Source organism: Verrucomicrobiia bacterium, from assembly GCA_019634635.1.
Taxonomy (GTDB): Bacteria; Verrucomicrobiota; Verrucomicrobiia; order Limisphaerales; family UBA9464; genus UBA9464.
Window position 1 is genome coordinate 1 of the sequence record JAHCBB010000021.1, and the last position, 57,671, is coordinate 57,671.

Below are 57,671 nucleotides of genomic sequence, written 5' to 3' on the forward strand. Positions count from 1 at the left end.
TTTCCGGTTTGTCGTCGTAGCTGCCTTTGCTGAATAGCGGGGTGATGAAAGTGAGACGATAGGAGGTCATGGCAATGGCGGCAGGTTGAGTTCGGCGCAGACGTCCGAGATGCTCTTCGCGAGGTCCGGCTTCTTCTTCTTCCAAGTCTTCCAGCGGTCGCGCTTTTCCTTGTGGTTGCGCAGCAAGTCGATGAAAGCGCGCTGCCTGATTTCGTCCTGCGCGACGAGTTGCTTGGCGAGCGTCGCGAACGCTTGCTCGTTGAGACTGACCAGTTCGTCGGCGGCCGCGTCTTTTGGAGAGAGGGAAGCTTTGCGGGCGACCTCTTTCGCGGCGGCTTCGGCTTTGGCAAGTTCGTCTCTCGCCTTTTTCTCCGCCGCTTCTGCTTCCTTGGCTTCCTCGGCGACGATTTGCTTCAGTGCTTCAGGTCGCAGCGAAAACCAGCCATAGCCACAGGCGGTCTTGGCGCCCAAGCCGCGCACGGTGAGGGCGGTTTCGAGCCAGCGGCAGGCGTGGGTCAACAGAGCGGGATTGTCGTTGATGCCATTGAGGACGAGGCAGAAGGCGAATTGCGCGCCGACCTCGACGGCGGGGAAGGGATTGGGTTGAGGCTTCTCCTCTTTGAGCGATGAGGACAATCCTGGGGCAATGTTTCGCTTCTTATCTCCGCCATAGTAGAGCGGGTAGTGGACATTGGTCAGGTCCACCACGATGCGGGCTTCGTTTACCGGATAGGCGGGCAGGAAAGAAACAGCGCCTTTGCGGTCGGTGTCGCGTCCAGCGTCCTGCTCGCGGAAGGCTTTCAGGTCGCCCGTTTTGAAATCAACTTCCGAGGTGCCAAAGACGGCGCAAAAGAGAGCCAGTAAGGCAGGGGTCTCGGCACTACTGGCCGTCTTGAGTTCAGCTAGGGCGGCATGGCGGCACGCGCCTTTGACCGCGGATCCGGGAATGTAGGGCAAGCCGAAGAGTCGGTCGAGACAGATGCCGGCGTTCTGGATGAGGCTGTTGGCGAGATTGATGGCGAGGCGGCCTTCGAGTTGGCCGATGGTGACGGCAGCACGGTCGCCATAGGCTCTGCGGAAGAGGCCGAGCAGGTGACGCGTGTGGCGGGCGCGGAGGTTTGCCAGATCGGAATGTGGCTTGGCGGTCGTGGCCAAGTGTTCAGCCAGTTTGGCTTCAATGCGAAGCTTGACCACCTTGTCTGGATTCATGCCCTTTCGCGCCAAGCGATCCGCCTCGTCTTTGCGCTTTTTCGCCTCGCGGGCGATTTCAGCGTCTCCGCCGTCGGCAATCCGGAGAAGGCTCCAGCGGTGCGCGTCGTTGGCTTTGATCTCGTGAAGTCCCCAACTCTTGTGAAACACGAACTTGTCCAGCAGCAGGCTGCGATTCTCGACGTATTGCGCCGCCGAACCAATCAGTCGGGCAACATCACCAGGCATTGGAATGGTTGCGGCACTCATGTCCTCTCCTCCTTCTTCACAAAGCGGCAGGCGTACTGAAGCCACGCCATGGCTTCCGCCGTGGCTAGCTTGAGTGTTTCACTGGTGGTTTCTTTCCTGGTCAGAAAATCCATCAGAGTCTGGCGATTCTTCACGGACTCTGGAGCGATGGCGATGTCCCTGTCCGCCAAATGGAGGGCGATGGCGTCGAAGACCTTCTGCCATCCCTCCTTTTCAGAGAATGAATATGCGGCTGTCGCCAGCAGGCCGTGGTTGAGAATGAGCGGCGGGATTTTCTTGATGACTTCGCCTCCTTTCTCGCCTGAAATGGTCACGAGCTTGGCAAACGCCAGCACGTTGCGGGCACGGATTTGTTCGAGGTTCTGCATGGGATGGGTTTCCAGGTTGAGTCTAGGCAAGTTTGACCGAGCAGAACCCCAAGCCGGTTGTGCCGTCGCCGCCGAACTGCACGAGTTGCTCCGACATGAGGGCATCGAAGACCGCGTTGCTTTCGGATTCCCTGCGCAGGGTTGTGAACGCGGAGTAGAGCAAGGTTTCGGAGGGAACCGTCTCCTCGTTGAACAGACCGCCTTTATCGGCGGTGCCCGTCTCGTCGTCGATTCGAACATGCTGATTCACCTGGCACGCGTTGACGGCGAAATTCGATAGATCCCCGTCGGAAAGGAGCACGAAGCGTCCTGCGGCGTTCGCGAGAACGGAGTCTGAGAGCAGGCTGGTGAGTTTGTGTTCCCATTCGGACGGGAATTCACCAGCTTGCTTGAAGGCATACTCCTCGAGCACCACGCCCTTGGCATCCGGACGGTCAATCACGAGCTTTGCTCCCGCCCGGCAGGTCATGACCTCGGGCATGGAAGGGATGGTCAGTCCCCAACCTGCATCGCGGTTGAGGCGGCTGAGCGTGAGCGGCGAAACGGCAAGGGCGAAAGCGCCTTTGGCCGAGCGAACGGGGAAGGCGACCAGGCGCGCTTCTCCAAAGCTGATGTGACCGGCGCTGGCGTCTTTGCCCTTCGAGCCCTTGCCGAAGAGTTTATCAGCGTCTGTGTGCTCACCTTCAATCGCGTTGGGGAAAATGTGATCGCGCAGAACGCCCTTGATCGAGCTGCCGGGAATGATCGGGAATCCCGTGTGGCGCTCGCGCTGGACGGGCTGGTCTATGGCGCCGACGCTGGCGCCGGCACCGACGTGGAGGGGAGTTCGGGTGAACAGGAAGAGGATTTTGGTGGTCATGGTTGGCTTTGTTGGAAGGGGGTCATTGACGTTTGGTGGGTGGTCCGGGGCGGATTTCGTCCACGCCGGCGACGAGGCCGGATGGGATCAACTGGAAGACTTCAGGATGGGATTCGGCAAGCCGCGCGAGGTCCACGGCGTCCTTCTGCCGCTTCGTCGCTCGACGTGTGGGGTCGGTCGCGGCCCAGAGCTTGCCTTGCACGACGTCGGGAAGCGCAGCGATGGGGAGTTCGACGCCAAAGAGGGTCCCAATAACGGCACGGGAGGGGAAGCTGCCGTAACGGTGGTTGAGGGTGATCTGGATGCGAAGCCGGCTGCCCGGCAGGGTGGCATTGCAGGAATGAGGAAACTCCTCGACCTGGAATCCTGCCTGTCGCAGCGCGGCGGCCGTTCCTTCGGCGCCGGCAACCGCGAAGTCGGCGTCCAGGGTGACCATGGGCTCGGCGTAATGATTCACCGCGAGCCCGCCAATCAGGCAGAAGGGCTGACCGCTCTCGCGCAAGGCACGGACGACGAGGCTGAGGTCGTTCGTGCTGCCAGTGATTCCGGCGAAGAATTCAGCGTCCGACATCATGGGGCCGTTTCGTTTCTGTTGGTTTGAGGATCGTGGGACTCAGGGGCGAAATCATGTCAGGAGACGTCTCTGGACGTTGCCCATCGGGTTCGGGTCGAAGGGTGGGTTGCGGAGGAACGCTCGCTCCAGGTTGGAATCGTGACGTTGCAGGTGGTGCAGGAGTTCTTCCATAACGCGCGGATCAAGGCCCGACTGGCCATGGACCCGTCCCTCTGCGATCGGATTGTGACCGCCTTGCTGAAGCGGCCGGTCGTGGCCACCGATGTCGAATTGTTCGGCGAAGCCCGCCGCCTTTGCCGGCGCTACCAGGTCCGCTACTGGGATGCCGCGGTGCTGGCAGCGACCCGACGCCTCGGAGCGCCCATCCTGTACGCGGAAGACCTGAACGACGGTCAGGAGTACGACGGCGTCCGGGTGATCAACCCGTTCAAGACTCCGGACTGAACGGTGGGACCTCATTGCGGCCTTGTTCCTGGGAAAAAGTCCCATGTCCCGCAGACGCCCAGGCCAAAGCCCTTCTCGCCCATGAGCGTGCTGCGGCGGTTCCGGATGGTGGTGGGTTGGGTGTCGCTGCCGTGCCAGTTGAGGGCGGCGGCCAGGTTTTTTGCATCCGTCTCCGATTCGGCCTCGAAGTAGTACACGGCTCCGGCCGGAACGGCGAGGTGGGTGGACTTGGCACCGCCCTGGGGGCGATCCGAGTCGTTGGCCAGAGCCCATCCTGTGACGGGAATCGGCTTGGGTACGATGGCGGCGACAAGGTGGGTTCGGATTTCGGCTTCGCCTTCGTCGGAGACGCGCTTTACCCGGGGTCCCGTGTAGTCTCGCCGACGATTTCCCATTCGCAGCTTCAACAACACCCGACCGTTGTCCTTGTTGGGGTGCACAGTCGCCGTCTCTGCATCCCAATCGAGGGAAACCCAGTTTGGCAGCCATCCGCCAGGATGCGCGTGGATCGTTTCACCGCCCCTGGAAGCTCCACCTGGAATCTCCGGCCAGATTGCTGGGGACAGCAGGACCCACTTCACCAGCCAGTGGCCATCCTGCTGATGGAATCCGTCGGTGCGACCGAGGGGCAGGGGCAGGCCACCGTTCCTACTCGGCTCCAGCGTGGCCGTGCAGACACGCTGCTGACCACCGGCGATGATCTCGGCACCGTGGCCGTTGAGAAGCGTCCGCACCAGGTCGTCACCGTGCACTGGGTGGTGAAATTTCTTGTCGGCGGCGCTCGCCAGGACACCAAGCTGCCAGCCATCCCGCAATCGCAGGTAGTTGGCAGAATAGAATTGACCTTCCTCCACCGTGCCGGTGTCCGGATTGATTCCGATTCCGTAGGTGTGCTCGGTGTCTGCGAAGTCCCCATCGCTGATGAACACAGATCTGCCGGGAGGTTGAGGGACTTGCGCCGTTCGGAGGTAGGAGTTCCACGCCCCCAAACTCCACCAGGATTTCGGAGTGCCCTTGGAGGGTGGTCTTGTGGAAGTGACCGGATATTTGCAGGGGGCCACCAGACTGGACGGAGCGGCTGAGGGGTGAGGAGCGAGAACCGCCGAGCCGCTGTCATCGGCATCCGCAGGGCGCGGAAAGTACCAGGTAGGATCCGCGTTGGCGGTGGACACCGGGAATGGTCCTGCGGTGGCCAAGGAACCAAAACGGCGATCACGTCGTCCGGCGTCCCCGTAGATTCCATTTCGTCCCAGACAGTGGGGGTGGGCGTTTTGGAAGATGTCACCGGCCCGGTGGAGTGCTGCATGGAACGCATGATTGATGACCGTGGGCAGCGGCCATGCAGCGCCGTGGCCGGCCGATGCGCCGCTCATTGGGCGGCCATCGCGAAAGAACAGGATGTCGGTGGGGCGGAGCAGGATCGTGTTCATGGCCGATTGCCTTTCGGCAGATTACGTTCGACGAAGGCGACGGTCTGGCAGAGACCGATGACCGCCGACAAAGGGGACTCAATAGGAGCGGCCTCAAGCCGGTGCTGTTCATGAGGGGGCAGTGTCTCCCATCTGGCGGTGTTTTCCTTGGCCCGTTTCAACTCGTGAGCGGCTGAATTCTGAAGATGATGGAGGTAGCGGGAAAGGGCACCGGCGGGATCATCGGCTCCCGCTTCCTTCAATTCGGCAAACTTCGGGGAGTCCTTCTTCTGCCCCTGCCGTTCGATCGCGTGACGAAACTCGCAGAGCACGATCTCGACTACCGGAAATTCCCGAAGGGCTTTGAAGCTCTTGGCAGCGAGGGGCGAGGTGTCGGTGAGGTACGCGTCCAGCAACTCGACAACGCGGTGCGGGAACTTCCCGGACACGCTCTCATCGGCAATGGCGGCAAGCATGGCGCGGTAAACTTCGAGGCCACCGTCCTCCCACTTGCAGCCCCATTCGGTGATTTCGCCGGAACGTTTGAAAAGCGACACGGCGACCGCGCCGCGTCCGAATTGGTTTTTCGCGCGCTTTTCCGCGGCCTGCGCCGCCCGCACGACATCCTGGAGCGGCGACTTGAAGTGGGCGATGGCAATGCCGACGGAGCAATCGGCTTTGGGACCCGGGACAATGGCCGGGAATCTGACTGGATCGTCCAGGAGCCGGGCCGTCTCTCCGTGACGATCGGTGGCCTCTGGCGACACGCGGAGGAATCCCTCCGTGTCGATCTGAAACAATCGCGTGGAACGGTCGCTGCGTCGTCGCTTCCCTTGTCCTACCAAGACCCCACAAGCCGCGCGGTTGAGGTCGGGATCCCCTCGGAAGGCGAGGCGGAGGGCTCTGGCGCATTCCAGTGCAGTGTCCGCCGGCAGCATCGCCAGCACGTCATCGCCGCCGGAGTAAACGAGCCGGCCGTCAAAGGCCTCCACGATGCGACGGACGGCATGTTGCGAGAAGTTTCCGAGCGCCTCGGAGAATTGCAGGTGCCAGGCCGGCGAAAGCGGGCGGTGGTGCTCCAGATTGGCCCCCTTCGCCCGATACACTTCTTCGCATTCCCTTGAGAGCACGTCCTGCAGCCTGGGTGCCTTCGAACCGCTGATCCACTTGCCCATGGAGTCCCCATCCAGGGCAAGCACGGCAAAGTACCTCTCCTCCTGTCCGCCATCATCATCATCGTCGCCCCACGGTTCGTGGGCGGCGATCCCCCGAGTGTTGGGCATCTCCAGATCCTTTGGAGCAAAGGCGTGGCGTGGACAGAGCACCGCGTAGGGCCAGAGCCGCTTGATGAGTGTGCCTGCGCCAAGGTCTTCTCCCCTCTTGACGAGATGGTTTTTCCTGAGGCGGGCAGCCAGCTTCGTAGACAATTCCTGGGCGTCGGCTTCGTCCCCCACGAGGAGGACTGCCACTTCGCGGCCGTTGAGGGAATCCTTGGAATTGTCCTTGGTGGGATGCAGATGGCCACCCACGGCGGCAGGGAAGCCTCGATTGGCTTTCGCGCCGTCGAGCAACCATTCGGCACTGGCATAGAGGGCGCTCCAAGCTGCGGCGACGTTCTTCGGTGCCTGGTCGGTCAGGTAGCGCGTATCGGCTCCATGCTGGCAAAGGTTGAGAATGGTCTGAAGTCCGGCGCGCGGCGTGTATTCGGCGGTGGAATCGTCGTTCGGAAGAGGCTCCGCCTGCTCCCGCGCGCCCTGGAACGTATCCGGCCAGGGAAGCGCCTGCCAATGGACCTCGAGCAGCCTGTCAGCCTGCCGGGAGAAGCGATTCTGGTTGAATCGGGTGCCCAAGGCTTGTGCTGCAACGTCGGCCAAAGGACCGGCAATTTCGTGTTTCAGGAACAGCTTCAGGTCATCTGCAAGATATTGAGCATAGGCGGTGACCGATGCGAACTGTGGTCCGCGGTCGCGATGCTCCACCATGCGGGTGGGCAAGACGGCGAGGAACCGGTTCGGCAGGGAAGGAGTGAGTAGTCGCTGCTTGGAATCACTGCTGCCGTAGTAGTCAAAGGCTTCGAAGAGTTTCGAGTCCTCCACCGTGCTAACCTGATCCCAGATCTCCTCCTTCAGGAGCAAATCCGCGATCGGTTGATCGCAGAGGTTTGGGAAAATCACATGGTCGGGGCCAAAATCGAGCGCGATGCGACGGAGGGTGTGCCCGATCAGGTAGGAGAGCAGGTAGCTGCCGCTCCACAGGTCGCGCGTCGAGCGTGCGGCACTGATGAAGTCCTGGACCGGGCCGATGGTGAAGATTAGGAAGGCCGGGGAATCAACCGGACCCCCGGGGTTGTCCTTGGTCCACGGCTCTCCGCCCAGACAGCCCTGCATGGCACTGGTGACGGCAAGATGATTCCAGATGGTGTGGTCGGGCAGCCGGGTTTCGGCCGGGTACAGGGCGAAATCGGCGTGACGCGACGCGGCCCAGTTGCGCCAGAAACGCCAGGTGCTGATGAAAGCAGCGCGTGGATTGTCTTCGTTCAATTTGGGGCGGGACGTCTGGGAAGTGTCCTCGGCGACGCCAATCGGCAGGGCCTGCCCATTCAAGGGAATCTCGGCACCACCCAGCGGATGGCGGAAGCAGGTGAGTTCGGTTCTCGTGTCCGATGACGGAGGAAACGGCAAACGATCGGCCGCCGAGGCCGCCCAATCGGCCTCTTTGCGCGCCATTTCGGAGGACGGAATCATACCCGCAATTCGTCGTGCGCGCTCCTCGTGGTCGAGAATGCTGAGCACCTTGTCCGGGCTGTCGTGCAGGTAGGCGGCCAGTTTTCGTTTCCAGAAATTCATGCGGGGTGGGGCGGCTTTCGGCTAGTTCCGGGAGATCGGGGACGGCAGGAGCCGCCGGAGATTGCAAAAGGAAAACGGGGTGGGGCCGTTCATGGCACGAAAAAATTGTGCCGGGCCGAAACTTTTTCCGAGCACGGGGACGTTCCGGGACGTCGGGGGCCCGGATTGCCGGACGGCAGGGAGCAGGGGTCGGAGGGCGGGAACTCCCGTTCGGGGCATTATCAAAGGCGTCCGGGGACAAAATAACGCGCGGGACTTGTCATGCCTTGAATGGGATCCGTAGCCTCTGGGTCCGTTGAAGCCATGGATCGCCCGTCCCTCCGCAGTCTTGCTGCCGCCGCCGCCGTCGCCGCCTTCGGGATCGGCGTGGCCCTTTTTGTCATGATGCCCCTGAACGCAAAGGACGAACCGAAGCCGTCCACCACCACCACCACCACCACCACCGCCGCCGCCGCACGAACCAACCGCAGCGGGCGCCTGAATCACGTTGTGGCCTTCAAATTCAAGGACGCGGCATCGAAGGAACAGGTCCGGGAAGTCGAGGAGGCCTTCCGCTCACTCAAAACCAGGATCCCCCAGATCCAAAAACTCCAGTGGGGACCCAACAACAGCCCCGAGGGCCTCAACAAGGGCTTCACCCATTGCTGGGTGCTCACGTTCGCCACCGAGGCGGACCGCGACGCCTACCTCGTGCATCCCGATCACCAGGAATTCGGCCGGCTGGTGAAGCCGGTGTTGGGCGACGTGTTCGTGATTGATTTCTGGGCGAAGGAGTAGGGGGGCGCCGCGGGAGCTCCCGGGTGGGCATCGGCACACGTGCCCAAGCGAGCGCCAGCGCCGGCTCCCGAAGGCCGCAGGGCCGCGAGGCGGTCCAGAAAGGGCTGTTGGGCGACCTTCATGTGCTCGCGGGCCTGCGGCATCGGGAAAAAGGCCGCCCGCTCAATTTCCGGCCACACCGACCACTGACCGGATCCCGCCGGCCACTCCACCTCCACCTGGGCGCTCCGAATGGGCTCCCGTTCGTCCCAGTCGCCTTCAAACGCCCAGGCGTGAACCGTTTTCCCGCCGCGCTGCCGGACCGAGCCGAGCTCGTGGTAGGGACCGTGCGGCTCCAGCCCGACTTCCTCCCGGAATTCACGGATGGCGGCCTCCAAAAGGTTCTCCCCACGCTCCACCTCACCCTTGGGAATCGTCCAGATGTCATGATTCCGGTGCGGAAACCACGGGCCGCCCGGTCTGGCGAGGAAGACTTCCAGCCGTCCCCCACGGCACCGGTACATGAGCAGCCCGGCGCTCACCTTCCCGCGGCGAAAGGTGCGGCTGTTCGAAAAATAGCGGTTCACGGGAGCCGTCACGGGTGGTCTGGGGAGGACCAACGTACTTCAGGCTAGGGGATGGACCCGGAATTGGCAACCCCTCCCAGCTTGCGCTCCAGCACGTCCCCGGCGAGCGCCGGATTGGCCTTGCCGCGGGACAGCTTCATCAACTGGCCCTTGAGGAAGTTGAGGGCCGCCGCCTTCCCATTTCGGAAGTCCGCAGCCGGGCCCGGATGCGCCGCAATCACCTGGTCGGCCAGACGCTCGATCTCCGCCATGTCGCTCACCTGGGCCCATCCGCGCGCCGTGACGATCGCCTCCGGACGCCCGCCCGACGCGGTCATCTCGACAAAGACGTCCTGGGCAATCTTGCTGCTGATCCTTCCGGAGTCCACGAGCACCACCAGCTCGCGGAGGGCGTCCGGTCCGAACGGCAGGCCCTCCAGGCCAATGCCGCGGGCGGCAAGCTGGGCCGGCAGGTTGTTGATGACCCAGTTCGCCACCGCCTTGGGGTTGGCGACGCCCGACGCCGCCTGCTCGAAGAAGCGTCCGAGGTCCAGCCGGTCACTTAGCACGGCGGCGTCCCCGGCGGGCAGGCCGTAATCCCGCATCAGCCGCTGCTTGCGGGCCAGCGGCAGCTCGGGCATCCGGGACCGGACCTCCGCCAGCCACTCCGGGGTGGGCCGGAAGGGCATGAGGTCCGGCTCCGGGAAATACCGGTAGTCGTGGGCATCTTCCTTGGACCGCATGGGCTCGGTGATTCCGGCCTCGTCGTCCCAGCGCCGCGTCTCCTGGCGCAGGGTCCCGCCACGCTCGATCTCGCCGATCTGCCGGGCGGATTCGAAATGGATGGCGCGGCGGACCGCGGAGAACGAGTTGAGGTTCTTGAGCTCGATCTTGGCGCCCAGGTTGGGGTCACCCTTCGGCCGCACGGAGAGGTTGACGTCGCAGCGGACCATCCCCTTTTCGAGATCGCAGTCGCTGATCCCGCCGCGGACCAGGATGTCCGTCAGCGCCCGGAGGTAGGCGTGCGCCATGTCGGGTCCCGTGAGGTCGGGTTCGGAGACGATCTCCAGCAGCGGCACGCCGGCCCGGTTGAAATCCACGCCACTGTGCCGCTCAAAGTGGTTGTTCTTGCCGACGTCCTCCTCGAGGTGCGCCCGCGTGATGCGGACTCGCGCCAGCCCGGATTCATGCCCAGACGCCCCGGAGAATTCGAATTCCATCCATCCGTTGCGCGTGCTGGGGCGGTCGTACTGGGTGACCTGGTAGTTTTTGGCCGAGTCGGGGTAGAAGTAGTTCTTGCGGTCGAACTTCGCCGATTCCGGGATCTCGCAGTTCAACAGGAATCCCGTGAGCACGGTCAGGCGGAGGGCTTCCTCGTTCGCCACGGGGAGGACCCCGGGCATGCCGAGGCAGACCGGACACACCAGGGTGTTGGGTTCGGCGCCGAAGGTGTTCGGGCAGCCGCACCACATCTTGGACCGGGTCTTCAACTGGACGTGGGTCTCCAGCCCGATGACGGTATCGTACTCCATGTCGCGGCCCGGGATATGCCATCCCGCGGCCGGGGATGCCATCCCGGAGTCACCGGGTTGATTGACACCCGGGTGGCGCGGTCGGTACGGTCCGACTCCGGGCTTGAGCCATGCGTTCGGCGGGCCTTGGAGAATGGAGGGTGTATGGCGGAAGGTTACTGTGTCCGATGTAAATCCAAGAAACCGATCGCCGATGCGGTCGAGGAAGTCATGAAAAACGGGCGTAACGCGGTGAAGGGCAAGTGCCCGACCTGCGGTGCCGTGATGTTCAAAATCCTCGGCGGCAAGGCCGTCGCGCCTGCCCCGGCCGCCCCGGCATCCGAACCGCCGGCTGCATGACGTCCGGCACGCCCTGCGCCGGCCTTCGTCCCACCCCAGACGCTCCAAGCCACCCCGTCCAGGATGCCTTCTGATGCCTTCCGTTTCCCGTCGTGATTTCGTGGCACGCTCGGCTCTGGCCGTGAGCGGTGCGTCGGTGGTCCGGCGACTGCATGCCGCGGTCGAGCCGGGTCCCGCCGAGTTGCAGGCCACGCCGCCCGTGGTGGTGTCCACATGGCCCTTCGGCCGGCCGGCCAACGAAGCCGCCCTGGCCGTGGTCCGCGCCGGTGGGGCGGGGCTTGACGCGGTGGAGCAGGGGATCCGGGTCACGGAATCCGACCCCAACAACGCCAGTGTGGGCTTGGCGGGCATTCCCAATGCCGATGGGGTCGTTCAGCTGGATGCGTGCATCATGAGCGGGCCCGGGCATCGCGCGGGCAGCGTGGCGGCGGTGTCGGGCTACCGGCATCCGGTCAGCATCGCCCGGCGCGTCATGGAGACGACCCGGCACGTGATGCTGGTGGGCGAGGGAGCCGAGGCCTTTGCAGCGCGGGAGGGCTTTGAGCGGGGGCCGAAAGTTTCCCCGGGGCAGAAGGCCGCCTGGCGCCGATGGAAGGCCGATCAGGCGGCCCGCGCCCGGAACGCCGCGCAGCACCCAAACCACGACACCATCGCCCTGATCCTCCTCCTGCCCGACGGCAATCTCTTCGGCGGCTGCTCGACCAGTGGCTGGGGCTACAAGATCCCGGGCCGGGTTGGGGATTCCCCCATCCTCGGCAGCGGGTTGTACGTGGACAATGAGGTGGGCGCCGCCGGGGCGACGGGGGTCGGGGAAAACGTGATGCGCTTCTGCGGGTCCTTCCAGGTGGTGGAGCTGATGCGCCAAGGGCTCCATCCGCAGGAAGCCTGCCTGGAGACCATCCGCCGGATCGCGCGCAAAAGTTCCCCGGGATCCGATCTCGCCATCAACTTCATCGCCCTGGATCGTGCCGGCCGATTCGGTGCGGCGGGAACGGGCCGGGGATTTGAATACGCCGTCGCCTGCGAGGCCTTCAGCACGGTGTTCCAAAGTCCCGGGCTGACGGAGGCGGACATCGGCCCGGTGGGCGGCAACCGGAAGTGACGCCGGCGCTCGGTGGGCGGACGGATTGACTTGCGAGGGGATCGGGGCTCGTTGCGGCCGCATGCAAACCGTCATCCACTGGTTCCGGCGCGATCTGCGGGTCTCGGACAACACCGCGCTCCACGAGGCGGCCTCAAGGGCCGAATGCGTCGTGCCGGTCTTCATCTGGGACGACGCGATCCTCCGGGCCCCGGACACCGGGGCGGCGCGGGTGGCGTTCCTGCTGCGGTCGCTGGAGGCGCTTGCGAAGAATCTTGGGGCACTGGGTCACCGGCTCATCCTGCGTCACGGGACGCCGGAGGTGGAGTTGGTGCGGTTGGCCCGGGAAACCGGAGCGGCCGCGGTGCTGACCAACCGCGATTACGAGCCATATGCGGTCAGCCGGGACCGGCGGGTGGCGGCGGCCCTGTACCCGGCCGGGGTCCACTTCGAGTCGTTCAAGGACGCGGTGATCCAGGAGGGGCGGGAGGTGCGGACCCAGTCCGGGGAGCCCTACACGGTGTTCACCCCCTATGCGCGGGCCTGGCGTGCGCTGCCGGTGCCGCCACCGGTGCCGCGTGTGCCGCGGGCGGTGCGGCCGGTGCCGGAAGCCATCCGGTCGCTGCCCATGCCGGAAGCGTCGGCGTCGCTGGGGCATCCGCTCGCCCAGCAACTGCCCGCAGCGGGGGAGCACGCCGCGCAGGAGGCCCTGCGCGCGTTCGTCGAGCGCCGGGTCTTCGACTACGACCGTCGCAGGAATTTCCCGGCGGATGAGGGCGCCACCTCGCATTTGTCCCCGCATCTGCGGTTTGGAACGATCAACATTCGCACGGTGCTGGCCCGGCTCCAGCGGGTGCGCGAGGTCGCCGCGCCGGCGCAGCTCCGCGGATGCGATGTGTGGTGGAGCGAACTGATCTGGCGGGAGTTTTACATCCAGATTCTGGCCAACTTTCCCCGGGTGGCCGCGGGCAGCTTCCGTCCGGAATACGACGCCCTCGAATGGTCGGGACCGGACGAGCACTTTGCGGCGTGGTGCGAGGGACGCACGGGATTTCCCATTGTGGATGCGGCCATGCGTTGTCTCAACGCCACTGGATGGATGCACAACCGGTTGCGCATGATTGTGGCGATGTTCCTCACCAAGGACCTGCTGGTTTCCTGGCAGCGCGGGGAGCGCTATTTCATGCAGCGATTGGTGGATGGCGACCTGGCCGCGAACAATGGCGGCTGGCAGTGGAGCGCCGGCTGCGGCACCGATGCCGCGCCGTACTTCCGCATCTTTAATCCGGTCCTCCAGGGGCGGAAATTTGATCCGGACGGAGCGTTTGTGCGGCAGTGGATCCCGGAGCTCGCGAACCTGCCGGAGGAGGCCGTGCATGAGCCGTCGTCCGAACCCCTTCTGCTGGCGCGATCCGGCTATCCGGCCCCCATCGTCTCCCATCCCACCCAGCGTGAGCGGTGCCTCGCGATGTTCCGCAAGGTTCGGGGCGGGTAGGAATCGGACGGGGTTGAGGGCGGGGCTTTTTGCCGCTGCCGAAGGGCGGGCGGCGGCCCGATGGAGTGCCATGAATGCTCTTGCCGTTGCAGGATTTTCCTTGCCCACAAGGTCCCCGGTGATTGTAATGGGCCACACACTCACTTAATGCCACAAACCACCCCGGGCGGATTGTCCGCCGCCAACGGGTGGCGGCCACCCGTGGCGGTGGGTTGCATTCCTTATGAACCGAACCCGATTCCCCAAACCCTGCTGCCTGTTGCTGGCGGCGTTATGGCTGGGCAGCGCTCTCCAGGCGCAGAACGTCCTCCAACCCGGCGACCCGATCGTCGCCTCGTCCGCCAACAGTCCCGGCTCGGAAGGCGTTGCCAACGCCATTGACGGCCAGCCGACCAAGTACCTGAACTTTGACACCCGCATTGGCGGCAGCCCTTCCGGGTTTGTGGTGTCCCCCAGCATCGGCGTCACCCGCGTGGTGGGGATGTTCATGCAATCGGCCAACGATGCGCCGGAGCGCGATCCCAAGGTGGTCACGCTCGAAGGTTCCAATGATGAGAATCCCAGTTGGAGCTCGGGCAACTGGGAGTTGATTGTCCGCCTCGACGACATCCCTGAATGGTCCGGCCGCTTCGAGTTCCAAGAATTCAATTTCCCGAACCTGAGTGCCTACCGGCATTACCGCTGGACGGTGGTTGAGACCCAGACGGAAAACGGTTGCTGCATGCAGATCGCCGAGGTCGGGCTGCTGGGCAGTGTCCTGCCCCAGAACGTCCTCCAGCCCAGCGACGCCATCAGCGCCTCGTCGGCGAACAGCCCGGGGTCCGAGGGGGTGGCCAACGCGATTGACCGCCAGCCGACCAAGTACCTGAACTTCGACACCCGCATTGGCGGCAGCCCCTCCGGATTTGTGGTCACGCCGGCGCTGGGCGCGACGGTGGTCACTGGCATCACCATGCAGTCGGCCAACGATGCCCCCGAGCGCGACCCCAAAATCATCACCATTGAGGGGTCCAACGATGCGGACCCGACCTGGGGTTCCGGAAACTGGGAGCTGATCTACCGGAACGACGAGATCCCCGAGTGGTCCGGCCGGTTTGAGGAGCAGACCTTCCTCTTCGACAATTTCCGTCCCTATCTGCACTACCGCTGGACGGTGATCGAGACGCAGACGCCCAACGGCTGCTGCATGCAGATCGCCGAGGTGGCCCTTCTCGGGACCGGGGCCCCGGCCAATGTCCTTCAACCCAGCGATACCATCCTCGCATCGTCCGCGAACAGCCCGGGTTCGGAAGGGGTGGCCAACGCGATTGACGGCCAGCCGACCAAGTACCTGAACTTCGACACCCGGATTGGTGGCACGCCGTCCGGTTTCGTCGTGACGCCCCAGCTGGGCGCCACCGTCATCACCGGCATCTCGATGCAGTCGGCGAACGATGCGCCCGAGCGCGACCCAAAGGTCTTCACCATCGAGGGGTCCAACGATGAAAGTCCGACGTGGACGACGGGGAACTGGGAGCTGATCTACCGCAACGACGACTTCCCGGAGTGGACGGCGCGGTTTCAGACCCAGACCGCCTATTTCCCGAACACGAGGTCCTACCGGCACTATCGCTGGACAGTGATCGAGACGCAGACACCCAACGGGTGTTGCATGCAGATCGCCGAGGTGGGTCTCCTGGCGGTGGCCGACAAACCGGACTGCGACAAGACGCGGATCCTGGTGCAGCCGGTGGACACCTACGTTCTCGCCGGCGAGCCGGCCACGTTCTTCGTCACGGTCAACGGCCCCTGGCCGCTCCAATGGTACCGGAATGACCAGTTGATTCCGGGAGCCACCCGCACTTCCTACACCACGCCTCCCGTCACGACGGAAAACGCCGGCGATGTGTACACGGTAAAGATTTCCGGGTGCGAAGAATCCCGGACCAGCACTCCGGTGCAGGCGTTGATCTTCACACCGTCGGCGACGAAGAGCATCGGCATCAGCTTCCGCGGTGGCGGCGCCAATGGAGCGCCCACCCTGATGCTGCCCACTGACGTGGCTGGCCTGCATCTCCAGGCCTACTGGAACAACGCCCAGAACGCGGGCAGCGGGGAGATCCCCGACTTCAGCGTGGAACCGGAGGACCCGCTGGCCACGCTGTGGAACAGCGATGGCGCGGATTCGGGGCTGACCTTCGAATTCACGACCTCGGGTGCCTGGGGTGCCGGGACGGGCGACCAGGGCGCGACGGCCCGCATGTTGAACGGCCTCAACCACGCGCAGCCGAACACCGAGCCGGAGAGCCGCATGCTGACGTTCTATCAGGTGCCGGCCGGTACGCACTCGGTGATCGCCTACATGGTGGGCATCCCGCTCCAGTTCCAAAACGCGAACTACACGGTCATTGGCGAAACGACCACGACCTACTACGTGCGGGTGATCAATGCCGACGAATACAATGCGGCGCCCGGGTTCTACCGCGGCACGAGCACCAACCCGGCCAACCGGGACCTCGCGACCTATGTGCGGTTTGACAACGTGCGCGCCGCCGCGGACGGGACGATCCGCCTGACCTGGCAGACGCTGACGCCGCCGACCTACGATCGTGGGGCGCCGGTCAATGCGATCCAGCTCATCCTGAACTCGACCCCCGCGCCGCCACCCCCGGCGATCACCGACCAGCCGCATCCGACCACCGCACCCGAGAACGGTACGGTGACCCTCTCGGTGCAGGCGACCGGAACCGGGCTCACCTACCAGTGGCGCAAGAACGGGCGAAACCTGCCCGATGGCGGCAACGTCGCGGGGGCCACCACCGATACGCTGACCATCTCCAACCTTGGACCGGACGACGAAGCCATCTACAACGTCGCCATCTTCAACGAGGGCGGCAGCGTGGTCAGCCGCAACGCGTCGGTCAGCATCTCGCGCTATGCGATTGACGATGCCCTGGTGGGGTACTGGAAGTACGACGCCGCCAGCGGCACCACCGCGGTGAACTCGGTCGCGGGGGGCAGTGCGGCCGTGGTGAATGGCACACCGAACTGGATCCAGGGTCGGATTGCCAATGCGTTCAACTTTGACGGATTCACCTACCTGTTCGTGGACAACTACGCCAAGGCCCGCCGGGCGTTGAGCGTGTCCGGATGGGTGCGGGTCGAACCGGGCTTCTTCAGCGACGTGGCCTTCGTCCGCAACGCGCAGGGCCAGATTGGTGTCGGCGCCGGTGTCGGACCCGGCACACCCGCGGGACAGTTCGAGATCGGATTGGTCTTCGATGACACCACCCTCGAAGGCCGGTTGTCCGCCGCCGTGGGGTCCGGACCCAACATCGTTCGGGCCACCGCCCCCAACGCCTTCACCACCGGCAGCTGGCAGCAGGTCGGATTCACCGCGGACGGCGCCCAGGTCCGCCTGTATTTGAACGGTACCGAAGTCGCGTCCGCCGACTACCTCGGCAACATCAACGAACCGGGAATCCCCTGGCTCTCGATGGGTGCCCGGTTGAATGTGGACGACAGCGATCCGCCGGTGGTGGGTCCGGATTTCAATAGTCCGAACTACCTCTCCGGTCCCTTGGATGACCTGGGGATTTGGAATCGCAGTTTGACTGCGGAAGAGATGTCTCAGATCTACGCGATCGGACTCGAGGGCAACCCCCTGACGGACGTGGTCATCACGCCGCCGGTCAATCTGGAGTTCACCGGCGTCCGCGTGAATGCCGACGGTTCAGTCACCCTTGAGTGGACCGGTACCGGCGTTCTTGAGGCGTCCACAAGCCTGGGAGGCACCTACCAGCCGATTCCTGGCGCCACCAGTCCGTACACGTTCACTCCCGAAGGTCCGGAGTGGTTTGGCCAGCTCCGCAACTAGGCGGGGTGGCGGCCAAGATTCCCGGACGCGGCACCCCAGGGTGCCGCGTCCGCAGGGCTCGCGTCGGATGGCGCGGGCCTTTTTCTTTACAGGGGAATTCCGCCTTTAAACGTGACCGTCATCATTGGTCCACTGCCTCTGACAAGATGATGCTGAGCAGCGCGCCCATGCAGGCACCGCGTTCGGCGGGCGGCGTCAAGCCCGGTGGGGCGAGGCTCCCGCCGAGCCGTCCGTGCAACTGCAAGCCGGGCCTGTGGCAACTCCACTTGCCGACGGCTCAGGAGGACCTTCGCCCCACCATTGGAAACGGGGCTGGAGCTCCACGACCAGGTGACATCGGTGGGGCGAGGCTCCCGCCGAGCCGTCCGTGCAACTGCAGGCCGGGTCTGTGGCAACTCCACCTGCCGACGGCTCAGGAGGACCTTCGCCCCACCATTGGAAACGGGGCTGGAGCTCCACGACCAGGTGACATCGGTGGGGCAAGGCTCCCGCCGAGCCGTTGGTGCAACTGCAAGCCGGGCCTGTGGCAACTCCACTTGCCGACGGCTCAGGAGGACCTTCGCCCCACCACCGGAAAGGGGGCTGGAGCTCCACGACCAGGTGACATCGGTGGGGCAAGGCTCCCGCCGAGCCGTTGGTGCAACTGCAAGCCGGGCCTGTGGCAACTCCACCTGCCGACGGCTCAGGAGGACCTTTGCCCTACCCTCGGAAAGGGGTCTGGGGCTCCACGACCAGGTGACATCGGTGGGGCGAGGCTCCCGCCGAGCCGTCCGTGCAACTGCAAGCCGGGCCTGTGGCAACTCCACCTGCGGACGGCTCAGGAGGACCTTCGCCCCACCATTGGAAACGGGGCTGGAGCTCCACCACCAGGTGACATCGGAGGGGCGAGGCTCCCGCCGAGCCGTTGGTGCAACCGCAAGCCGGGCCTGTGGCAACTCCACCTGCGGACGGCTCAGGAGGACCTTCGCCCCACCTCCGGAAAGGGGTCTGGAGCTCCACCACCAGGTGACATCGGAGGGGCGAGGCTCCCGCCGAGCCGTTGGTGCAACTGCAAGCCGGGCCTGTGGCAACTCCACCTGCCGGCGGCTCAGGAGGACCTTCGCCCCACCCCCGGAAAGGGGTCTGGGGCTCCACTACCAGTTGACATCGGAGGGGCGAGGCTCCCGCCGAGCCGTTGGTGCAACCGCAAGCCGGGCCTGTGGCAACTCCACTTGCCGACGGCTCAGGAAGACCTTCGCCCCACCATTGGAAAGGGGGCTGGAGGCCCACCACCAGTTGACATCGGTGGGGCGAGGCTCCCGCCGAGCCGTGCGCTGGCGGTGTGTGTGTGGGCCATCATCGCTGGATTCCTTCTGACAGGACTGTTCAATGCTCTTGCGGCCGACGACCTTGAATGGCGTGCGGAGGCCGGGGTGCGCTGGGCGGCGCTTCCGGTTCCGGGGGCGGGACGTGCCGGCTTTCACCTGATGCCCCCCGCGGAGACCGGTCTGCAGTTCACCAACACGTTGGACGAGTTGCGCGGGGCATCGAACCGGGTGCTCTACAACGGGGCCGGACTGGCCGCCGGGGACGTGGATGGCGATGGCTGGACTGACCTTTTCCTCTGCGATCTCGGTGGCACCAATCGCCTGTTTCGCAACCGGGGCGCCTGGCGATTTGACGATGTCACTGTCGCCTCCGGACTCGGCGAGGTGATACCGGAGACGCGAGGGGCGGTCTTTGCCGACATCAACGGTGACGGACACCCCGACCTGCTGATCTCCGTCAATGGACGCGGCGTCCGCTGCTTCATGAATGACGGTCGGGGTCGGTTCCAGGACACCACCGCCGCCGCGGGTACTGCCGGACCCTGGGGCAGCACGACAATGGCCCTCGCCGATGTGAACGGCGACGGCAGCCTCGATCTCTACGTGGCCAACTACCGGACGGATGACATCCGGGATCGCGGCCAGGTCCGCATCCGGATGGTGCAGGGGCGTCCGGTGATGGCCGGAGCCGAGACCAACCGGTTTGTGTTTCTGGACGGACGGCTTGAGGAGTGTGGGCAGCCGGACCGCCTCCTGCTGAACGACGGATCCGGGCGCTTCCGGGAGGTGCCGTGGACCTCCGGAGCGTTCCTCGATGAAGCGGGTCGGCCGTTGACCGAACCGCCCCCGGACTGGGGTCTGGCCGCCGCCTTTCGCGATGTGAACGGGGACGGCGCTCCCGACCTGTATGTCTGCAACGACTATTGGACCCCCGACCGGCTCTGGATCAATGACGGGCGCGGAGGTTTCCGCGCTGCCCCTCCCGAGGCGCTCCGGCACCAAAGCGCCAGCTCGATGAGCGTGGATTTCGCGGATGTGGACCGTGATGGTCTCGTGGACTTCTTCGTGGTGGACATGCTGAGCCGGGACCCGCGGCTTCGCCGGCGCCAAAAGCCGGCCCAGAATCCCCCGTTGGCCGGGATCGGCGAGCCGTTGGACCGGCCGCAGTTTGTTCACAACACCCTCTTCCTGAATCGGGGCGATGGCACCTTTGCCGAAGTGGCCCATGCGGCGGGGTTGCAGGCAACGGACTGGTCGTGGGCGCCCTTGTTTCTGGATGTGGACCTCGATGGATACGAGGACCTCCTTGTCGGGGCGGGGCATTTCCGGGACGTGCAGGATCTGGATGCCGAGGCTCAGGTGCAGGCACGTCAGCACTCCTGGGACGGATACCCGGATGCGGCGGCGCGGCAGCGGGCGTTCACGCGGGAGTTGATGGAGCACTACCGGTTGTACCCGCTTCTGCGCATGCACATCGGGGCGTTTCGGAACCGGGGCGACGTGACGTTTGAGGAGCGAACCGCGGATTGGGGGCTGGATCTTCCCGGGGTCCACCAGGGATTGATCGCTGCAGATTTCGACAATGACGGCGATCTGGATCTGGCGGTGAACAGCCTGAACGGGCCGGCCCTGCTGCTTCGAAATGAGAGCCGCGCGCCGCGCATCGCCGTCCGCCTGAAGGGGATGCCGCCAAACACCCGCGGGATTGGTGCCCGGATCACCTTGCGGGATGATGCCCTGCCGTCCCAGACCACCGAGGTGGTGGCCGGAGGCCGTTACCTTTCGGGTGGCGACACCCAGGTCGTCTTCGCCTGCGGTCCAGCGTCCTCACGCCGCACGCTTGAGGTGGTCTGGCGTGATGGCACGCGCAGCGTTGTGACCCCGGTCGGCATCAACCGTCTCTACGAGATCCCGGCCACGGGTGCGGAGCCCGTTGCGGTCCCCCCGCCCGAGGTGGCACCGGCGCTCTTTGAGGACGTAAGTGCCTCGCTGGCCCACCTCCATCCGGAATTGCCCTTCGATGACTTCGCACGGCAGCCACTCCTGCCGCATCGGCTCAGCCATCTCGGGCCGGGTGTGGCCTGGCTGGATGTCAACGGCGACGGGAATGAGGACCTGGTGGTGGGTGCCGGGAGGGGCGGGGTGCCTGCATTTTTCCTTGGGGACGGCCGCGGAGGATTTGCCTCCGTGGCGGCCCCGCTTGCGGTTCCTGACGACACCGCCGGGCTGGTGGGCTGGCGGTACGGTGGTGCCGATCGGGTGCTGATGGCGCTGACCGGGTACGAGGAGGCCCGTGTTCCGGCTGTCCTGGGTTTCGAATGGACCGCGGGTGCCCTCGCCCTGTCGCCTCCGGCCGTTCCGCAGCCGGCACCGGCGGGTGCGCTGGCCATTGGGGACCCGCGGGGGGATGGGCGACTGGCGCTCTTCGTTGCTGGCGGTGTGGCCCCGGGGGCGTATCCGGCCGGGGCGCCGTCGCGCCTGTACTGGCGGGAGGGGGCCCGGTGGGTCCCCGACGCGGATAACAGCGCACGACTTGCCGCTGTCGGCCTGGTCAACGCGGCCCTTTGGAGCGATCTCGACGGCGACGGCCGGGCGGAACTGGTGCTGGCTTGCGAATGGGGACCCCTCAGGGTTTTCCGGCTCACCGGCACGGTGCTCAACGAAATCACCGATGATCTGGGCTTGGCGGGACACACAGGGCTCTGGCGTGGCGTCGCCGCCGGGGATTTCAACGGCGACGGTCTTCTGGATCTGGTGGCCGCAAACTGGGGGCTCAACAGTCCGAGGCGGGCTTCCGCCTCTCGACCGCTGGTGCTGGCGCATGGCGCCCTCGCGCAACCCGGGGTGACGGATCTTCTCGAGGCCGAGTGGGTCGGGGACCAACTGGCCCCACGCCGGCAGCTCGCGTCGCTGGCCGCCGCCATGCCGTTCCTGTCCGACCGGTTCCCAACCCATCGCGCCTCCAGCGAGGCAAGCCTCGACACCTTCCTCGGGGACCGGGTTCGAGACGTCCGCCGCGACCGCGTGACCACCCTCGAATCCATGCTGTTTCTCAACACGGGCGGACCGTTCCGCGCAGTCCCGTTGCCCCGTGAGGCCCAGTGGGCGCCGGCCTTTGGCGTTGTGGTTGCCGACTTCGACGGGGACGGCAACGAGGACGCTTTTCTCAGTCAGAATCTGTTTGGGACGGAGGCGGAGATGTCGCGTCTGGACGCCGGCACCGGGTTGTTGTTACGGGGCGATGGACAGGGTGGGTTGACGGCGTGGGCACCGTCGGCGTCCGGGATCCGGATCTGGGGCGAGGGACGCGGTGCGGCGACCGCGGATTTTGATGGCGATGGCCGGCCGGACCTCGTGGTCACCCAGAACGGGGCGGCAACGCGATTGTTTCGGAACCGCGGCGCCCTTCCGGGTTTGCGGGTGCGCCTCCAGGGTCCACCGGGAAATCCGTCAGCCGTTGGCGCGATGCTGCGACTCAAATCCGGCGATCGCCTGGGAGCCGCGAGGGAACTGCATGCCGGGTCGGGACACTGGTCCCAGGACAGCACGACAGTGGTGATGGGGCCCGTCGCCGCCGGCGGGGAACTTTGGGTGCGCTGGCCGGGCGGACGGATCACGACCACCCGCGTACCGTCCGGGGCGGTGGAGATCGGGGTCAGCACAACCGGTGAGGTGGTTGCCGGCCGGTGAACGCCCGGAGCGCCCGGGCGAATTCATGGCAATCGCTATCCGATCGGCTCGCTCACTTCCGTGATCGCAGACGGGTTGCCGGCGCGCTCCTCCACTTCGGAGACGTCCGATGCGACGGCCTGCCTGATGATCCGGGCCGCGACTTCGTCGAGGTGGGTTTGCAGGAGGTGGCTCGCTTCCAAAAACGTTGGCCAGAGGGTTTCGTCCAGAAACCGACGCGGCACTTTGGCCCGGACCGTGGTTCTGCGTTGTCGGGCGTAGCGATAGGGCTGGATGCCGTAGCGTCGCAGCATGGCGACGAGCAATTTTCGACTCCAGGGGTCGCGCAATGAGAACGTGTACTCGATTGGAGGATCGGAAGCCTCCAGCGTGGCAAGGCGGGCGAGGATCCGATTCCGGGCCTGCGCGGCGGCATCGCGTTCTCCGGGTGTGGCGGCGCCGGCATGAAGCGCTTCCACCCGCTCGAGCTTCGCCAGCAATTCGGCCTCGGTCATGGGAGAAACATCATGGCATCGGAGAACGCGGCAATGTCCGCTTCGTCCTCGGAGATCAAGGTGCGTCCGGAGCCATCGAGGGCGAGCCTCTTGGCGGCGCGGAGCGGGTGGATGCCCGGGGCTCCCGGGGCTTCGGAATCCTTGCGGTGCCGCTCAACCGCGAACTTGCGGATTTCTCGATCGCTGGTGGTTGCTGACGAAACGCCAATCACGGTGCGGAGGAACTTTTTGCAATCTGGCCCGGGAAACTCTGCGTTAAAAGCCGCACGAGCAGCGCGCCGGGCTCCAACCCGGTTGGAGAGTGGTGCACCCGTGAGGAGTCGAACCTCAAACCTGCTGATCCGTAGTCAGCTGCTCTATCCAATTGAGCTACGGGTGCAACCCGGGCGGGGAAGCTAGGAATCGTCCACGCGACCGGCAAGACGGAAGTTCCATTCGGATCGCCCCCCCCGCGGACCGGGGCGCTGTCGCGGCCTCGGGTGGGTTGCGGGAGGGGCGGGGGGTGAGGCTTCGTGGAATCCCGGGAGATCACGGTCCATCCAGGATGGGCCACACACGCAGCGCTTCCCCCGGGGAAAACGCCACGAGTTCGCGGCCGTCCGGGGCAAATCGCACGGGTGAGAGCGGTGCGACCCCACCCGGAAGCATGGCCGCCTCCCGTGCCCCGGAAATGCTCCAGAGTCGCACCGTACCATCCAGGCCCGATGACGCCAGGGTACGGCCGTCCGGGGAGAAGTGCGCCGAGTTGACGGATCCGACGTGGCCCGACAGCACCGCGAGCGGTCTGCCGGACCGTGCGTCCCAAAGTCGTACGGTTCCGTCCCGTGCCGCCGAGGCCACACGCTGACCATCGTGGGAAACGGCCAGTTCCATGATGACACCGGCATGCCCCTCGAGTGGCGGGAACCGTTGGCTCGTCTCCGGCCAGGCCCTGCGTTCAATGACACCCTGGGGATCGCCCTCGCGACTGAACCACAGCGTCCGGAAGTCGGGCATCATCAGCACCTGTCCGATGCGCGCCTGAGGCGTTGCCAGCGGAACCGCCTGTTCCATCCGGCCTGAGTCGAGGTTCCAGACGACGATTTGAAAGCGGTCCGAAGCCGCCAACCGCCTCCCGTCCCCGGAGAATGCCACCGTGGTCGTCACGGTGTCGGGATCGAGGAAGGCATAGGTCAGAACTCGCGCCAGCCCGCAGGCTTCCATGTCCCACAGCTCGATGCGGGGTCCGCTTCCCGTCGCGGCCAGCCATCGGCCATCCGGCGAAAAGGTGGCGGCGTGAATTTCCTCACAACCCGAGAGCAGTTCGCGGGGGGTGGGATTGCTGGCGGTGCGGTCGTGAAGGATCATCCGATTCCCCCGGGGTACGACCCGCAGCCGGCCGTTCGGGCTGAACGTCGGCGGAACGATGACGTGCCCGGGCCTGAAGGCACCCGGCGGGAGCGGATGTTCCCTGAGGGCCCGTTCGCCGGCGGACTCGCCCAGGTTCCAGAAGCGTACGGAGTTGTCGTCCGACGCCGTGACGAGGATCCGGCCCTCCGCGAGAAAATGCGCCTGGTTGACCCACGACGTGTGGCCTCGCAACACGGAGAGCTCGGTCCCGTCCTTGAGCGACCACAGCTTCACCGTGCCGTCGGTTGCAGTAGTTGCGAGTCTTCCGCCGTCCGGCGAGAAGGCGGCCGACGTGATCCAAGCCGACTGGGTCGGGAGACCGCCCTGTTCCCGTCCGTCGGGAAGCGACCACAGGCGCACCGTGCCTTCCCGCCCCGTGCTGACCAGCGTCTGGCCGTCCCGGGACACGGCCAGCCAGGTCACCGGGCCGCGATGATGGCCGAGATTCCGGACCGGACCGCACTCCGGAAGCGGCAGTCCGCACAGCGTGCCGTCGGGGGCTGCGTAGTAGAGGACACGACCGTCGGCGCCGAATGCCAGTGCTGGGCGGTCGTTCACTCCCGCCTCGATCATCGCCACGGGCGACCAGTCCTGGACGCGCCAGACGTGAATTGAGCCAGCCGGCCGGGTGGCAGCGGCGAAATGAAGGCCGTCCGGCGAGAAGGCGACGCGTTCGACCCACTGGCTCCCGGCCGTGATTTGGCGGCCCGGGGCGCGGGTGGTGAGATCCCAGAGGTCAATGGCCGGGGAAGTGGTGCTCACCGCGAGGAGCGGCCGGTCCGGCGAAAACGCGACGGCCCGGCTGCCTCGCGACACCGTGTTGGTCAATTTCGCCACGACGGCGGCTGTGGCGGTGTCCAGGAGCCAGATGGCATCATGACCTGTGCCGGCCGCCACGGTCTGGCCATCCGGACTCAGCGCAAGGCACTGGGCATGGCCATCTCCCACGTGGACGACGGTCGCCCCGGTCTCCCGCGCCAGGCCGCGAAAGTAGTGCCACTCGAATCCCCGCAAGTCCTCCTCTCCCGGGCCCGGGATCAGGGAATCGGTCAACTCGGCCACGCGGGCGGCCTGACCGTCGGCCCACGCCCGTTGCGCGAGGTTCATCTGGGAGGTGTAGAGGGCACGCCGGGTTGCCACGAGGGCGGCATGCCGTTGCTGGGATTGCCAGACCACGCCCGCGGCCCCGGCGAGTGTGACCAGCGCCAGGGCGCCCAGCAGCCCCGCCAGGACCGGTTTTCGACGCACCCACTTCGCCGCCCGCTCCACCGCGCCCACCGGTCGGGCGACGATGGGGCGTCCCTCGAGCCATCGGACCAGTTCATCCGCCAGTACGTCCGCCGACCCGTAGCGGTCCCCGGGAGACTTCTCCAGGCACTTGAGGCAGATCACCTCCAAGTCGGCCGGCGTTCCCGGTTTGAGGCTTCGTGGACGCAGCGGGGTCTGGCCGATGACTTGGTGGAGGGTCTCGAGGGTTGTGGAACCGGTGAAGGGCGGCCGACCGGTCAGCAGGTCGTACATGACGGCACCGAGTCCCCAGACATCCGTCGCAGTGGATGGGGTCGTTGCGCCGCCGGTGGCCTGTTCTGGAGCCATGTAGCTGGGCGTCCCCAGAACGGCTGAGCCGCGCGTCAGGCGGCTGTCGTATTGAAGGACGCGTGCCAGACCAAAGTCCGTCAAGAAGGGCACCCCGGCGGCGTCCACGAGGACGTTGGAGGGTTTGATGTCGCGATGGAGGACGCCGTGCTGGTGCGCGTAATGAACCGCCCGGGCGAGGCGTTCGAGCAACCGGGCGGTCTCCTTCGGTCCGGCGGGTCGGAACGAATCCAGCGTGCCGCCCTCGATCAACCGCATGCTCAGGAACGGGAGGTGGTCGTGCGCTCCGACCTCATGGACCGGCACGATGTTCGGATGGTCCAGGCGTGCCGCGGCTTCCGCCTCGACGCGAAACCGCTCAAGGAATTCGGGTGCGGAGAACTCCCCGGCGACGAGCACCTTGAGTGCGACCACCCGGTTGAGGCGCCGGTCCCTGGCCCGGTACACCACCGCCGTGCCTCCGCGGGCCACCTCCTCCAGCGATTCAAACGGACCGAAGTCACGCGGACGGTCGGGCAGGCCGGAGGCCGGTTGGGGTTCCTCGGCCATCTGCTGGAAGACGCACCGGACACAAAGTTCGTCGGAGTCATCCGTCTGCAGCGGGAAGCGGCAGACGGCACATTGCCTGGAGACACGTTGGTCCATGACCAGTTCGTAAAGCAAACGGCGGGCATCCTTTCGAAGGCCTCACCCGGGGTCCGTGGCGTTCTCCGGCGGTGGCTCGGGCTGGCCCAGCGCCTGGATCAGGTGGCGGATCTCAGCATCCACGTCCGCCGGATCCGCCACCGTGTGTGCGATCTCGGCGCGAAACATCTCGCGGAACCGCAGGCGCATGCGGTGGATTGCCGACGTCACGGCACTCAGCGAGAGCCCCAGCCGTTCCGCGGCCTCCGCGTAGCCTTCCCCGGGCGGTTGGCGGAGGAGATACGGGCGCAAGGTGGCGAACCGAAGGCGACGATCGGCGGTGTCTTGTTCGCCTTCCATGCGGGCAATCACACGCCTCAGGACGGTATGCGCCCAGCGGCGCTCGAAGCATTGCTCCGGCGTGCTGTTATCCACCGGTTCGAGCCGGTAGCGATCCTCCGGATCTGCGGCATCGAGGGAGAACACCGTCGCACCGCCACCCCGCTTCTGCCGGTGCGCGTGATCCCAGTCGTTGGCCAGAAAATTCCGGATGCCGGCGAGGAGGAAGGCGCGGAACCGTCCGCGATCCCGGGCCACGTGGCGCAGGCCTTCATGCTGGAGGAGGTGTTGGAAAAACCCCTGCGTCAGATCCCGCGCCTCCTCCTCGCCGTGGCCACGGCGCCGGACAAAGGCGTACAACGGGTACCAGTAGGCCACGCAAAGGGCCTCCAGCGCCGCCGCTGAATCCGGGGAGTCCGGCCGCCCGGCTGCCAGGACCACGCTCCACCGCGTGGTGCAAAACCCGCCCCGCTCTGGAACTCCTCCGGTCATTGCGGTCAAAGCGTACCGCGGTCGCCACGGATACGGAAGGTGTCAGGCAACGCCCCGTGATGATACGTTCCGGACCCGAAATTTTCCCGAAAGGATTCCTGCGGATTGCTTTTGAAGAGGGTGGGCACCTGTACCCTCGATGACTACTTCCCTGTCCCCCCGGAGATGCCTTCTCCCCTTGTTCGCGCTGCTGCTCATCCCCGGCCCCGCGCCCGGAGCCCTGGCTGCATCCACGGTGTCCCTTTCGGCGATTTCGACCCGGGACACGCTGGGTGAGTCCGCTCCGGGTCAGCCCGGGGTCTTCCCGCCGCTCGTGTATTCCCTTCGCGCAGCGATCCACGAGGCGAACGGTGTGGCGGCCGGTGCGGTCGTCACGGTGCATCTGCTGGCCGATCGAACCTACCTCATTGAACGCTCCACCGTGCATGAGGACAGCAACACGGAGCAGGCGGCCCACGCGGCCCTCGATCCCTACCACGGCGACTTCGACATCACCCGAAGCCTCACCATCGAGGGCAACAACGCGACCATTGATGCCCAGCAGATGGGGCGCATTTTCCAGATCGTCGGTCCCATCCAGGTGCGCCTCAGGAACCTCACCCTCCGGAATGGAGGGGGTGCCGTGCCCCTGGGCGGGGGCGGCGCCTTGTGGGTGGACGGGGGGGCCGCCGTGACCTTGGAGAACGTGCGGTTTGTGGACAACACGATCACGGCCGCCTACGGCACCGGGCTCGTGGACCTGCGCGGCGGAGCCGTTTACCTCTGGGACGGGTCGCTCGACATTCTTGGGGGGCGATTCGAGAACAACGGCGTGCAGGGTTCTCCGGGCCGGGCCGTGACCGGCGGCGCCATCTACCAGGCAAAAGGCACGCTGACCATTGACGGCACGGAATTCGTCCGTTGCTGGGCCTGGCAGCAGCAAACCGTCGCGGGCGAGGCGGCACGGGGTGGGGCCATCCGGACCGAGGCGGGCACCCTCACGATCCGGAACGCACTGTTCGAGGCGAACGCCGCGTACTCGGCCCGGGGCTTCGACAGCAGCAGTGCGGCGGCCGGCGACGGTCATTCCTCCGAGGGCGGGGCCCTGTTCATTGGACCGGAAGTGACCGGTTTGACGATTGCGGACACCCGGTTCGTTCACAACACCGCCAAGAGCGGCCGGGGCGGACAGGGCGCGGGTTCCGGCGGGGTGTCCGGCAAGACGGCCGGGGCGGCCCGCGGCGGCGCCTTGTTCATCGCACCGGGCGCTTCGTCGCTCACCACCACCATCGAACGGAGCCAGTTCGTGGAGAACCATGCGTTTGCCGGTGATGGCGGCCAGGGCGCCTACTTTGGCAACGGCGGCAACGGGGGCTGGGCCGAGGGCGGGGCGATCTTCGTCCGGCGGGGCCTGTTGGATCTGGAGGACACGAGCTTCCGGGGTAACGCCGCCGTCGGGGGTGACGGCGGCCAGGGCGGGGTGGGTCACGGCGGCAATGGGGGGCCGGCCCGCGGCGGGGCCATCTACTCCAGCCACGAAACTACCCGCGTGAGGATCCGTGGGATCATGGCCATCCACCAGGAAGGGCAGGCTGAAACCTTCCTCACCACGGCCCTCCTTGAGGGCAACCATGCCCTCGGCGGATCCGGGCGCCCGGGCAACATCAATGAAGTGGATGGGTCCAGCGGGCGGGGCGGGGTGGGCGAAGGGGGCGCATTGGCCATCTTCGCCCCGCGACTGGACCTGGTCCGAGTCACCGGCCGCTACAATTCGGCCCAGGGTGGAAAAGGGGCCGACGGGCTGGGCTTCATCCAGGATCAGAACTGGGGCGGACCAGGCTGCTCCAACGGTGCCGGCCGGGGCGGTTTTGCGGCCGTGTGGTCGGATCTGACCCAGGTCCGGGAATCCATCCTGATCCAGAATCGCGCGGCTGGCGGCCGGATCGTGGCCAAGGTCCGCCTGCTGGTGCCCCCCGAAAACCAGGGCGAATACTGGGCAACCACCGAGGAGGAGGTCGTCCCGTTTGTCGCTGGCGTGGGAAGGGCCCTGTCCGGCAGCGGCGCCGGGGGAAGCGGCGGGGACGGCGGCGAGGCGGTCGGCGGGGCGATCGTGGTCCATCAGGGACGGCTGGAAGTCGCCGAGTCCGTCCTGTCCGTCAATGAGGTGTTGGGGGGCAACGGCGGCCCCGGGGGGGCCGGACTCGCTGGCGAAACCGGCCAGCGCCCCGGGGGGCGGGGCGGAAACGGCGGCGGGGCGCATGGCGGGGCGATCCGCATCGCCCACGCCGCCTCGACCTTCCACATCACGGACTCGATCCTGCGTGGCAATCTCGTCGTCGCCGGCCGGGGTGGCACGGGCGGGCGCGCGGGCGACACCACGGGCGGGCGCGGCGATGCGGGCGACGGCGGCGGGGGAGGCTCGGGCGGTGACGGCGGCACGGCGACCGGCGGCGCGATTTCCAGCCTCGCGGTGACGGCCACGCCCGCGAGCGATGCCCGGCTGGAGCGGGTGCTCGCGTCGGAAAACAAGGTGGTGGCCGGAGACGGCTGGTTTGGCGGCAGTGGCGGGCTGGGAGCCGGCCGGCAGGGCGGGCCGGGTGGCTGGGGGGGATTCGGCGGTACGGGCGGCCACGGTGGAACCGGGGGAAGTGCCCGGGGCGGGGCGATCGAGATGGCGAGCCTGTGGCTCATCAACTCCACCCTCGACCAAAACGTGGTGAGCGGCGGCTGGGGCGGGGCGGGAGGCCACGGCAGTTCCGGCCGGTGGGTTGGGGGACAGGGCGGGTTTGGCGGTCCCACGGGTGACGCCGCGGGCGGCGGCATCAACATCGCGGCACCCGCTCCCATGCTGTCAAAGGTGGTCATCCTGCGCTCCACCATCGCCAACAACCGGGTCTTCTCCGGGTTTGGCGGCCTCGGCGGCGGCGGCGGCATTGGCAACCTGGGAGGTGGCAACGGGGGCAACGGCGGCAACTCACGCCCCGCCCAGGGAGGCGGCGTCAACAACGGGTTCGGCGTCACCCTGCTCGAAGTCACGGACTCCACCATCGCCCGTAACCTGATCAACTCCGGTTCCGGCGGTTCGCTGGGCCTGCGCGGGGTGCGTGCCTCGGACTTCAGCTACGCCACGGTGCCCACCCGCTATCAGGCCGCCGCCCAGCCGGGTCGGCCCATCCTGCATGGGGCTGCCAGCGTGCTGGAGGATCCGACCACCGGCCATCCGGTCGGCCATCCGGTCGGGCCGGAGTACAGCGCGCCGGACATTCCCTGGACCACCGGGGATGCCGACTACCACGTCTATGGGAATGCCGATCTTCCCGACTGGCTGGAAACGGCGAGCAACGTGATCGGCGGCGCCGGGATCGTGACGGGCGTCGGGGCGGGTTTGGCGGCCGCCGGGGCTTCGGTGCTCATCGCCAATCTTGCTGTCGCCGTGGAGATCGGGGTGAGTTCAACCGCCATCGTTGGACTTGGGACGGGCGGCGTGACCTTCATCAGCGTCTTTGGGGGCTTCAGCATGGTGACGGTGGGAGTGGTGGTGGGTACGAAGGTCCTCGCCGCCGGAATCAGCACCGGCGACTGGGAGGCCGCCGTGCGCTTCGCGCTGGGGGATCCGGGCAATGTCGTCCGAAACAACATCAGCATCCTCCTGACGGGCGCCGGGCCGTTGGACGACGGCCTGGACCCAAACGATCCGACCCTCGTTTTCGAGTCCTATCATGGGAATCCCGGGGCGAGCTATCCGGCCGAAGGCATGGGCATCAACGGGGGAGGGTCTCTCCAGGGCACCCTGATCAGCAACAACACCGCAAGGCAGCGGTCCCGTCCAGCGACCGAAAAGGAGGTCGTGGTGGACGTGTTCTACCGCCATCGGGTGATGGAATACACGGAGACGGAGAGCGATGTGTCGTTCCAGGTGGATGTCGTCGGAACGTACCAGAGCCACGGTGGAAACTTCCTGGGAAGCGTGAACCTGTTTCCGGCCCTGGGCACGGTGTTTCCGCCTCACGGCACCGACCGGTACGGCTCGATCGGAAGCCGGCTGGACGCCCGTGTTGCGGCGGCGGTGGCGGATCATGGCGGTGGTATGCTGACATTGAAGCTGCTTCCTGGGAGCCCGGCCCGCGGGGCCCTCCAGCACACCGGCGCCAGCGGGATTTCACAAAATGGCTACCCGTGGACGACCGATTCCCACCGGGACATCGGCGCCTGGGGCGGACCGCCCAACCGCCCGCCGACGGCGGAACCGCTCTACTTCAGGCTCTCTCCGGGCCAGCCGCTGACATTCCTCGGCCGTGACGTGCTGGGGGCCGCCCGGGACCCGGACGACGACGACCTTCATTTCACCGAGCTCAAAGTGACCCAGGGGGACGGAACCTGGGCGAACTTCAGCGTTGACCCCGGCGGTCCCGTCCACACGACGTACCATTTCACCCCCAGTTCCAGCATCACCGGACTGAGGGACATCATCCATTACCGTGTGAGCGACGGTGAATTCGAGTCAGGCCTCGGGGCCGTGACGCTGCAGATCGTTCCCGCGGCGGACGCGGACCGGTGCCCGGAGCGGGATGCGGACCGGTTGATGGTCATTAGCAGCGAGACGACCACGGCCCACGCCGCCCGGCGCGTCGAACTGCCCGATCCGGCGCGGGCAGACCACAGCTTTACGGGTCCGTTCACGGTGGAATTCTGGATGGCCATGACACGGCCCGGCGGTTGGGCGAACGAGCACGAAGCCCTGGTCACCAAGGGTGACAGCGCGTGGCGGGTCGCGCGCGGCGGTGCCACCAGCAAGCTCTCGTTCGATGTGACCGGCCTCGAACCGCTGGTCCTGCGGAGCACGCGCGACGTGGTGGGTGGATGGCACCACGTGGCCGCCGTGTACGACGGGCACCAGAAGCGACTCTATATTGACGGCGAACTGGATGCCTGGACCGAGGTCACGGGCACCCCGGCGGTGAACCATGAGCCGGTCTGGCTCGGGGCCAACAGTCAACGTCCGGGCCGGGATTTCCGCGGATTCATGGACGAAGTGCGCGTGTGGAACCACGCGCGATCCGGCGCCGACATTCGCGACAACATGGTCCGCACCCTGACCGGCCACGAACCCGGATTGCTGACCTACTATCGCTTTGATGAACCGGCCGGTGATGCGGTGCTCAACCGCGGCCTGGCCGGCATCGCCCAACCCGGCACTGCCATCCGGCTCAACCCGGACACGGCGCCCGACAGGTACCCCTCGAGCATTTCGCGCGCCGCCAGCCCGGTCCTTTGGGAGTTCGGCACCGCGGTGCTGGGCCGCCACGTGTTCTTCAACGATTCCCCACTGGATGGGAACGATCCGGGCCCCTCGGCTGCGGATGACGACGCGGTGTCCAGCGATGTCCAACCCCTGCTGCCCGGCAATGACGTGGTGTCCGCGAATACGTCGTCGTATTCCCGGGGAATCAATGGCGTGATGGTGGACATCGCCCGGTTGCGGGCCCCCGGAGAGATTTCGGCATCGGACTTCACATTTGTAACCAGATTGGACGGCAATCCGAACGACTGGTCGCCGGCGCCTCCCCCGCGCCATGTCCACGTTCGATCGGGTGCGGGGCCTTGTGACTCCTCCCGCATCACGCTGATTTGGGACGACCACCATTCAGGCACCGCCCACGCGGCCGTGGCCAACGGTTGGCTCAGGATCCGCGTGCTCGCCAATGAAAGGACTGGCCTCCTGATGGATGACGTGTTCACGATCGGAAGCCATCTGGAAGGCACCGCCGATCCGGGTGATCCCGGGGATTCCGGAGGCGGAGGTGACGTCCGGACGGTGTGGCAGTTGGGGGTGGATGACGATCCGGCGGTGCTGCCGTATCGTCCGACGGCCGAATTCAGCCAGGAGAACGGGCGGAACGACGCGTCACCGGGCCGGGTGAGCCGGTGGCCGGGGGATCCGCAGTACGTGACAGGTTCCAATCCGGAAGCGGACGACGACTACTATTTCGCGGGACGCTATCCGGCGGGCTTCAACGGGCTGGCGGCGGAGCTGGTGGTTCCCAACGATGAGCCGTGGTGGGCCTGGGAGCGGGCGCACACGATCGGGGACCGGACCAACCGGGTGCATTTCGTGCTGGAGGGAGGCCAGGTGGGGGCGGGGCGAGTGTTGCGACTGGACCTGGAGTGGGTGAACGGGGGATGGATGCTCAACGGCATCAAGCAGCCCGGATTCGGAGAGCACGAGATGGTGGTGCGCTTCCGCAATGGTGCAGGCGTGGGGACGGTGTTGTGGTCCTCGCGGGTGGCGCAGGGGACGCCGTTGGCGTTGGAATGGACGACGGAGTCGGTGCAGGCGACACCGGGCGCCAACAGCGTCGAGATCGTGCGCACGGGTCCCGCCGGGGCCGGCGTCTCGTATTGGATCCAGTACGACCACTTGCGCATTGAGGCGATCGCAGCCGCGACGGGAAGCGGGGTGACCGCTGCCAGGGATCCTCGTGGAGGCGATGGTGACCCGGGCGGGATCGTGCCCCTGACCGGGCAGCGGTGCGGGTGGATCCATGAGGGGGGGGAAACCTACCTGACACTGGAATTCCTTCACCCGGAACCCGACGGCCCGCGGGTTCGATACGCGTTGGAATCGTCCGAGGACTTTCTCCGATGGACGGAATGCGAGGCGATCGTGGTCGCCTCGGAGACTCTCGACGGGATGCGTTTCGTCGTCCTTCGAGATCCCATGCCGCTCTCTTCTGCGGACCGCCGATTCCTGCGAGTTCGCGCCGCGTTATCCCCTCAACGCGGTGCGGCGTACTGAACGCGGCGACCCGCCGCCCGGTCCGGCTTGGGGTTGCTGCTTGGCAGTGTCGGATCCCGCCCCTCACGATTGCCGCATGGCGATTCTGCGTGGCCCCGATCCGGATGCGGAGCCCGTCGTCGGACGGCTTGCCGCCGGCCGGCGGTTCGCGGTCATCGCGGCGTCTGGCGGGTTCGGGCCCCTGGATTCGGACGGGCTGCAGGGTCCCGGTTTCGCCGTGGCATACCGGGGTGGTCGTCGGCAACTCGAGCGGGGTCTCCGACCGTGGAGGCGGTTGTGGTCCGGCGTTCTATCTGTCCTTTCCGTCGGGGCAACGCTTCACGGAGACCCGGACACGTTCGAGCGATACGTGCGACCGTTGCTCGTGGCGCATTGCGTCGAGTGCCACGGAGCCGGAAAGCAGGAGGCGGGGCTGCGGCTCGATTCCCGTGCGGCCTTGCTGCACGGGGGGGACCGCGGGCCGGCCATCGTTCCCGGCGACCCGGACGGAAGCCTCCTGCTGGCGGCCCTGCTGCATCAGGAACCGGCCCCCCGAATGCCGCGCCGGCAGCCGGCGCTCCCGGTGGCCGACGTGGCACGGGTCCGGCAGTGGATCGCAGCCGGGGCGCCTTGGCCCGCGGATGAAACGCCGGCCGCGGCTGGATTCCAGCTGGCCGAACGCATCGAGCGCCTCCCGTGGATCTGGCAGGTCCCGCAGCGAGCGCCGATCCCTGCGGTCTCCGGAATGGACGCCGGTTCTCCGGTGGACGCGTTCCTGGGACAACGGCTGGACGAGGCCGGAATCACCCCGGCACCCCCGGCGGACGACCGGACCTGGCTGCGCCGGGTGTCCTTCGTTCTGACCGGGCTGCCCCCCACTCCCGACGAACTCAACGCCTTCCTCGCGGGGGCCCGGCCCGGTGACCGGGGTCGGGTGGTGGACCGGTTGCTCGCCTCGCCCGGGTTTGGCGAGCGTTGGGCGCGGCACTGGATGGATGTCGTCCGCTACGCCGAGTCGCGCGGTCACGAGGATGATTTCGTCATCGCCAACGCGTGGCGCTACCGCGACTACCTGATCCGCGCCTTCAACGGTGACGTGCCCTATGACCGTTTTGTTGCCGAGCATGTGGCGGGTGATCTCCTTCCGCCGCGGCGGAATGCGGTCACCGGTGGCAACGAGTCCGTGTTGGGCACGGGCTGGGCTTTCCTTGGGGAGGAGATCCACAACCCGGTGGACCTCCGCCAGGACGAATGCGACCGCGTGGACAACAAGGTGGACGTGCTCTCGAAGGCGTTTCTTGGCCTGACCGTGGCCTGCGCGCGCTGTCATGACCACAAATTCGACGCCCTGACCCAGCGCGATTACTACGCTCTGAGCGGCTTTGTGCTCAGTTCGCCGTTCCGTCAGGTGCGCTACGAGACGATGGAGGCGCACGCCCTGGCGGCGGGGGAGCTCGCGGCACTGCGGCAGCGGCATCTGCGGGCCCTTGCCAATGCGTGGGCCACCCGGGCGCGTCCCCCGGTGAACGACAGTGCGGCAGACCTCCTCGCTGCCGAACGTCTGCTGCGCCGCGAGGGGACCGGGTCATTGGATGCGCCCGTCGGACCCGCGACGAACCGTCCCGAATTTTGGGCGGAACACCTGAGGCTCGCCTCCACGAACCCATCGCATGTGTTGCATCGCGTCGCGCGGGTGGCTCTCGGGATGGATGAGGGGTTGCCGCGCGTGGCCGCGGCGGGCCCGGAGGAGATCCGCCTGCCATCCGGCGCCCGGGTGATCGCCGACTTCACGCGGCGCGGTGCGACGCCGTGGTCCACGGACGGTCCCACGTTTGGCACCGCTCCCTTGCCCGCGGGAACCCTGGTGCCGGGAACTGGCGAAACCCGGCTGGCCCGGGTGATGCCTTATGGTGCGGCCAGCCGGGACCCTTTCTGGAATCCGCTCGCGCTGACGCCGGGGACGGAGATGGACTCGGGCATCCTCGGTGCGGCGGCGCGTGCCGGGCGGACGCTGCTGACCCCCAAGGTGACGCTGGATTCGGGCCGGCTGCATTACCTGATGCGGGGGCAGGCGCAGGTGTATGCCGGGGTGGACTCACACATCATGTTTGTGGGCGGACTGCACGCAGCCATGAGCGCCGGATTCGACACCGGGGACGCGGTGCAGTGGGTGACGCAGGACTTGAGCGGCTACTCCGGTCACCGGGCCCACCTGGAATTCTCCCCGGTGGGCGAGGCCCCACTGGATCTGCTGATGGTGGTGGAGTCTCCAGAGGTTCCGAACTGGCAGCCGTGTCCACCCTGGTGGCCCACCTTCGAGGTTGGTTCCTTCGCCGATCTCGCGGGCACGCTGCGGGAAGACCTGTTGCGTGTGGTGGACGCCATTGCTGCCGGCCGCAATCCGGTGGAGCCTCGACTGGCGCCGCTGGCGGATTGGTGGGTGAAGCATGCAATGGAGCCCGGCGACGGGCCCGCGGCCATTCCTCAGCCCGTCACGGACTACCTTCGGGAGCTTCAGACGCTGGCCACAGGCATCCGGTGGGATTCGCCCACCGCCGTTTCGTGGGCCGACGGCACAGGTGTGGACGAGTCGGTGCTCCTGCGCGGCAAACCGTCGAGGCCGGGTGGGACGGCACCGCGCGGCCTCCCCGAGGCGTTCGGGCGGCCGCGCATCCAGCCGGCGGATTCCAGCGGACGTTTGGAGCTGGCCCGCCAAATGACGGAGCCATCCAACCCGCTGTTGGCCCGCGTATTTGTAAACCGCGTCTGGCAGCACGTCTTTGGTCGCGGGCTTGTGGCGACCCCGGACAACTTCGGCTTCCTCGGCGAACGCCCGACGCATCCCGAACTTCTGGATCACCTGGCGTGGCAGTTCGTCCATGAGGATGACTGGTCGCTGAAGCGGTTGCTCCGCCGCCTGGTCCTCAGCGAAGCCTTTGCCCGGAGCAGCCGTGTCGGCGATGCCCGGGCCCTGGAGCGGGATCCATCGAACCGCCTTTGGCATCATATGCCCGTGCGGCGACTCGAGGGCGAGGCCATCCGGGATGCGCTGCTGGCAGTCTCCGGCCGTCTGGATCGGAAACCGTTTGGGACGCCCGTGCCGGTGCACCTGACCGAATTCATCGTGGGGCGGGGCCGTCCGTCCGTCAGCGGACCGCTGGACGGGGAGGGGAGACGGAGCGTGTACCTCGCGGTGCGGCGAAATTTCCTGCCCACGATGATGCTGGCATTTGACCTGCCGACTCCCTTCACCACCGTGGGACGGCGCAACGTCACCAATGTGCCCGGCCAGTCGCTCGTGATGATGAACGACCCGTTCGTGCAGGAGCAGGCGGCCTGTTGGGTCGCGCGTCTGCTTCAGGAGCATGCGGGTGCGTCGGTGGAGACCCGTGTGCATTGGCTGTTCGAGGGCGCGTTTGCCCGTCCGCCGACCGGGGATGAGCTGGTGATGACCCGGGAGTCCCTGGCCGAACTGGCTGCGCTCCACGCGGGGGAACCGGAACCGGTCGTTTGGACGGCCCTCGGCCACGCGTTGCTGAATGCCAACGAATTCATCTACCTGAAATGAAGCATCCAGCGCCCCGATGGTCGCGTCGCGACCTGCTCCGGCAGGCGGCGAACGGATTTGGTGCCGTGGCCCTGTCGGCGTTGTTCGGTGGCGGGTCCCGCGCCGCGGCGGGTGCCGGCGAAGGGCCGCGACCGCCTCATGTCGTGCCGAGGGCGCGCCAGGTGATCTTCCTGTTCATGGAGGGGGCCGTGTCGCAGGTGGACAGCTTTGACCACAAGCCGCTGCTGGCCAGACACCATGGTGAGAATCCGCGCCAGGCCATCGGCAGGCTCGAGAAGACGCAGTTCGAGCAGATCGGCACGGTCCTGCAGTCGCCGTGGTCCTTCGCACGGCATGGCGGGAGCGGGCTGTGGATCAGCGAGCTCTTTCCCCACATCGCCCGGTGTGCCGATGACCTGTGCGTGATCCGCTCCATGACCTCGGCGTTTCCCGAGCACACGAGTGCCAACTATTTTCTGCACAGTGGACTTGGCCTGCAGGGGCGTCCAAGCATGGGGGCCTGGATCGCCTACGGACTCGGGAGTTTCAATGAGAACCTTCCGGGGTTTGTCGTGCTCAATGGCGGGCAGATTCCCTCCGGTGGTCTCGACTGCTTCGGCAGCGGATTCCTTCCCGCAAGTCACCAGGGGTCGTTGCTCAACGCGAACGGGACCCCGCTGGCCAACATTGTACCCGGCGAGGCGACGCCGGCGCGGCAGCTCGCCAAGCGGCGCCTGGCGGACCGGTTGAACCGGCTCGCGCTGGTCGAATCCGGCGGCGGTGACGCCCTGGAAAGTGCCATTGCCAACGCCGAGCTGGCGGCGCGCATGCAGGTGGCGATTCCGGAACTGCTGGAGCTTCGCGGGGAAACGGCCGCCACGCAGCGGCTCTACGGCATGGAGGCCGGAGATCCCCACACGCGCACCTACGCACGGCAGTGCCTGATCGCGCGGCGCATGGTGGAGCGGGGGGTCCGCTTCATCGAACTGACCATTCCGATGGTGGACGGCTTCGCTCGATGGGATGCCCACGGCGGGCTGGTGAAAAATCATGGGGACAATGCCCGGGCCGTGGACCAGCCGATCGCCGGACTGCTGGCCGATCTGAAGTCCCGGGGCCTGCTGGAGTCCACGCTGGTGGTGTTCGCCAGCGAGTTTGGGCGGACGCCGTTCGCCCAGGGTTCCGACGGGCGCGATCACAACGAGCACGGATTCAGCATCTGGCTGGCCGGCGGGGGAATCCGGCCCGGCATGGCCTACGGTGCCACCGATGATTGGGGCTACCGCGCGGTGGAGAACCCGCTCGAGATTCACGACCTGCACGCGACCATGCTGCACCTGCTGGGAGTGGACCACACCGCGCTGACCCATCGGTTTGGCGGCCGCGACATCCGGCTGACGGACGTGCACGGTCGCGTGGTTTGGGATCTGCTGGCGTAGGGGATCACGACGAATCCCCGGCCAGGGGATGGAAATCAATCCGGGCCCACGGAGAGCCCCGGGGGGGCCGGCGCTTGCAGATAGGATTGCGTTGCTGGAGGACTTCACGGAGGGTGTCGCCCGCCGAATTGAAGTCACGATCCCACCTCCCCTGGTTGCTGTTCGCGCTGCTGGCGGTGACGGTGACGGTGCTGTTTCGACCTGGCGGCCTGCCGCTCATCAATCCCGACGAAGGCCGGAATGCGGAGGTGGCCCGGGAGATGAAGGAGTCCGGATCCTGGCTGGTGCCCACCTACAACGGTCTGCCCTACCTCGACAAGCCGGCGTTCTATTTCAAGACCGTCGCCCTTTCCCTTGCCGTCTTTGGCGACAATGAGCTGGGAGCGCGGATTCCATCCGCACTGTTCGCCCTTGGCGTGCTGGGGTTGACCGGCTGGATCACGCGACGCGATGTCGGCGCCCGGCCGGCGGCCCTCGCCGTGTTGGTGGTCACCACCCTGCCGCTGTTTCTGAGCCAGGCGCGCATTGTGATCTTCGACATGGCCCTGGCCTTTTTCGTCTGCCTTTCCATCCTCGCGGGGTTCGTTGCCGAGTCCCCCGGAAACGCCCGGAGGCGGACGTGGTACCTTGTCGGGGCCGCTGCCGCCGGATGCGCCACACTGGTCAAGGGCCCCGTGGGCTTCGTGCTGCCCCTCCTGGTTCTGGCTTCCTACCACGTGTTGGAACGTCGCTGGGATGCGCTCCGTCGGCTGCTGCACCCGCTGCACGTTCTGGTGGTGATCCTCGTCGTGCTTCCGTGGTTTCTTGGCGTGTCGCGGGAGCATCCGGATTTTCCGGCGTACGGGCTGGTGGAGGAATCGTTCAAGCGGTTCACCACCCGCCAGTTTCGCCGGACGGCTCCGCCCTATTACTACCTCGTGGTCCTGCCGGTGACCTTTCTTCCCTGGAGCCTGCTCATTCCCGGGGCCGCACTTCCGGCGCTCCGCCAGTGGCGGTCCCTTCCGGCAATCAGCCGACTCTCCATCGTCTGGAGCCTGTCGGTGGTGACGTTCTTCTCCCTGTCTCAGTCCAAGCTGCCCGGGTACATCCTGAGTGTCACGGTCCCATTCGGCATCCTCGTGTCCCAGTTGATTGAACGGGCCATGCGGCACCCGGCCGGTCGCAGCGCGCGACTCCTGCGCGGTGCGGCGATGGCCCTCGCGATCACCGCACTGCTCCTGGCCGTGGCGCTGGTGATTGTCGCACCGCAGACGGGACTGCTCGCGCGGCCCCTGGTGATCCCGCGTGTGGATCTCAACCGGTTCCTTCCCCATCTCACCGCAGTGCTGGTGATGCTGCTGTGCGTGGGATGCGCCAATGCGGCCAGCGTCTGGCGTCGCACCGTCGGCGGTGCGGTCATCAGCATCGCCGCCCTGCCCCTGCTCCTCATTGTCCTCGGCCGGGGTGTGTTTCGCGAGGTGTTCGAATCGCGCTCCGCCGTCCGGATGGCCGCGCAAATTCGGCAGCTTCCGGAGGGCACGGAACTGGTCTTCCTCCGCTGCTTTCCCGCGGGATTGCCCTTCTACCTCCGCCGCACCGGGACCCTGGTCACCACGGACGGCAGCGAGTTGACCAGCAACTACATCGAGTACGCGCTGAAGCGGACGACCGACTGGCCGTCGCCGGTGGTTCGACTGGACGATTTCGAGGAGTGGCTCGCGGCCCGCAAGGCTCCAGTCTATTTGATGGTTCAGGACAACGAACGCGACCGCTTCCTGGCCCTGGCCGACGCGCGCGCGATTCCTGTGGACGAATACCCGCGCCGCTTCCGGGGCATGCTGCTGCCACCACGGCGAGGCTTCTGACATGTGCGGCATTTGCGGCATTGTAGGCTTCGGGGAGGCTCCTGAAGTGCATCAGATCCGGGCGCGCGTGGATGCCATGCTCGACGCGCTCCGGCACCGGGGGCCCAATGCGACTGGCGCTCGGGGAGCCGACGATGCCGTCCTCGGGGCCACCCGGCTTGCGGTCCGCGGAATCGCCGCACCCGACCAGCCGTCCGTGGACCTACCCACGGGTGTGATCGTGGTGTGCAACGGGGAGATTGATAATCACGAGGAACTGCGCCGGTGGCTGGAGGGGCGTGGACGCTCCGTGCCGGCAGGCAGCGATGTGGAGGTCCTGCCCGGCCTCTATCTGGAGCTGGGGGATGCCTTTGTGGAACGGCTTGCGGGCGCCTTTGCCCTTGCGGTGTGGGATCCCCGTTCCCGGCGTCTTTTGCTGGCCCGGGACCGGGCGGGGGAGCGCCCATTGTTCTTCACCACCCTGCCCGGGCAGTTCCGTTTTGCGAGCGAAGTCGCCGCCCTTCGCGAATCCGGAGGCGTGTCACCTCAATTCAGCGGGGAGGGGATTCGTGGTTACCTGCAGTTCGGAAACTTCGCCGCGCCCCGGTCGCCGTTTGCCCACATCGAGAAGGTGGCTCCGGGCGAACGGCTCGTGAGGGACGCCTCGGGACTGCAGCGAAGCCGTTACTGGCGATGGTCCGTCACCCGGTGCGCCAAGCGCGCTCCTTCACTGGAGGACTTTGACTCCGTTTTTCGTGAGGCGGTCCGGCGGCAGAGCGACATGGAAACCCGGTTTGCCGTCTTTCTCAGTGGCGGACTCGACTCCTCGCTGGTGGCCGCGGTCGCACGGTCGTTGCGTCCGGAGCTCCCGTTGCGCGCCTACACGGTCCGGTTTGATGTCGAATCCTTCGACGAGGGCGACGTGGCGGCGACGGTGGCGCAGCGTCTCGGGCTGGAGCAGCGCTGCGTGTGGGTCCGTCCGGAGGACCTGCAGTCGGAGCTGCCGGCCCTGGTGCGGCGCGTCGGCGAACCGCTGGCCGACCCGGCCTGGCTGCCGGCGGCGCTGCTCGCCCGCGAGGCGGCCCGCGACTTTCGGATGACCCTGGTCGGCGAGGGCGCGGACGAATTGTTCGGCGGGTATCCCACCTACCTGGGGGCGCTGCTGGCGCAACGCTTCAACAGGCTGCCGGGAGCCTTCCAATCCCTTCTTCGTCGGGCGGTGAACGCGCTGCCGGCGAGCGAGGGCAAGGTCACCGTCTCCTATCTGCTCAAGCGCTTCGTCCACGACGCGGGGGTCGAAGGCATGGCCCGGCACCAGTTGTGGAATTCCCAGATCAGCCCGGAGCTGCTGAGGCGTCTCGGGGTCGCACCGGCCCCCCTTCCCGGGGAACTCCCTCCGGAGGGCGACCTGATGGACCGCATCCAGCAATGGGATCTGGAGGTCCCCCTCGCCGAGGGACTCCTCACCAAGGCGGACCGCGCCAGCATGAGTTCCGCCATGGAGCTGCGCGCGCCCTTCCTCGATGTCGCCGTCCTGGAGTTCGCCGCCTCGCTGCCGGTCCGCGAACGCGTGCGCGGCTTCACCACAAAGGTCTTCCTGAAGCGCTACGCCGCACGCTATCTGCCCGGCAACATCGTCCATCGCCGGAAGCGCGGTCTTTCGGTGCCGTTGGGACGCTGGCTCCGGGGTCCGATGCGGGACTGGGCCGCCGCATCCCTCGAGGGCCGCCACCTGGAACCGCTCGGCCTCCGGCCGGCTGGCGCCCGCGCGATCTTCCAGGAGCACCTCGATCGGAAGGCCGACCATGCGCGCGCGCTCTGGACCCTCATCGTCCTGAGCCACTGGCATCAGCAGGTGGCGGGTTCAGAAGCGGGCAGGGACGGTGCCGACACGTAGCCGGCGAGGGGGGCCATCCGTCGGGAAGCACTGGGGGCCGCGACGCAGCAGCTTCGTGAGCCGGGACGCCCTCCCATGCGGGCAAAGGCGGGTCGGGCGGCGATGGGGACTATTTGAGGTCCTGCAGGTATGCGAGCAGGTCGCGAAATTCCCCGGGAGTCAGCAATTGTTCCAGGCCTTCGGGCATGGCGGAACGCTGCTGGCGCTCCAGCGATGCCACATCGGCGGCAGGCACCTGATGCAACATGCCTGTCCCGTCGCGCAGACTCACGCCCTCCGGACCCTGCGCGACGAGGATGCCCGCAACCTCCTCTCCATCCCGACGGGTCAGGGCGTAGGGTTCAAAACCCTGGGCGAACGAACTGCTCGGAAAAAGAATGGATTCCAGCAGGTCGTCTCCGGAACGGATGGCACCAATCCGCGTCAGGTCGGGACCACTCTCTCCGCCGTGTTCGCCGATGCGATGACAGCCCGCACAGGTGGCCAGGACGAACAATTCACGCCCCCGTTCCGCGTCGCCGCCGGTGAGCAGCGGTCTGAATTGCGCGAGCCGTTGCGACGGGGTGGCGTTGTTCTGTTCCCATGCCATAAGCAAGGACGCGCGCAGCGCGGCATCCCCGGGGAACAGGCCCAGGACCTGATCCAGAGTGTCACGGTTGGGCGACCAGCCGGACCGCAATCGTGCCGTGAAGTCGTCCGCAAGCGCGGATCGGGTCTGCGCGTTTGCGGCGCGGGCGAGTGCCGGCAGGAAGGGGTCCGGCGAAACACCGCTGGCCGGCTGCATCACGGCCAGCAGACGCCCGAGTTGGGCGGGATCGAGCTGGACATGGGCCAGCAAATCCGTGGCCGCCAGGCGATCCGGGGCGGGGGCGCGGGGATCCAGAGCATCCAGTGCGAGCGTGAACAACCCGTCACTCAACTGCGGATGGCGCGCCGTCAGACGCGCCGCGAGCAGCCGCTGTGCAGCGGGGACCGCGGCGTCCTCGGCCAGCGTCGTGAGCAGCGGTTTCCATTCCGATCGGGGATGCGCTGCCGCAGCGCTCAGGCCGGCGGCCCGGAACGTCGGGTCGTTCAGCGCACCGGCGATCGCCGGAATCCAGGCGGGTTCGGGTTTCTGTGCGGTGAGCGAGGGCAGCAGCCCCAGAAGCAGCGCGCGGGTGGTGTCGGAGACCGGGGCGCCGGGTTGCAGGAACTCCGTGATCAGGCCGCGCACCGAGGCGTCGCCCTGGAAGGCAACGAGCAACCCTTGCAGAGCTTGGGATCGTTCGTGATCCGCCTCCGGGCCGCCAAGTTGAGCGCGCAACCACGGCAGGGCGTCCGCGGCCCAGCCCGGATGACGTTCCAGCAGACGGAGGGCCGCCAGGCGCAGCGGGGTATCATCCGCTCCAAGGGGCGCGACAAGATCCGGGAAGCGGAGGGTGTTCCATGGAGGCTGATCGAGCAGATGGAGCGCCGCCCGGCGGACGCGCGGTGAGTCATGCGTCAGTTGGCCGCGAACAAGCGGTTCATCCGCCAGGGCAAGCAGCGCCAGGATGCAGGCGTGTTCCTCGAATGCATCCCGGGCCCGCTCCAAGGCGGACACCAGCAATGGGGCGTGGGACTTCGACCCACACACGGCCAGGGCCTCGGCGGCCGCGCGGCGCACCGGTGCGTTCGTGGAGTCAAGCCGCCGGGCCAGGGAGTCGCCGGACGATGGATCCCGGCGCAGGGCGAGCGCTCGGGAAGAAGTAGTGACGACGGTTGGGTCCGGGTCGTCAAGCAGGTCGCGGATCGCGGTCAGCGACGCGTTGTCCGACAGTTGGGCGAGCGACCACAGGACGCGGGTCCGGCTGGCTGCGCCACCGGGCCGCCCCAGCGATGCCACCAAAGCGTCCGCCGCCTGGCGCCCAACGAGTTCGCGGGCCGCCCGGTCGGCGACGACATACCGGGGATCGTCGAGACGCCTGGCGAGATCGTCGCTCGTGACTTCGTCCCATTCCAGGGATCGTCCGCGCGGATCCGGGATGGACGGCGCCTGATTCCAGCGCAGCCGGTAAATACCGCCTGGCGCGCGGGAGCTCCGGATGCGCCCGGTGGGGCAATGCTCCACATACCAGGCGCCCGTGTCCACGATGAGGAGGGATCCGTCTGCATCCTCCAGCACATCGGAGGGGTGAAAGTCCGGCGGTCTGCCGACGACGAATTCCCGGGGGGTCGAGGCGAAGGTCGAGCCGACGCGATGGAGCTCATGTCGCACGACGTTACGGGTGTTGAACTCGGCGGTGAAAAGGCTGTCACGCCACGCCGTGGGGATTCCCGCACCACGCGGACGCATCACCCCGCTGTGGGCGACGGCCGGCAGGAGTGTCAACGGCGGCAGCGTGATGCCGGTGCGGGGCAGCGGGGTGCCGCGATCTGGCGCATACGGAAACAGTCCGCCCGGCGGGCAGTCCACCAGCGCGTCGCGATGGCCGCCGGCGGGCTTCTGATACCAGTTGTCCGTGCCGATGAATTCTCCGCCGGGCAGGAATTCGATCTCGACGAGATTCACGAATCCCCGGCTGATCACCTCCAGCCGCGAACCGTCGGGCCGGCATCGGAACAAGGCCCCGTTGCCGCCTTCGAGGAAGGAGCCGTCGCCGCGAGGCAGCCGCCAGCCGTCCGGCTCCCCCATCGTGAAATAAAGCAACCCGTCCGGTCCGAAAACCAGGCCGTGCAGACTGCCGTTGTCCTGGTGGCCGAAGCCGCTGAACAGGATTTCCCTCCGGTCCGCACGGCCGTCGCCGTCGGTGTCCGTCAGCACGATCAATTCCGGCGGATCCGCGAGGTACAGCCGGCCATTGTGCCAGGCAAGACCCATTGGGAACGTCACGCCGTCATGAAAGACCGTTGCCTGATCAAAGCGACCGTCGTTGTTCGTGTCCTCCAGACGGGTGACCCGGCAGTCGCGGGACCGTTGCTGGAGCCCTCCATAGAGGTCCCGTCCGGACGACTCCGCGACGTAGAGATACCCGGGATCATCGAAGCAGGCGAACATTGGGAACCGGACGTCCGGGACGCCCGCCGCGAGGTCGAGGGTAATTTCCGGCGGAACCTGCATGCCTTCGAGAAGGGCGTCGTAGTCGAACGAGGCCGGGCCATCGCCGTGAACGAAAAGCCCGGTCGCCAGGAGTATTGCGATGCACCGGGAGCGGTTCATGGGGCGGTCATGTTGACCCAAGGTTTGCGCGCCGGGGTTGACGGGGTCAAACGACGCCTCGCACGGTTGGTGCATTGATGCCGATGGAGGCGCCCACCGGCAGGCAGTCGCGGGACGCTGCGAAGACATCGTGAGGTCCAATGCCGAGGTCACCCTCCAGAGGTATTGGCGAGTGGGGTTCGTTGACCAACGGAACGACTGGAGGGACAGGAACGATTGGAGGGACAGGACATCCATCGCGACTGGGGACGGGACATCCATCAATAGTTCTGGCGATACCGCGGCGTCTTTCTGGGGGCGAGGCTTTTGTCATGCGTCAGCGCCGGCTCAAGGCTCCTGCTTCATTTCCCGTGGCCCACTACCACTGCATGTCCCGGGTGGTGAACCGCGATTTTGTCTTCGGCCCTCCGGAACGAGAATGCTTCGTCCGTCTCCTGCGCGAGTACGAAGTCTTCTGCGGCGTGCGCGTTCTGACCTACTGCATCCTCTCCAACCACTTCCACATTCTCCTCGAGGTGCCCGCCCGCCCTGCTGTTCCCCTCTCTGCAGATGAAGTACTTGCGCGCCTGGAGGGCCTTTCCGGCTCGGCCCTTACGCCGGCCACTTTCCGACAGCGCCTTGAAAGGTATCGATCGGCTGGCGACGCGGCCGGGGAGCAGAAGTTTCTGGAGCGGATCTGCGCCACGATGTGGGACGTCAGCGGCTATATGCAGCGTCTCAAACAGCGCTTCACTCAGTGGTTCAACCGCCGGGTCGGACGCCGGGGCGTGCTTTGGGAGGAGCGTTTCCGCAGCGTCCTGGTGGAGGGCGAGGGGGATCCACTCTCGACGATGGCAGCGTACATTGACCTGAATCCGGTGCGGGCAGGGTTGGTGGAGGATCCCATGGACTACCGCTGGTGCGGCTACGGCGCCGCGGCGGCCGGGGATGTCACCGCCCGCGAAGCGCTGGGCGTGTTGATGGCAATGGCGGAACGTCGTCCGGCAGCTGCCACGACGTGTGAGGAGGCGTTGACGCGGTATCGGATCTGGCTATTTGGGCAGGGAGAGGAGCGGGCTGGAACCGCGGAGAGCGGAAATCCGGTGCGGAAGGGATTCTCGCGGGAGGCAGTCTTGGCCGTGTTGGCGGCTCGGGGGCGGGTGGCACTGCCGGACTATGTTCGTCTGCGAGTGCGCTACTTCACCGATGGGGCGGTACTGGGGACCCGGGAGTACGTGGACCGCGTCTTCAGCGCGCTGCGGGATCGCTGGGGACCCAAACGGACAGACGGAGCCCGGCCCATGCGCGGACTGGAGGGGGACTGGTGCGTTCTGCGAGATTTACGGAAGCAGGTTTTCGGGTAAGTGGGAGAGCGTCACGACCAGATTGTGTGGAGCGGATTGGAGAAAATGCGCTCAAGCGCAACAGGCTGACGCGTCATCGGAAGTTGTTGGAGCTGCCGTATTGCTTCGCTGATAGGTCGGATCGGTTCGCGTGGACTGGGGGCGAGGATCCAGTCCAAGGGTCATCGGCGTGATCAGGGCTGCAGATTCTCCGGAGGGGAGGAGCCGCGAACGAAAATAGGTGCGCCGTTGGATGGAGGTCCTGTCCCTTGCACCTTTGCACCTGAGCAAACGTCCTGACCCTTGGTTTCCCTCTTGGTTTCCCGGACTTGAACGGTTGTCCTGTCCCTGGCCCTTGACCCTCTGGCCCTTGAACTTCATGGGTCCTGTCCCTGATCTGCTCGGAATGTCGGGCGTGTCGTCTGGAACGTTCGTGCAGGCCCCTCCGGGTGTATGGGACTGGCTCATCGCGTTGGTGCGGGGCGGATGGTGGCAACTCATTGCGCAGACCACCCCGCGTTGCTATCGAAGCGAAGCGAACCATGCCTTCAAACCTCCACCGCTCCTCCAGTTGCCCGGCATCTGACGGCGCGAGTTTCGAGTCATTGCCGGCACGACGGGCACGTGGGCTCGGAGGGCCCCGCCTCAGCCGGGTGATGCTGTGGATGTTGTACGCAAGTTCCGTGCTCCACGGGATCGAGGTCCACGCACAGCGAGTGCTTTCCGGAATCGAGTTGCTGGGGCGGACGTACGACGTGTTTGCCATCCCTCCGGTGGGCGGATTGTACGGATCAATGAAGGCGCTCAACAACCGGCAGGCCTTCATCACGCCGTTTGGTTCGGAAAGCGTGGCGACGGCGGTCGGAGTGATTGGGGGTGCCGAAGCGGCGGGCTATGCAGGAGTTTACCGTCCGTCCGCAGGGGTCAGTTTCCTCAGGAGCAATGTCACTCTCGGGGAGTTTTCCGTCGCTGAGGACGTCAGCGACACCGGGGTGGTGGTGGGTTGGGAGCGGACCCGTCCGCCGCGGGCATTCCTCTGGTCCTCCGACCGCGGGCTGCAATATCTGGACGAACTGTACCCGGCGGTGCGAACGCTGAGTCTGATGCCCGATCCCAACCAGCAGCCGACGGGAACTCAGGGGTATCGGATCAACCGCCATCAGGAAGTACTGCTTCGTGGAGCCCTGGTCCCCGGCCTGCCGAACCATCAGGGCTTTTACCGACTGAGTTCCAACGGCGTCGTGTCTCCCTTGGTGCTGGCCGAAACCCAGGGACTTGACCTTAACAACCACGGTGAGTTGCCACCGCCCGGGCCGCCAGGCTCCGATACCCTCGTCCTGAACGACCGGGGCGATCATGCGGGCATCGTCGTCAACGCGCAGGGAACCACCATCGTGGGAGCCACGCGCAACGGTCGCCTCCTTCCGAACTCTGAAGGCACCCGGCCCACGGCAATTAACAATCTCGGACAGGTCGCCGCCTGGCCGGGGTTGGTATGGGGACCGGACGACGGTCGCACGGACATCCGGGCAGCGCTGGCGGCGCAGGATCCCAATCGCCGGCTCCCCGGGTACTATCCCAACGGCATCAACGGGATGAGCGACACGTTCATCAACGACGCCGGCGACGTCGTCTGGGCCAATCTGTTCCTCCAGCCGGTGTGCCCGGAAATTTCCATCGCGGTGGCTTTGGGGACCGGGTTTGAGGTGGCGGGTTCCCAGTTGTCCGTGCAGGTCGGCGCGCGGTTCAAGGCGACGGTCACCGTGCGAAACATCGGGCGCGTGCTTCTGCGCGATATGGCGGTTGTCCTATCCCCGGCGCCGCAGAATTTCCATCTGCTGGCGGGACCCTCGCCCGCGGTCCCCGGTGTGCTGGCTCCCGGAGGGGAGTTTGCGGCGGCGTTTGAATGGGAGGCCGTTGCGGATGGGACGTATATCGGTGGCTTTGTGGTCCTTGGACGCAGCGATTGCGGACCCTTCGAACAGGGGCTTCCTCCGGCGACGATCCGGTTCGAGACCCCGCCGCTGGGGGCCCGCATCGCGGTGGCGCCGGAGACCGTTGGACTCGACGAGGAGATTGAGGTGCGCACCACGGCGACCAACCACACCTCCGGGTTGGCGACGGAGGTGCATTTCGACGCGCCGCTGGCCGTCGCCGGCGACGGTGGAGTGCGGCTTTTGACCGGGCCGTCCCCGGCCGGCGTCGCCCGGCTGAACCCCGGCGAGAGCGTCACGTTCACCAACCGCTATCTCGCCACCAACTTCGGACGGGTCCGGTTCACCGGCACCGTGGTGGGAACCCAGGAGGGCCGTCCGCTGGTTTCGAATCCGGCCACCAGTGCCGATGTGCGCATCCAGATCCTCGGGGACCTGCTCATCCGAGGCGCCCATCAGAGCGCGGCCCGTCGCGCTGCGGATGACGTGTACGAGGAGACGCCTTCCGCGGCACAGATGCGGACGAATCATGTGAGCCTTGGGGCCTTTTCGAATTTCGAGGTGCTCGTTCAGAACGACAACGCCACCCCGCAGACCTTCCGCATCAGGGCCGCGGAATCCGGCACCAACGGATGGTGGGTGTCGTACCGAATGGGCGACCGGGATGTCTCGGAGGATGTGCGCTCGGCGGAGGGCCTCGAGTTGGCGCCGCTGTCCCCAGGCCGCTTCCACACGTTGGCGGTCGCGGCGGTGCAGACCGATCTCGAGGCGGGCGGGGTCCAGCGGTCGCTGCTCACCTTGACCAGCCCCCGGCAGCCCGGGGTGACGCTCGATGCCGTGGAAGCCGTGAGTCAGGCGGCGTTCCGGATCGTGGTCAATTCCGATGCCGATCTGCCCGACGACGATCCTGAAGACTGCTGTTGCGACACCGGGCGCCAGTTTGCGGACGGCACGCCGGAGTGCACCCTCCGCGCCGCCATTCAGACGGCCAATCATTTGAATGGCCTGGAGTGGATCAGCTTCGCGTTGAAGGACGCCAACGAGCGGCTGCTCCCCTCCGCCACCATCAGCCCCGAATCGGTTCTGCCGGCGATCACCGGCCCGGTTCTGCTGGACGGCTACTCGCAGAATCCCGAGTCCCCCCTGCCGCCGGTCGAACTGACTGGCATTCGCATTCCGGCACCCGGCAGCCTGTCCACGAATCCGGATGCACTGGCCGACTGGCACGGGTTGTCTGTCCAGGCCGACGGGTGCGTGATCATGGGGATGGCGATCTCCTGGTTCCCGGATTTTGGAATTCATCTCGCCGGCGACGAGAACACCGTCCTGCGTTGTTTTGTCGGCACCGATCTCACCGGGGAGATCTCACAGGCCAATGGGGTGACGTCGGATGATCCGGAAAACTTCACCACCGGCGGTGGCATCTTGGTGGAGGGACGGGGAAACCAGATTGGCGACGCCGGATTGGGCAACGTGATTTCGGGTGCCGACACGGGGTATCGAACCGTCGTGACCTATGGCGTGCCTTCGGAGGGACAGGAGGTTGCGACGCTGTACTCCGGTCCCGGCATCTGGCTGCGGCCTGGCGCGGACGAAACCCGGATTCAGGGCAATCTGATCGGGCCCTCCCGGTCGGGCGAGAAGGGGACGGCCCAGGCGGGCGGCGGTCTTTGGGTGGGAGTTCTGGTGGAGTCCGACGACAACCTCATTGGCGGCCTGCCCGGGGAGGTGCCTGTGGGAAACCGCATCGGGAACTGCCTGATCGGCGTGTCGCTGCATGGGCGGTCCAATGCGGTGCTTGGGAACGGCATTGGCATCAGCGATGGAGGGTCCGGCCTGGGCAATGTTGTCGGCGTTGGATTCGGCGGTGAGGGGAACCGAATCGGGGAGCGCGAGGCCGGCAATCTTCTGGTGTTCAACCAGTGGGGTGTTCGCGCGGTGGACGCCCGGAGATTCCAGATTTCCGGTAATCAGATTGGCTTTGACGAGGAGGGGGACGGAGGCACCGGCAGTTCACACCAGTACGTGGGTATTGAGGTGGCGGGGCGGGGGACGGAGTCCTTTGTGAGCGACAATGTGATTGCCGACCACCTGTTCGAAGGCATCCGGGTGGGTGGCGATGGCCGTCCCGTCCATGGCCTCGTGATCGTTGACAACCGCATCTTTTACAACGGCCGGGCCGGTGCCCCCCCTTCGCGCATGGCGGGAATTCACATCGCCTCAGGCACGGGCAACGCGCTCTTCAGGAACGAGATTTTCAGCAACACCGGCCGGGCCATTTCGCTGTTGGGCGCGGAGGATCCCGAGGGACTCGCGGGTGACGTCAACGATGAGGGGGATGCCGACACAGGCCCGAACACTTTGCTCAACTATCCGGTGCTGAGGCGGGCGACCCTCGGGGATGGGAAGACCCGCCTGGAGGGGTCCCTTGATATGGCACCCGTGGCGTGGACGTACCGGCTGGAGTTCTATGCCTCCGACAACGGCTACTCCGACGCCCGTCGCTACCTGGGCCACGCGGAGTTCCCGACCGATGCGTCGGGACAGGTGGACATCGTTGCCCATCTGGAGGGTCCGGTGACGCCCGGGGAGTATGTCACGTCGCTCGCGGTGGATCCGTCAGGCAACACCTCCCAGGTCTCCAATGCCGTGCTGGCACAGGGCCCCCAGGATTCGGAACAGGACGGCGTCAGCGACGACGTGGAGTCTCTCGTTCCCGCTGGCGCGGAGGCGTCCTTCTCCGGAGGATCGGTGGCCTCACCCCAAGGCCGGTTGCAGGGACGCGGCGACGGCAACGGCGACGGCATCCCGGATGCCCTGCAATCCAATGTGGTCTCCTTTCCCGGAGTTGCGGGAATCTGGTTCACGCTCTCCGTTGGCGAGGGCGTGGCATTCCGGGATGTCGTCCCGATGGATCCACGTCGTCTTGGACCGGTGCCTCCGGGGTATGCATTGTCCTTTGGGGCGGTGGCTTTCTCCCTGACGGGTGTTTCCTCCGGAGGTTCTGTGATGCTGACGAACCGGATTCACGACGCCACCCGCTGGGAGGCGCTGTTGGCGTTGGTTGTGCCGGCGGGCGAAACGCAGCCCCGATGGGTGGAACTGGGAGGCGGACCACCTCCGGCGCCTGGAGGTCGAGGGTGGTCCCTGAGCGATGGTGGGATTGGAGATCGCGATGGTCGTACAGATGGCCGGATCACCGTCGTGCTGGCACCTGCCGTGAAGGTGGTCGCCGGCCCTGGATTGTCACTGGTTCATACCACCGAGGCGTCCGCAACCAAAGTTGAGCTTTCAGGCGCCCCCGGGAGCCAGCGGTCCCTTGTGACCAACCAGCTCTCCCTGATCACGAGCGTTCTGAGCTGGCCGGCCTCGGAAAGCGGCTGGTGGGTGCAATCCACCGAGGCGCTGTCCCCGACCAACTTTTGGCGGACCGTCCAGGCATCCCCGGTCCTGCACGACGATCGGTTCCAGCTGACCAATCGCTTCTTCGATGCGATGCGCGCCTTCCGCCTGTGGCGCGATGATGGCCGACGCCGACCTTGATTCGGGCCACGTGCTTGAGCCGGAGGTCCGTTGAGCCAACGATCCTTCCGGTCCGGTCGCGCGGAGGCCGGCGGCTGAAGCCGCGGGCGATCCGACAGGCCGGACGATACAGGACAACAACGACGCCATGCGCCCCCCTGGACTGAAGTGCGCCACTGCGGTGGCTGACTTGGGCCGTCCCCGGCACCTCACCACGGCCGCGCCGCGGGCTACCGCTTCTTCAGCAGCGCGAGTACCGCGAAGATCAGGAAGGCGAACACGCAGATCTTGGCGATCATGGCGGCAGTCCCGGCGAGACTGCCAAACCCGAGCACGGCGGCGACCAGGGCGATGATGAAGAAGACGACGGCGTAGTGGAGCATGGGATTTTGGTGAGGGTGCCTCCCGGTCGGCGGATGTGGGATCTTAGGGACAGGCCAGCCATCAGCATCGCCAGGGACAGGACATCCATCAACATCCAGCAACTCCCCTGTCCCGTGCGTCGCCTGCTCGAATCGCTGCGAGAGCCCACGCCTCAGTCCGGTATCGTGCCCATGCGGCCCAATTGATGGTCTTCGAAGGCCTGCAGGATCTCGGCGCGGCTGTTCATCACAAATGGGCCGTGGCCCACCACCGGCTCGGCGATCGGTTCTCCGCCAAGGACCAACAGCCGGGCCTCCGACATCGCCGAGACGGCGATCACTGATCCTGCCCGGGAGAACCAGGCCAGATCGCCCGCCCCGGCGGTCCGACCCTCCGCCGGCGACACCTCTCCGCCCAGGACGAGGAATGCGGTGGTGTGACCCTCGGTCAGTGGAAAGGTGGCAGCCCGTCCGGCGCGGAGAGCTACGTCCCACAACGTGACGGGGGTGAAGGTCCTCGCCGGGCCCCTTCGGCCGCCGAACTCGCCGGCGATCACCCGAAGGGACCCCGCCCCCTCTGACAGATCCACGGTGGGGATTTGTTCCCGGAGCAGGGTCTGGTAGCCCGGCGGTGCAGATTTGTCCCGGGCGCGCAGGTTCACCCAGAGCTGCACCATCTCGAGGGTGCCGCCCTGGCGGGTGAAGTCGTCGGAGTGAAACTCCTCATGGACGATGCCCCGACCGGCCGTCATCCACTGCACATCCCCCGGACCGATCCGGCCGCCGCCGCCGCTGGAATCGCGATGTTCCAGCTCGCCCTGGTAGGCGATGGTCACCGTTTCGAACCCCTTGTGCGGATGGGCTCCGACGCCACGTCGTTCGTCACCGGGCGGAAAAGCGTGGGGCGCAGCATAGTCCAGCAGCAGGAACGGGCTCAGCTCGCGCCCAGGCCCGTTGTAGTCAAACACCGACCGGACCGGAAATCCGTTGCCCACCCAGTGGGTCTCCGAGCTCCGCAAGACCTGCAGCAGGTGTTTCATCGGTTTCGTCGCCTCGTTGTTCACGCCGTGACCATGGCACGAGGGGAACTCCTTGACGACGTTGATGACGCATCCAGCGCGGGGATTGTTGTCGCCTGCGGACCTCCATAAACGTTGACGATACCCCGCCCAGACGGGCGCAGGAAACCACCGGAGAAGCGGGGAAGATCCGGCTGATGCGACAGAGATTGAAGATGCTGGTTCAGGGGGGCGGTCCTGGGGACAGGACATCCATCAGCGTCCAACAGACGTCCTGTCCCTTGAACTGAACAGATGCCCTGTCCCCCCTGAACGCGCCGCTGAGATGCGCCCCCTCCAGCTCAAGAAATCTTCAGAATCGCTTCTTGTTTTGGAGAATCCGCGTCGCCATCGTCACAACGTTCAACCCTGATGCCGCGGATGAGGAAAACTGTCGGTGTATGAAGTCTTGGCAATGCAGCACTCGCAATGCCCCCGGTTTGGACCGGAATCCCGGCCGCTCAACGGGCTTCGCCGGGTTTTCGGCAACCGAGAGAGTCGGCACGGAGCAAGCGCCTGAACCCTTCGAACGCATCCGCTCCGGCGCGACGTGGTGGAAGACGCTTCCGGCGCGTTTACTTGGGTGCCTGATGCTGGTCACGGCGGCCGGGTTGGGCGGGACGGCCCAGGCCCAGCAGTCCGTGACCAATGTGATCCCGATCCAGCCCTATTATGTGACATGGGACTATTTGCACACCGGCGGATTCGGTCGCGCCTGCGGGCATTACCTCTACGCGCGTTTCCCAGCCTTCCTGGTGTACACCAACACCGCCGACTATGTGGTGAATGCGCTGGATGCGAATGGCCGCCGGATCAATCCTGACTGGACCAACCCGCGACCCAACCCTGGGGAGAACTTTGTGTTTGGAGTCGGCGGGAATTGGGGAACCGGGCCGGCGGAGGGTTCGCCTTGCCCACTGCTCCCCACCACCCCGCCACCTTCCGGCTGGACGGCCGACCTGATCGTTCCGCCGCCGAACGTGTCCTTCAGCTCCATTGTCTCCCCCAACGCTCCCGGCCGCGTCAAGTTCACCTCCACCTCCACCGACTCGAAACGCAAGGCCCTGGAGTACCTCTGGACGTTCGGCGACGGCTCGGGAGGCGACACCTTCGCCGCACCCTCCCACGACTACGAGAAGCCTGGCGTCTACGATGTCATCCTCCGGGCCACCAATCCCGCCGGCGCCTTCGCCACGCGGACCAACAAGGTCACGGTCCAACCACCCCAATTGTCCGTGTCCATGGCTTTCGTGGATCGACTCGACTCCCGGCCGACCCTCGGGGAGACCGTCACGGTCCGCGCCACCGTCCGGGCGTCGAGGAATGGTCTCGGCGACTTGTCCGGTGTCCGGTTTGCCGGCTCGCCTGCACTGGTCATCCCCGAGGTCTTCGAGGTCGTCGCCGAGCCGCCCGACCTGGCCGTCGGAGACCTGCAACCGGGCGAATCCCGCTCCTTCGACTGGACTCTCAAAGTGGTGAATGCCGGGCAATTCGTCCTGCACACCACGCAGGTCACCGGCACCGACGCCGCAGGCCGTCCGGTGATCGGAGCGGAAGGGGCCCTCCAAGGCAGCGTCTCCGGCTTGAAGGTCGAGGTCACCTTCCTCGATCCGCCCCTGCAGTTGAACAAGAAGCCGACCGCGAACGGCGAACTCTCCAGCAACCCCGGCTACGAGCCCGGGCACATGCCCGTTCGGGTGAAGGTCAGCGTTCCGAAGGGAGGCAAGCCGGTGGTGGACGTCACCCTGCAGGGATGGGACATGGGCGACGGCGGCCTGGACATCGACAAGGTGCGTGCCACCGGGGTGCCCGGACAACCTTTCGCCCTCGCCGTGCCGCAGCCCGTGCCCTTCCCGCTGACCGTGCGACAGAAACCGCCCCAGGCCACCATCCAGCGCGTGCTGACGGAGGATGATCCCCCGCTGGAATTCGATTTCCTCGTCGAGGCGGAACGGCCGGGGATCTTTGCCTTCGCCGCCCTCTTCACCGCCCGCCAGATCGGCGTCAACACCGGCCTGCAAGAACGGGGTTTGGGCCTTCACCCGGTGCTCGGCGACCTCGTCCTATCGGTCCAGTTGGAGGTGCTTAACGAAACCCTCCTCATCAAGGAGGGCGAGACTGTCAACATCGCCGGTTCCGTCAAGAATCTCACCGACAACGAGACGGTCCTCCTTGATCCCATCCACATCCTCAATCATGGCCAAGGTAGCGTCTCCGGCCCGGTGGACCTCCACTCACCCATGCCGCCCGACGGCTTCCTCGGCATCTTCAACCCCATCCTGACCCCTGACACGCCGGACAATGAGGCCCGCTTCCATGCCCGGGTGAAGACCGCGCGCATCCCCGGTCTGGACCAGCGATTCATCCGGGACCCCAGCTACAAGGCCGTCATCGTGGACTTCGCGGTCGGCGGTCAGGTCATCGGCGAGGATGGCGCGGTGCGCGAACTGCAACCGGAGAACATCCTGGTGGAGTGGGGCCGCGGCGCAGTCTCCTTCGGCGGGGTGACGGCCCTCTACGTCCCGGTGGCACCCAACCCACTGCCGACCCGGGAGCTCGATCCCGTCGAATTCACCTTCACGGTCGGCGGGGCCGGGCTGAACAACACCATCCAGGGCATCGGTGAAGCATTCGCCCTCGAAAATATCGGCCAGATCATCTCGTCCTATGGAACCGCCGCCTGGAGCCTGAGTTCCTTCGCCGTGAGGGCGGGCAATCAACTGGAGGAGGAAGCCATGCTCGCCCTCGTTGCGGCGTTCAAATACCAGACGACCGTCACGGAATGGTTCCTGGCCGTCCACCAAGGGGTCTCCGCCACCACCAAGAGCGAGGAACTCGACGCCATCGCCGCGGAGGTCCAAGCCTACTACGGAAGGAAGTTCGAGTCTGTCGAACAGGTGAAACCCCTCGTCAACTCCGCGTGGAATGCCTTCATCAACAAACTGGCCGATCTCAAGCGCCAATCCTGGGACTACGATTACGAATTCAACGCACGGACGGCGGACCACCTGACAGGCTGGCTGCGACCCGCCGCGAAGTTCGTCACCGAGGAGGCCGTCCAAGATGTCGCACTGGGACTCATCTGGAAGCGTTTCGTCAAAAGCCCCAAGATTGCCGACGAGATCGCGGCCGCCGCGGAGAAGGAGGCGATCCAGGCCGCCAATGCGGCGGAATCCGCCACGGCCGCCATCGCCCGACGCGGGGAGGCCGGCCACCCACGTCTGGTCCCCGCCACGGCGGATCTCCGGAATCTCAAGGGCGGCACCTTGATCAACAGCGCTCAGGCCATCCGCGGCTGGGCCGTGGACAAGGTCACCGACG

At 66.3% G+C, this 57,671-nt stretch carries 31 protein-coding genes and 1 tRNA gene (1 of these 32 running past the window's edge); 16 read left to right on the forward strand and 16 right to left on the reverse strand.

Going from position 1 to position 57,671, the window contains the following annotated elements:
* Positions 1 to 66: 66 nt before the first annotated feature.
* Genes cmr6 through KF791_13920 form a run of 4 tightly spaced genes read right to left on the reverse strand, consistent with a single transcriptional unit; the run spans position 67 to position 3,259 of the window.
* The gene (gene cmr6 / locus KF791_13905) at positions 67 to 1,458 is read right to left on the reverse strand and encodes a type III-B CRISPR module RAMP protein Cmr6 (protein MBX3733675.1); all 1,392 of its coding nucleotides are present in this window, start codon (positions 1,456 to 1,458) and stop codon (positions 67 to 69) included.
* Entirely contained in the window at positions 1,455 to 1,826 is a 372-nt protein-coding gene (locus KF791_13910) for a hypothetical protein (protein ID MBX3733676.1), read from the reverse strand. The genes cmr6 and KF791_13910 overlap by 4 nt, the downstream gene beginning before the upstream one ends.
* 22 nt (positions 1,827 to 1,848) lie before the next feature.
* Positions 1,849 to 2,685, reverse strand: a complete 837-nt coding sequence (gene cmr4 / locus KF791_13915) for a type III-B CRISPR module RAMP protein Cmr4 (GenBank protein ID MBX3733677.1) — start codon at positions 2,683 to 2,685, stop codon at positions 1,849 to 1,851.
* Positions 2,686 to 2,707: 22 nt separating this feature from the next.
* Positions 2,708 to 3,259, reverse strand: a complete 552-nt coding sequence (locus KF791_13920) for a hypothetical protein (GenBank protein ID MBX3733678.1) — start codon at positions 3,257 to 3,259, stop codon at positions 2,708 to 2,710.
* Between the two features lie 138 nt (positions 3,260 to 3,397).
* On the opposite strand from KF791_13920, the gene KF791_13925 reads away from it, so the two are divergent.
* Positions 3,398 to 3,703, forward strand: coding sequence for a hypothetical protein (locus tag KF791_13925; protein MBX3733679.1), 306 nt, complete (start codon positions 3,398 to 3,400; stop codon positions 3,701 to 3,703).
* A gap of 11 nt (positions 3,704 to 3,714) precedes the next feature.
* Here KF791_13925 and KF791_13930 read toward each other — a convergent pair whose 3' ends face one another.
* Both KF791_13930 and cas10 read right to left on the reverse strand, forming a co-directional pair.
* Complete coding sequence (locus KF791_13930; protein ID MBX3733680.1) at positions 3,715 to 5,133, reverse strand: hypothetical protein; 1,419 nt, start codon at positions 5,131 to 5,133, stop codon at positions 3,715 to 3,717.
* Positions 5,130 to 7,904: a type III-B CRISPR-associated protein Cas10/Cmr2 gene (cas10, locus tag KF791_13935; GenBank protein MBX3733681.1), complete on the reverse strand. Its 2,775-nt coding sequence runs from the start codon at positions 7,902 to 7,904 to the stop codon at positions 5,130 to 5,132. The genes KF791_13930 and cas10 overlap by 4 nt, the downstream gene beginning before the upstream one ends.
* Positions 7,905 to 8,342: 438 nt before the next feature.
* Here cas10 and KF791_13940 point away from each other — a divergent pair, with 438 nt between their 5' ends.
* Positions 8,343 to 8,735: a Dabb family protein gene (locus tag KF791_13940; protein MBX3733682.1), complete on the forward strand. Its 393-nt coding sequence runs from the start codon at positions 8,343 to 8,345 to the stop codon at positions 8,733 to 8,735.
* On the opposite strand, the gene KF791_13945 is transcribed toward KF791_13940, so the two are convergent.
* Both KF791_13945 and gatB read right to left on the reverse strand, forming a co-directional pair.
* Positions 8,660 to 9,238 carry an NUDIX domain-containing protein gene (locus tag KF791_13945; protein ID MBX3733683.1) on the reverse strand — a complete coding sequence of 193 codons (579 nt, stop codon included), beginning with the start codon at positions 9,236 to 9,238 and terminating at the stop codon, positions 8,660 to 8,662. The two genes, KF791_13940 and KF791_13945, sit on opposite strands and share 76 nt — an antisense overlap.
* Positions 9,239 to 9,345: 107 nt before the next feature.
* Positions 9,346 to 10,812, reverse strand: coding sequence for an Asp-tRNA(Asn)/Glu-tRNA(Gln) amidotransferase subunit GatB (gene gatB / locus KF791_13950; GenBank protein ID MBX3733684.1), 1,467 nt, complete (start codon positions 10,810 to 10,812; stop codon positions 9,346 to 9,348).
* 144 nt (positions 10,813 to 10,956) lie between these two features.
* Between gatB and KF791_13955 the strand changes: the two genes are divergently transcribed.
* From KF791_13955 to KF791_13975, 5 genes are all read left to right on the forward strand, one after another.
* Positions 10,957 to 11,151 (forward strand): hypothetical protein, encoded by a 195-nt coding sequence (locus KF791_13955; GenBank protein MBX3733685.1) that lies wholly within the window; start codon positions 10,957 to 10,959, stop codon positions 11,149 to 11,151.
* Between the two features lie 73 nt (positions 11,152 to 11,224).
* On the forward strand, positions 11,225 to 12,253 hold the full coding sequence (locus KF791_13960) for a N(4)-(beta-N-acetylglucosaminyl)-L-asparaginase (GenBank protein MBX3733686.1): 1,029 nt from the start codon (positions 11,225 to 11,227) through the stop codon (positions 12,251 to 12,253).
* A gap of 61 nt (positions 12,254 to 12,314) precedes the next feature.
* Positions 12,315 to 13,727 (forward strand): deoxyribodipyrimidine photo-lyase, encoded by a 1,413-nt coding sequence (locus KF791_13965; GenBank protein ID MBX3733687.1) that lies wholly within the window; start codon positions 12,315 to 12,317, stop codon positions 13,725 to 13,727.
* Positions 13,728 to 13,950: 223 nt separating this feature from the next.
* Positions 13,951 to 17,583 (forward strand): immunoglobulin domain-containing protein, encoded by a 3,633-nt coding sequence (locus KF791_13970; GenBank protein ID MBX3733688.1) that lies wholly within the window; start codon positions 13,951 to 13,953, stop codon positions 17,581 to 17,583.
* 1,325 nt (positions 17,584 to 18,908) lie between these two features.
* Complete coding sequence (locus KF791_13975; protein ID MBX3733689.1) at positions 18,909 to 22,580, forward strand: VCBS repeat-containing protein; 3,672 nt, start codon at positions 18,909 to 18,911, stop codon at positions 22,578 to 22,580.
* 35 nt (positions 22,581 to 22,615) lie between these two features.
* On the opposite strand, the gene KF791_13980 is transcribed toward KF791_13975, so the two are convergent.
* The 5 genes from KF791_13980 to KF791_14000 form a co-directional block, all read right to left on the reverse strand.
* Positions 22,616 to 23,074: a hypothetical protein gene (locus KF791_13980; GenBank protein MBX3733690.1), complete on the reverse strand. Its 459-nt coding sequence runs from the start codon at positions 23,072 to 23,074 to the stop codon at positions 22,616 to 22,618.
* On the reverse strand, positions 23,071 to 23,286 hold the full coding sequence (locus KF791_13985) for a hypothetical protein (protein MBX3733691.1): 216 nt from the start codon (positions 23,284 to 23,286) through the stop codon (positions 23,071 to 23,073). The genes KF791_13980 and KF791_13985 overlap by 4 nt, the downstream gene beginning before the upstream one ends.
* 90 nt (positions 23,287 to 23,376) lie before the next feature.
* Positions 23,377 to 23,453: transfer RNA gene (locus KF791_13990), tRNA-Arg, on the reverse strand.
* Between the two features lie 149 nt (positions 23,454 to 23,602).
* Positions 23,603 to 26,704: a protein kinase gene (locus tag KF791_13995; GenBank protein ID MBX3733692.1), complete on the reverse strand. Its 3,102-nt coding sequence runs from the start codon at positions 26,702 to 26,704 to the stop codon at positions 23,603 to 23,605.
* A 42-nt stretch (positions 26,705 to 26,746) separates the two neighbouring features.
* On the reverse strand, positions 26,747 to 27,514 hold the full coding sequence (locus KF791_14000; GenBank protein MBX3733693.1) for a sigma-70 family RNA polymerase sigma factor: 768 nt from the start codon (positions 27,512 to 27,514) through the stop codon (positions 26,747 to 26,749).
* A gap of 178 nt (positions 27,515 to 27,692) precedes the next feature.
* Here KF791_14000 and KF791_14005 point away from each other — a divergent pair, with 178 nt between their 5' ends.
* From KF791_14005 to asnB, 5 genes are all read left to right on the forward strand, one after another.
* On the forward strand, positions 27,693 to 34,289 hold the full coding sequence (locus KF791_14005) for a hypothetical protein (GenBank protein MBX3733694.1): 6,597 nt from the start codon (positions 27,693 to 27,695) through the stop codon (positions 34,287 to 34,289).
* A gap of 76 nt (positions 34,290 to 34,365) precedes the next feature.
* Positions 34,366 to 37,836 (forward strand): PSD1 domain-containing protein, encoded by a 3,471-nt coding sequence (locus KF791_14010; GenBank protein ID MBX3733695.1) that lies wholly within the window; start codon positions 34,366 to 34,368, stop codon positions 37,834 to 37,836.
* Positions 37,833 to 39,254, forward strand: a complete 1,422-nt coding sequence (locus KF791_14015) for a DUF1501 domain-containing protein (protein ID MBX3733696.1) — start codon at positions 37,833 to 37,835, stop codon at positions 39,252 to 39,254. The genes KF791_14010 and KF791_14015 overlap by 4 nt, the downstream gene beginning before the upstream one ends.
* A gap of 113 nt (positions 39,255 to 39,367) precedes the next feature.
* Positions 39,368 to 41,098 (forward strand): glycosyltransferase family 39 protein, encoded by a 1,731-nt coding sequence (locus tag KF791_14020; GenBank protein ID MBX3733697.1) that lies wholly within the window; start codon positions 39,368 to 39,370, stop codon positions 41,096 to 41,098.
* Position 41,099: 1 nt separating this feature from the next.
* On the forward strand, positions 41,100 to 42,974 hold the full coding sequence (gene asnB / locus KF791_14025; GenBank protein MBX3733698.1) for an asparagine synthase (glutamine-hydrolyzing): 1,875 nt from the start codon (positions 41,100 to 41,102) through the stop codon (positions 42,972 to 42,974).
* A 109-nt stretch (positions 42,975 to 43,083) separates the two neighbouring features.
* Here asnB and KF791_14030 read toward each other — a convergent pair whose 3' ends face one another.
* Positions 43,084 to 46,152 carry a HEAT repeat domain-containing protein gene (locus KF791_14030; GenBank protein MBX3733699.1) on the reverse strand — a complete coding sequence of 1,023 codons (3,069 nt, stop codon included), beginning with the start codon at positions 46,150 to 46,152 and terminating at the stop codon, positions 43,084 to 43,086.
* A 311-nt stretch (positions 46,153 to 46,463) separates the two neighbouring features.
* Between KF791_14030 and KF791_14035 the strand changes: the two genes are divergently transcribed.
* From KF791_14035 to KF791_14045, 3 genes are all read left to right on the forward strand, one after another.
* Positions 46,464 to 47,495, forward strand: coding sequence for a chemotaxis protein CheW (locus KF791_14035; protein ID MBX3733700.1), 1,032 nt, complete (start codon positions 46,464 to 46,466; stop codon positions 47,493 to 47,495).
* A 358-nt stretch (positions 47,496 to 47,853) separates the two neighbouring features.
* Entirely contained in the window at positions 47,854 to 48,060 is a 207-nt protein-coding gene (locus KF791_14040; GenBank protein MBX3733701.1) for a hypothetical protein, read from the forward strand.
* A gap of 79 nt (positions 48,061 to 48,139) precedes the next feature.
* Complete coding sequence (locus KF791_14045) at positions 48,140 to 52,951, forward strand: right-handed parallel beta-helix repeat-containing protein (protein MBX3733702.1); 4,812 nt, start codon at positions 48,140 to 48,142, stop codon at positions 52,949 to 52,951.
* Between the two features lie 209 nt (positions 52,952 to 53,160).
* Here KF791_14045 and KF791_14050 read toward each other — a convergent pair whose 3' ends face one another.
* Together KF791_14050 and KF791_14055 are read right to left on the reverse strand one after the other, a co-directional pair.
* A complete protein-coding gene (locus KF791_14050) occupies positions 53,161 to 53,313 on the reverse strand; it encodes a DUF1328 domain-containing protein (GenBank protein ID MBX3733703.1) in 153 nt (50 codons plus the stop codon).
* A gap of 152 nt (positions 53,314 to 53,465) precedes the next feature.
* Positions 53,466 to 54,332, reverse strand: a complete 867-nt coding sequence (locus tag KF791_14055) for a pirin family protein (GenBank protein ID MBX3733704.1) — start codon at positions 54,330 to 54,332, stop codon at positions 53,466 to 53,468.
* A 608-nt stretch (positions 54,333 to 54,940) separates the two neighbouring features.
* On the opposite strand from KF791_14055, the gene KF791_14060 reads away from it, so the two are divergent.
* Positions 54,941 to 57,671, forward strand: partial view of a PKD domain-containing protein gene (locus tag KF791_14060; GenBank protein ID MBX3733705.1) — the 5' portion only. Its footprint extends 2,570 nt past the window's final position; only the first 2,731 of its 5,301 coding nucleotides appear in the window; its start codon is at positions 54,941 to 54,943; its stop codon lies beyond the right edge, outside the window.

Coding starts and splice junctions, on each gene's coding strand:
- KF791_13945 (MBX3733683.1), bottom strand. CDS start 9,238: ATGTACCGGTGCCGTGGGGGACGGCTGGAAGTCTTCCTCGCCAGACCG.
- gatB (MBX3733684.1), bottom strand. CDS start 10,812: ATGGAGTACGATACCGTCATCGGGCTGGAGACCCACGTCCAGTTGAAG.
- KF791_14010 (MBX3733695.1), top strand. CDS start 34,366: ATGGCGATTCTGCGTGGCCCCGATCCGGATGCGGAGCCCGTCGTCGGA.
- KF791_13980 (MBX3733690.1), bottom strand. CDS start 23,074: ATGACCGAGGCCGAATTGCTGGCGAAGCTCGAGCGGGTGGAAGCGCTT.
- KF791_13930 (MBX3733680.1), bottom strand. CDS start 5,133: ATGAACACGATCCTGCTCCGCCCCACCGACATCCTGTTCTTTCGCGAT.
- KF791_13960 (MBX3733686.1), top strand. CDS start 11,225: ATGCCTTCCGTTTCCCGTCGTGATTTCGTGGCACGCTCGGCTCTGGCC.
- KF791_13910 (MBX3733676.1), bottom strand. CDS start 1,826: ATGCAGAACCTCGAACAAATCCGTGCCCGCAACGTGCTGGCGTTTGCC.
- KF791_14035 (MBX3733700.1), top strand. CDS start 46,464: ATGCGTCAGCGCCGGCTCAAGGCTCCTGCTTCATTTCCCGTGGCCCAC.
- KF791_14055 (MBX3733704.1), bottom strand. CDS start 54,332: ATGAAACACCTGCTGCAGGTCTTGCGGAGCTCGGAGACCCACTGGGTG.
- KF791_13965 (MBX3733687.1), top strand. CDS start 12,315: ATGCAAACCGTCATCCACTGGTTCCGGCGCGATCTGCGGGTCTCGGAC.
- KF791_13995 (MBX3733692.1), bottom strand. CDS start 26,704: ATGGACCAACGTGTCTCCAGGCAATGTGCCGTCTGCCGCTTCCCGCTG.
- KF791_14040 (MBX3733701.1), top strand. CDS start 47,854: ATGGGTCCTGTCCCTGATCTGCTCGGAATGTCGGGCGTGTCGTCTGGA.
- KF791_13940 (MBX3733682.1), top strand. CDS start 8,343: ATGCCCCTGAACGCAAAGGACGAACCGAAGCCGTCCACCACCACCACC.
- KF791_14050 (MBX3733703.1), bottom strand. CDS start 53,313: ATGCTCCACTACGCCGTCGTCTTCTTCATCATCGCCCTGGTCGCCGCC.
- KF791_13920 (MBX3733678.1), bottom strand. CDS start 3,259: ATGATGTCGGACGCTGAATTCTTCGCCGGAATCACTGGCAGCACGAAC.
- KF791_14030 (MBX3733699.1), bottom strand. CDS start 46,152: ATGAACCGCTCCCGGTGCATCGCAATACTCCTGGCGACCGGGCTTTTC.
- KF791_13955 (MBX3733685.1), top strand. CDS start 10,957: ATGGCGGAAGGTTACTGTGTCCGATGTAAATCCAAGAAACCGATCGCC.
- KF791_14015 (MBX3733696.1), top strand. CDS start 37,833: ATGAAGCATCCAGCGCCCCGATGGTCGCGTCGCGACCTGCTCCGGCAG.
- KF791_14000 (MBX3733693.1), bottom strand. CDS start 27,514: ATGACCGGAGGAGTTCCAGAGCGGGGCGGGTTTTGCACCACGCGGTGG.
- cmr6 (MBX3733675.1), bottom strand. CDS start 1,458: ATGAGTGCCGCAACCATTCCAATGCCTGGTGATGTTGCCCGACTGATT.
- KF791_14045 (MBX3733702.1), top strand. CDS start 48,140: ATGTTGTACGCAAGTTCCGTGCTCCACGGGATCGAGGTCCACGCACAG.
- cmr4 (MBX3733677.1), bottom strand. CDS start 2,685: ATGACCACCAAAATCCTCTTCCTGTTCACCCGAACTCCCCTCCACGTC.
- asnB (MBX3733698.1), top strand. CDS start 41,100: ATGTGCGGCATTTGCGGCATTGTAGGCTTCGGGGAGGCTCCTGAAGTG.
- KF791_13970 (MBX3733688.1), top strand. CDS start 13,951: ATGAACCGAACCCGATTCCCCAAACCCTGCTGCCTGTTGCTGGCGGCG.